Source organism: Nonomuraea terrae (genome assembly GCF_004348995.1).
Lineage (GTDB): Bacteria > Actinomycetota > Actinomycetes > Streptosporangiales > Streptosporangiaceae > Nonomuraea > Nonomuraea terrae.
Genome location: NZ_SMKQ01000055.1, coordinates 1 through 43,136, shown reverse-complemented (window position 1 = coordinate 43,136; position 43,136 = coordinate 1). Strand labels below are relative to the sequence as shown.

Below are 43,136 nucleotides of genomic sequence, written 5' to 3'. Positions count from 1 at the left end.
CGTAGCTCCCGCTTCGGCGGCTCGCGGTTCGGTGGCTCGGGCGGCTCGGGTGGCTCACGGTCCGGAGGGTCGCGGTCGCGTGGCTCCGGCGGGGGGCTGTTCGGCGGCTCCGGCGGCTCCGGCGGCGGTTCGCGGTCCGGCGGCGGGCTCTTCGGCGGGTCCGGTGGCGGGTCGCGGTCCGGCGGGTCCGGTGGAGGGTCGCGGTCCGGTGGGTCGCGTCCCAGCGGCGGGGCCCGGCCGTCAGGGCCGCGGATCTTCGGCTCCGACGAGCCGTCCTCCCGTACCGCTGAGGCGCCGCCGCTCTGGCTGCGCAGCAGCGGCAACGGCGGCGGCTCCGGCGGCGCAAGCCCCTCCGTCCCCTTCTGGCTCAAACCGAGCAACCCGGACAAGGACTGATACATGGCGCAGCCAGGTGACCGGCGGGGGGTGGCCTTCGCCGCCATCGCCGTGGTCTTGGCGGCGGTTGGCCTCTACCTGACGCTCTGGTCCGATCCGCCCGAGCCCGAGCCGGCCGAGCCGGAGGCCCGGGCCACCAGCGCCGCCGTGGCGTCCAGCACGCCGCTGGCGACGGCGAGCGACGAGCCGTTCGACGTGTACGCGTACCTGCCGATGACCGAGGAGCAACTCGCCGCGGCGGCCGACCTCGCCGAGCGGTTCACCGCCGAGTACGGCACCTTCCGCTACGACGAGGACGCTGCGGCCTACGCGGCGCGGCTCAAGGCGTACACCACCGCCGAGCTCGGCAACACGCTGGCCCGCACCCGGACGTCGGCGGGCACCGTCGAGGAGGAGCGCGACGACCAGCTGGTCTCCACGGCCACGGCGCGGCTGAAGGAGATCAGGCAGGTCGAGAGGAGCTCCATCGTCTTCGTCGTCACCGCGACCCGCCAGATCGACTCCAACAGCTCCGACCAGGCCGTCACCGAGGACTACGCGGTCACGGTGAGCCAGCTCGGATCCGATTGGCGCATCTACGACATCCTGCCGGCCACCGAGGGCCAGGAGGGAGACACCTCGGGTTGAGACTCTCACCGACGCGCCTCGCCGTGCTGATCGGCGTGGCCGGGGCGCTCCTGCTCGTGGCGGTCATCGTCTCGCCGATGCTGCTGATCTCGATGCCGTCGTTCCTCAACAACGGCGGCACGGCCGTCGACTGCGACGACACCGCGCAGGTGGAGGAGGCCTCCGACTCGGCGGCCTCCGACATCCCGTCCGAGTACCTGGAGCTGTACCAGGAGTACGGCGAGCGGATCGGCGTCCAGTGGAACATCCTGGCCGCCGTGGGCAAGCGCGAGACCGACCACGGCCGCTCCAGCCTGCCGGGCGTCAAGAGCGGCACCAACCACGCCGGCGCCGCAGGGCCGATGCAGTTCCTCATCTCCACGTGGGGCGGCAAGGCCAGAGTCCCGATGTCGTCGACGTTCAACGGGTACGCCTCCGACGGTGACGGCGACGGCGTGGGCGACGTCTACAACCCCGCCGACGCCATCCTGGGCGCCGCGAAGATGCTCAAGCGCAACGGCGCCCCCGAGAACGTGCGCCGCGCGTTGTTCGTCTACAACCGCGCCTGGTGGTACGTCGACCAGGTCGAGGAGATCGCCCGCACCTACGCCCAGTCGGGCGAGGTCGAGGTGCCGCCGCAGGCGTCGGAGGAGTGCGACGAACCGCTGGTCGACGCCGCGCCGAGCGACGTCGTGGCCAAGATTCTGGCGTACGCGCTGGAGCAGCGCGGCAAGCCGTACCTGTGGGGCGGCACCGGGCCCGACGCGTTCGACTGCTCGGGGGTCATCTACGCGGCCTACCGGGAGGCGGGGCTGTCGATCCCGCGTACGACGTTCGGGCAGTGGCCGTTCGGCGTGAAGGTGTTAGAAGGGCAGGAGCAGCCCGGAGACCTGGTGTTCTTCAATTCCGGGCCGGGGACGTCCCCCGACAACCCCGGACATGTCGGGCTGGTCGTGTCGAAGGGCAAGATGCTGGAGGCACGCTGCCGGCTGTGCGGGCCCATCAAGGTCACGAGCTACGAGTCGCGTACGAACCGGGTGGGCTTCACCCGTCCCCTGCAGAACCCCGATGTTCAGGAGCAGCTGAAGAGGCTGCAGAATTCCACGCTATGAGGACAGTCACCACATGAGCGCGGTCGTGGTCGTGGCCGCAGTGATCGTCGCCTCCGGCGGGCGGGTGCTGGCGGCGCAGCGCGCCGAGCCGGCCGCGCTCGCCGGTGGCTGGGAGTTTCCCGGCGGCAAGGTCGATCCTGGCGAGGGCGAGGAGGCGGCGCTCGTGCGGGAGTGCCGGGAGGAGCTCGGCGTGGAGATCGCCGTGGGCGAACGCGTCGGCGACGACTGGCCGCTCGCCGACGGGTACGTCATGCGTGTCTGGTTGTGCTCCCTGGCCTCGGGCACGCCGCAGGCCCGCGAGCACCTGGCGTTGCGGTGGCTGGGGCCGGGGGAGTACTACTCCGTGGACTGGCTCGGAGCTGATCTTCCGGTCATGAAGACGGTCGAGAATCTCCTCGTCCGCGACTAGGGCATTAGGATTGGGTCGTGCCTCTCTGTGACACAATGGTTACTCCATGTGATTTGTCGCAGCGGGGGAGCTGGAATGATGCGGCGTGGCTGGATCATTGCCGGGGCCCTGATTCTGGCGGCGGTTCCCTCTGTTCCGTGGGCGGCGACGGGGGTTTCGCTGGTGCTCGAGCGGGAGAACGGAGCCGAGGGCACCGGAAAATGGGTCAGGACCGGCGATGTGCAGCGCTTCAGGGTGCGCCTGAACGGGATGGGCCGTGGAGCCAAGGTCGCGGTGGCGGCCAACCCGGCGGAGGCGCTGGGTGAGGTGTCCTGCGTACCGGCGGGCGGTGATCCGGGCCTTGGGGCCGGAGCAGGCGCTGGTGCTGTCACGGGTGCCGATGGCGGTCCCGGCAGTGACCTCGGTAGTGACCTCGCTGGTGGTCTCGGTGGCGGTGCGACCGGGGTTCCTGGCGCCGCTGCTGTGACAGAGGCCGGTTTCGGGCGTGCGGAGAGCGGGCTGGCCGCGCAGGCCCTCACCGCCGTGGGCATGCCGACTACGGCGGAGGCGCTGACCGCCGCACAGGCACCTGCTGCCGGGGGCACGCCGGTTGCCGAGGGGACGCCTCCCGCGGGCGTACAGGCTGCCGTGGAGGCGCCCGTCGCGGGGGGAACGGCTACTGCGGTGGAGGCCCCGGCCGGGGCGGGAACGTCGGGCGCGGTGGAGGCGCCGGCCGCCGCTGGCGAGTCGGCCGCGGTGGGCGGTGGGCCGACCGGAGCGCGGGTGTGCCGGCTGGGGAACATCAGCGGCGAGCGGGCCGTGGACGTCACGGTGACCGCGCCCGCCGGGGCCGAGGAAGTGGTGCTCGCGGCGGTGGCCAGGATGCGCTCCGCCTCGGACGGCGGGCTGACCACGATGAGCAGGATCGCCGCCCTGACCGTCCAGAAGCTCGATGCCGGCACGACCGACCCGGCGCAGACAGGCGCCTCCACGAACGCGACCGGTACCGCCACCGGGCAACTGACGGGCGTCGTCGTCCCACGCTCGGCCACCATCGGCGCGCGCCCGCCCGCCGCCGGTACGGGCTCGCCGTCCGCTGGTACGCGCCGGCCCGCTGCCGGGACCGGTCCGTCCGGCTCAGGGAGGCCCGCCGCCGGAACGCGGCCCCTTGTCCGTACGGATGCGGACGGGCGGCCCGTTGGGGTCGGTGTTGTGGGGGGAGTCTCCGGTCAGGCGGATGCCGAGGGTGCTTCGGCTCAGGACGGTGTCGGGGGAACGCCGGTTGTGGAGGTTCCCGACAGGCTGGGCGTGGCCCACGTCGATCCTGACGGCGGCGGAGCAGTGGATGAGCGGCGGGTCGCGCGGGTCGAAGCCGTGGAGCGCCGGCCTGGGCAGGCCGATGGCGGAGGACGGGCCGACGGAGTCGGGCGAGTGCTCGCGCAGGGGCCTGGGCAAGGTGGAGCCGACGCCTCCGCCGGGGTTTCGCCGCAGACTCTGTCCGACGCGCCGCGTGCCGTGGGAGGCCGGCCGCGAGTGACCGGCCAGCAAGGCGCCAAGCCGGGTGCGGCGACCGGTCAGGCTGGTACGAGCAGCAGTCAGCAGGGAGCCGCGGGTCAGCCGGGTGTCGCTGGGGGGCAGCCTGGTGTGGCGGGCCAGCCGGGTGTCACCGCGGGGCAGCCTGGTGCGGCCGGTCAGCCGGGGGCGGCCACAGGGCAGCCCGGCGTTGCCGGTCAGCCGGGTGTCAGCAGTGGGCAGCCCGGTGTGGCGGGCCAGCCGGGTGTCACCAGTGGGCAGCCCGGTGTGGCGGGCCAGCCGGGGGGCGTGCCCGGTGTGGCGGGGCAAGTGCCTGGTGGGGTGCAGTTGCCGGCTACCGGTGGGGGGATTGCCGCGTTCCAGGGGGAAGGTGCCGGAAGTGAGGCGCCGTTGCCTTGGGAGCTGGCCACGTCCGCCAGGCCCGTAAGGGATGGTGAAAGCGTGAGCCTGGTCGAAGGGCAGCGCGGGATGTTCATGGTCGCGGGGGGAGTCGGCGTGCTGATGGCGACCCTGTGGATCATTGGCACGGTACAACGAGGCCGTAACCGGAAAAAGGTGCTGTAAAGGAGGCTTTACTGTTGCTTTTCCCCGACTAGTATTCCCTTGACCAAGGTTCCGGGACTACGCGGAGGACACCGGTGGCACGCAGGAGAGCGACAGCCGTGTCCGCTGTCGTCCTGGCGCTCGGCCTGACCGGCGTGGCGGTGACGCCGTTCGTCATGCAGAGTGCTAGCGCCGCGGTGGCGCTGGACCCCGTCCCGCCCTGTGACGTCGGCGAGGTCTGCGACATCGTCCCCGAGACGACCGTCACGGTCACCACGACCCTCGGCTCGCCGACGGTCGAAGGCCCGGAAGACCAGGAGCATCCGGAGACGACGATCACCAAGACCGTCACCGCGACTCCGAGCTCGACCCCGACGAAGACCACCAGGTCTCCGAAGCCGACGAAGACCACCAGCTCCCCCGCGACCCCGCCGCCGGCCATCACACAGAACCCGCAGCCGCTGCCCACCCAGTCCGCCGAGGTCCCGGTGGTGCCGACCACGCCCACCCCGGAGCAGTCGGTCGAGATGCCGGCCATCGCGCCGAGCGAGACCATCCCGCCGGTCGTGCCGAGCGAGACGCAGGTCGCCTCCTCCGAGGAGGTGCCGCTGGAGCTGCGCAACGCGGCGCCCGAGTACGACCAGCGGGCCATGGCGCAGCAGCTCAGCATCCCGGCGCTGGTGCTGGTGCTGCTCGCGCTCTTCGCCGTGCTGATCTTCGAGGGACGGCTGCGCCGCATGGCCCACGCGGCCGCCGTACGGAAGGCGGGCCCGCAGCTGGGGCGGCCGGACATGCCTCCGGCGGGCGGTTACCCGGCAGGGCCCGGGTACGCCTCGGCCGGCTTCCCGTCGCCCGGCTACCCGGGCGGGACGGCGTACGCGCCGATCATCAGTTTCGTGCCGGTGCAGACCTATCCGAGCGGCCAGCCCGGCTACGGCCCGGGCTACCCGGAGCCGAGCGCGCCGTACCCGCCCCAGGGGTACGGACAGGAGCCGCCCACGCCGCCGGAGCCTGTGGTGCTGCGTCCGGAGGAGTTCGTCTCCACCAACGAGCCGCCCGAGCCGCCCGGGGCGACCCGCGAGCCGGACGAGCCGGCGCGTGAGCGGAGTCTGTTCGAGCCGGTGATCGCCCCGGAGCCGCTCCCGGGCGACATCCCGCCGGGCGGCGCCGACCCGTACGAGGGGCCGGTGCCGCCGCTCGGCCCCGCCTCGGCCGCGGAGGCGGGCGACGCGGAGCCCTGGATGGAACCGGGCTCGCTGTTCACCCCGAAGAAGCCCGTTTCGGACGACCCCGGCGAGGGATACGAGCCGCCGCCGTACCTGCCGCCCGACGTGGAGGCGACGGCCGTGCAGCCGCTGCCCGTGACCGAGGAGCAACCGCAGCCCGGCGGCAGGCGCAAGGGCTCGCGCCGCAAGAAGTAGCCGCACCCGGACAGCATGGCGGGGGCCGGTCGTCACGACCGGCCCCCGCCGTTGCGTTTCACGCGGCTACTTGCGCCTGAAGATCTTGTCGCCGAGCCAGACCAGCGGGTCGTACTTGCGGTCGACCACGCGTTCCTTCATCGGGATCAGCGCGTTGTCGGTGATCTTGATGTGTTCGGGGCACACCTCGGTGCAGCACTTGGTGATGTTGCAGTAGCCGAGCCCGTGCTCCTCCTGCGCCGCCTCCTGCCGGTCGGCCACGTCGTACGGGTGCATGTCAAGCTCGGCGATCCGCATGAGGAAGCGCGGACCGGAGAAGTTGGTCTTGTTCTCCTCGTGGTCGCGGATCACGTGGCAGACGTTGTTGCACATGAAGCACTCGATGCACTTGCGGAACTCCTGGGACCGCTCGACGTCGACCTGCTTCATCCGGTATTCGCCCGGCCGGACGCCGGCCGGCGGCGTGAAGGACGGGATCTCCCGGGCCTTCTGGTAGTTGTACGACACGTCGGTGACGAGGTCCTTGATGACGGGGAACGTCCGCATCGGGGTGACCGTGATGGTCTCGTCCTCGTCGAAGGTGGACATGCGCGTCATGCAGCCGAGCCGGGGCTTGCCGTTGATCTCCATGCTGCACGAGCCGCACTTGCCCGCCTTGCAGTTCCAGCGCACCGCGAGGTCGGGCGCCTGGGTGGCCTGGAGGCGGTGGATGATGTCGAGGACGACCTCGCCCTCGTTGACCTCCACGGTGAAGTCCTCGAGCCTGCCCTCGCCGCCCTCACCGCGCCAGACCTTGAACTTTGCCTTGTAGCTCATGACTTCGCTATCCCGTCGAACTCGGCCATCTCTTCGTCGGTGAGGTACTTCGTCAGCTCGTCCCGGTCGAACAGCGTGATGAGGTCGTCGCGCATCTGCTGCTGCGCCTTCTCCTCCACCTTGACGGCGGAGCCGTCGCCCAGGGAGCAGAGGAGCAGCTTGCGGCGCCACTTCGGGTCCATCGCCGGGAAGTCGTCGCGCGTGTGGCCGCCGCGGCTCTCTTCGCGCATGAGCGCGGCGCGCGCCACGCATTCCGACACCAACACCATGTTGCGCAGGTCGATCGCGAGATGCCAACCCGGGTTGTAGACGGCGGAACCGGCCGCCCCGACCATCTTGACGCGTTCCTTGAGTTTCTCGACGACCTGCAGGGCCTCGGAGACCTCCTCGGCCTTGCGGATGATGCCGACCAGGTCGTTCATCGTCCGCTGGAGCTCGTGGTGCACCTCGTACGGGTTGTCGCCGCTGCGGCCGAGCGGCGCGAGGGCCTCCTGCCGCGCGGACTCCACCTGCTCCGGGAGCACCTTGGGGCGGCCGGCCAGCTCGTCGACGTACGCCGCCGCGCCCGCGCCCGCCCGGCGGCCGAAGACCAGCAGGTCGGACAGCGAGTTGCCGCCCAGCCGGTTGGAGCCGTGCATGCCGCCGGACACCTCGCCGGCCGCGAACAGACCGGGCACGGCCGCCGCGCCGGTGTCGGCGTCGACCTCGACGCCGCCCATGACGTAGTGGCAGGTCGGACCCACCTGCATGGGCTCGGCGGTGATGTCGACGTCGGCCAGCTCCTTGAACTGGTGGTGCATCGACGGCAGCCGCCGCTTGATCTCCTCGGCGGGCAGCCGGGTGGAGACGTCGAGGAAGACGCCGCCCTGCGGGGATCCGCGCCCGGCCTTCACCTCGGCGTTGATCGCGCGGGCCACCTCGTCACGCGGCAGCAGCTCCGGCGGGCGCCGGTTGTTGGCCTGGTCGGTGTACCAGCGGTCGGCCTCCTCCTCGGTGGTGGCGTACTGGTGCTTGAACACCTCGGGGATGTAGTCGAACATGAAGCGCTTGCCCTCGGAGTTGCGCAGCACGCCGCCGTCACCGCGTACGGACTCGGTGACGAGGATGCCGCGCACGGAGGGCGGCCAGACCATCCCGGTGGGGTGGAACTGGATGAACTCCATGTTGATGAGGTTCGCGCCGGCGAGCAGGGCCAGGGCGTGGCCGTCTCCGGTGTACTCCCAGGAGTTGGAGGTGACGACGTACGACTTGCCGATGCCGCCGGTCGCGAGGACCACCGCGGGAGCATCGAAAAGCACGAAATTTCCGGACTCGCGCCAGTAGCCGAACGCGCCCGAGATCCGGTCGCCGTCCTTGAGCAGCCGGGTGACCGTGCACTCGGCGAAGACCTTGATGTAGGCCTCGTAGTCGCCGTGCGTCTCGTGGTCCTCCTGCTGGAGCGCGACGACGCGCTGCTGCAGGGTGCGGATCATCTCCAGGCCGGTACGGTCGCCCACGTGTGCGAGCCGCGGGTACTCGTGCCCGCCGAAGTTCCGCTGGCTGATCTTGCCGTCTTTGGTGCGGTCGAACAGCGCGCCCCAGGCCTCGAGCTCCCAGACCCGGTCGGGCGCCTCCTTGGCGTGCAGCTCGGCCATCCGCCAGTTGTTCAGGAACTTGCCGCCCCGCATGGTGTCACGGAAGTGCACCATCCAGTTGTCGTCCGGGTTGACGTTGCCCATCGCCGCGGCGGCGCCGCCCTCGGCCATGACGGTGTGCGCCTTGCCGAACAGCGACTTGCAGACGATCGCCGTCCTCTTGCCCTGCTGGCGGGCCTCGATCGCGGCCCGCAGCCCGGCGCCGCCGGCGCCGATGACGACGACGTCGTATTCGTGACGCTCTGTGTTGTGCGTGTTTTCCACTGAAGCTGGTCCTTACGCGTACGGGAAGGCGATGATGCCCTTGGCCACCATGCGGACGTAGAAGTCGGCGCCCATGACCGAGAACATCGAGGCCCACGCGAGGGGTTGGTGCTTGGCGTTGAGCTTGGAGACGAACGTCCAGGCCCGGTACCGCAGCGGGTGGCGGGAGAAGTGGTTGAGCCTGCCTGCGGTGATGTGCCGGCAGGAGTGGCACGACAGCGTGTAGGCGTTGATCAGGACGGCGTTGGCGATCAGGATCCAGGACCCCAGGCCGAGCGGCTTGTGCACGACCGCGAGCACGGCGTCGTAGGCCAGGACGAGGCCGATGACGATGGCCGCGTAGAAGAAGTACCGGTGGACGTTCTGGATGATCAGCGGGAACCGCCGCTCACCGGTGTACTTCCCGTGGGGCTCCTGCACGGCGCACGCGGGCGGCGACAGCCAGAACGAGCGGTAGTAGGACTTGCGGTAGTAGTAGCACGTCAGCCGGAAACCGCCGGGCAGCGCCAGGATGAGCAGCCCCGGTGACAGCGTGTACCAGTCGCCGATCGGCGCCCATCCGAACAGCTGAGCCCCCTCGGGGCAGGTCGCCGCGGCCAGACAGGGCGAGGCGAACGGGGCGATGTAGGGCTCGACGAAGATGCTGTTGTCGATGATCGCCCATACACCGTAGACGAGGAACGAGCTGAGCCCGAGGAATGTCAGGAACGGGACCAGCCACCATCTGTCTGTGCGCAGGGTGCGCACTTTGACCTGCGCACGCTGCCTTCTCATCGGGGCTTCGGGCGTCGTCTGGGTCATCGCGGACCTCTCCACCTCCCGCGGACCCGTCGCGCAGGGGGTCCGTGGTGTCGTTTCGCTGGGCGCGCTCACGGCCGGATCCGCACGGGCGCGCGTTGGTGGGGGATACGTTACGACGACAGGATCGAAATTTGTGAGCGACGTCACTCACTTTTTCGATGACTGGCTGTGATTCCTGTCACGTACGTGCTCAAGCCCGATTCCCATGAACGGGCAACTTAACCACAGTGACGAAAAAATTATCTATCTGACGGACAACTCGGATGAATTGCTCGAAATCTACGGGCTTGGAGACGTACGCGTTGGCATGCAGCCGATAGCTGTGCAGGATGTCCTCCTCGGCCTGAGACGTCGTCAGGATGACCACGGGGATGGTCCGCAGGCCGACGTCGTCCTTGACCTCGCGCAGCACCTCCAGGCCGCCCATCCGGGGCAGGTTGAGGTCGAGCAGGATGAGGTCGGGGCGCGGCGCGTCGGCGTAGCCGCCCTCCCGGCGCAGGAACGCCATCGCCTGCTCGCCGTCGTTGACGACGCTCAGCCGGTTGCGCACCTTGTTCAGGTCGAACGCCTCCCGCGTCAGCAGGATGTCGCCCTGGTCGTCCTCCACCAGCAGCACCTCGATGGGCCGCCATTCGTTCGTCATCGGTCTCCCGCCGCCGGTAGGGTCCAGCGGAACGTCGCGCCCCGGCTCTCGGCCTCGCCGTCGAGCCACAGCTGTCCGCCGTGGTATTCGACGATCTTCCGGCAGAGTGCCAGTCCGATGCCAGTCCCCGGATAGACCTCCCGCGGGTGGAGGCGCTGGAAGATGAGGAAGATGCGGTCGGCGTACTTGGGCTCGACGCCGATGCCGTTGTCGGAGCAGCTGAACTCCCACATGTCGCCCGCGCGCCGGGCCCCGATGTGGATGCGTGGCGGCTCCTCGGAGCGGAATTTGATGGCGTTCTCGATGAGGTTCTGGAACAGCTGGGTGAGCTGCGTGGGGTTGCCGTCGACCTGGGGCAGCTCGTCCCTGGTGACGGTGGCCGAGGTGTCGTCGATGGCGGCCGAGAGGTTGTCGAGCGCCCGGTCCAGCACCGCGCCGGTCTCCGTGGGGGACCTGCCGCCGGTGACGCGGCCCACGCGGGAGAAGTCGAGCAGGTCGTTGATCAGCAGCTGCATGCGCTTGGCGCCGTCGACCGCGTAGTGGATGTACTGCCGGGCCCGGTCGTCGAGCTCGGGGGCGTAGCGCTGCTCCAGCATCTGCGTGAAGCTCGCGACCTTGCGCAGCGGCTCCTGCAGGTCGTGGCTGGCGACGTACGCGAACTGCTCCAGCTCGCTGTTGGACCTGCGCAGCTCCTCGGCCTGGTCGCTGGCCACCCGCCAGGCCGACACGATGCGGTCGCGCATGGAGTCGATGTGGCTGGACAGCTCCGCGAGCTCCGCCGGACGGTCGACGTGCAGGTCGCGGTCGAAGTCGCCGGCGGCCACCGCGCGGACCTGGTCGGTGAGCTGGTCGATGGGTTTCAGCACGGCGAAGCGGACGATGAAGATCAGCACGAGGCCGCAGGCGAGCAGCAGCCCGAACAGCACGAGCAGGGCCGTGTTGAGCCGGCCGATCTGCGCCGTCACCTCCGGCCGCGGGGCGAGGTCGAGGGTGTCGCCGATCATCGTCATGACGATCACGAACCCGCCCGCGAACGTCAGGCCCGCGAGCGTCCCGATGACCAGGAACCAGCGGACGACCGGCAGCCGGCCGACCCCCGTCGGCTCCTTCGGCGGCGGCAGCGGATGGATGCTCACGAACTCCTCCTGCGCAGCAGGACCACGGCCAGGTCGTCGCTCAGGGTGCCCACGTGGGTGATGAGCCGGTCGAGGTCGACGCCGCCCTGCCGGCGTACGAGGTCGACCAGGCCCTCGACGCCGAGCAGCTCCTCGCGTTCGCCCGCGGCGGCCTCGATCAGGCCGTCGGTGTAGAGCATCATCGTCCACTCCAGCCCCAAGGGCACGTCGATCATCCTCCACTCGGCGTCGGGGAAGATCCCCAGCGGCGGGCCCGAGGGCGTGCCGTCCACCACCTCGATCACGCCGTCGCGCACGAGCACCGGGGGAGGGTGCCCGACCACGCGCATGCGGGCGTGGGACAGGTCGGGGGAGATCGTGGCCGTGCACAGGGTGGTGAAGATCTCGGGGGCCTTGCGCTCGGCGCGCAGCAGGAGGTCGAGTGTACGCAGCAGCGTGTCGCCGGTCTGCCCGGCCAGCACCAGGGAGCGCCAGGCGATGCGCAGCGCCACGCCCAGCGCGGCCTCGTCGGGGCCGTGCCCGCACACGTCGCCGACCACGACGTGCACCGCGCCGTCGGGCGTCTGCACGGTGTCGAAGAAGTCGCCGGCCAGGGTGCCGCCGCTGCCCGGCAGATACCGGGTGAGGTGTTCGATGGCCTGCGTCCGCAGCAGCGGGCCGGGCAGCAGGGCGCTCTCCAGCCGGGCGTTCTCCTTGGCCGTCAGCTCCGCCTGGACGAGGCGGACATGGGCCAGGTCGGCGCGCTTGCGCTCCATCGCGTACCGGATCGACCTGGCCAGCAGCCGGGCGTCGATGTCCTGCTTGACGAGGTAGTCCTGGGCGCCCGACTGCACGGCAGAGACGCCCACGTGGACGTCGCGCAGGCCGGTCAGCACCAGCACGGCGGTGTGCGGGGCCAGCGCGAGCACCTCCTCCAGCGCCTCCAGGTGGCTGGCGTCAGGCAGGGAGAGGTCCACGAGGACGCACTGGATGTCGGCGGTGAGCTTGGACTTGGCCTCCTCGAGGCTGCGCGCACGGAAGATCTTGGGTGGCGCGACGGCCTGTTTGAGCAGCTCTTCGACGAGGAACGCGTCGCCGTCGTCGTCCTCGATGAGGAGCAGCGTCAGCGTTTCGGAGAGATTTGCCGTCACACGCGCCTCTTCGGGGGGTCGGAAGCCTTGATGGTCATTCTGCGATGAGTTCTACGCCTTGGGGAAGCGTGCCCTCGTGCCCAGCTTCTACGACAAAGGTGAGCAAGGTCTCCCGAAAGGCCTGCGCCGCTCTGGTGGGCTCGACATCCTTGCGGTGGGCGAGGGCGATCGTCCGGCTCAGCCCCGGCGGCGCCAGCGGCGTGCCCGACAGGCCGGGACGCCCGTCGAGCACCATCGACGGCACCACGGCCACGCCCAGGCCCGCCTCCACGAACCGCAGGACCGCGTCCATCTCCCCGCCCTGCACCGCGAACCGCGGCTCGAACCCGGCCTGGCGGCAGGCCGCCAGCGTGGCCTCGCGCAGGTCGTAGCCGCGCCGGAACATCACCATCTGCCGGCCGCGCAGGTCTTCGATGCGCAGGTACGGGCCCTTCACGTGCTCGTGGGAGGGCGTGACGACGACGAGGTTCTCCCGCAGGATCTCCTGCGTCGCCAGCGAGGGATCGTCGCTCTGCAGCGGCATGATGATCAGCGACAGGTCGAGCTGGCCCCGGGCCAGCGCCCTGACCAGGTCACGCGAGCCGCCCTCCTCCACCAGCAGCTCGATCCCGGGGTAGGCCCGGTGGAAGCGGGCCAGCGCGTCGGCCAGCAGCCCGGCGCAGAGCGACGGCGTGGCCCCGAGGCGTACGCGGCCGCGGCGCAGCCCGGCCAGCTGGGCGACCTCCTGGCGGGCGGTGTCGGCGTCGGCCAGGATGCGGCGGGCGAGCGGCAGCAGCGCCTCCCCGGCCGCGGTGAGGGTGACGTTGCCGCGCGCCCGGGAGAACAGCGGCGCGCCGAGGTCGGCCTCCAGGGCCTTGATCTGCTTGCTCAGGGACGGCTGCGCGACCCGCATGCGCTCGGCCGCCTGGGTGAAGTGCCTGCTCTCGGCGACCGCGACGAAGTACGCGAGCTGCTGCAACTGCATGTGATATTCCTCGCACCTGCGCGGCTTAAGGTCGGCATAAGGCCGCCCCGACCCACATCATAGCCTCAAGCTATCGAAACCAGACCTGTGATGACTTGGACGGATCAATGCTGGATATCTAGCGTCAGAAATCGTGACTGCCACGATAGAGCGCGGTTCCGCGACCGCGCCTGTTAACTCCCCCAAGAAGGCTCCAGCGCGGAAGAGGCCCGGCGGGTTCCTCGGCTCGTCGAACGGCAAGAAAGTCGTCATGGCCGTCACGGGCGCCGTGATGGTCCTCTTCCTCGTCGCCCATATGCTCGGCAACCTCAAGATCTTCTTTGGTCGCGACTCGTTCAACGAGTACGCGCACGCCCTGCGCACCCTGCTGGAGCCGATCGCCCCCTACCGCACGCTGCTGACGATCCTGGAGATCGTGCTGGTCGTGTCGGTCGTCATGCACATGTGGGCGGCCATCTCGCTGTCGCGCCGTGCCTCGCACGCCCGTCCGGTCAAGTACGTCGCCAAGAAGTCGCAGGCCAACGGCTACGCCACGCACATCATGCGGTTCGGCGGCGCGACGATCCTGCTCTTCGTCATCTGGCACCTGCTCGACCTGACCTTCGGCGTGGTCAACCCGGAGGGCTTCAACTCCACTCCCGCCGACCGGATGGTCTCCGGCTTCGACGCGTCCCGCTGGTGGGTCACGCTCATCTACGCGGTGGCCGTCGTCATGGTCGGCCTGCACCTGCGCCACGGCATCTGGAGCGCCTTCCAGACGCTCGGCTGGGCCAACCGCAACCGCTACCGCGCCCTGCGCGTCACCGCCGCCGCGGTCTCCGTGGTGCTCGTGGTCGGCTTCCTGGCTCCGCCCCTCGCGATCACGTTCGGAGTAATCAAGTGAAGTACACCGAAGGCCCCGAGATCCGGGACGCCAAGGCTCCCGAGGGCCCGATCGAGGGCCGCTGGGAGAAGCGCAAGTTCAGCGCCAGGCTGGTCAATCCGGCCAACAAGCGCAAGCTGCACGTGATCGTGGTCGGCACCGGCCTCGCGGGCGGCTCGGCCGCCGCGACGCTGGGCGAGCTGGGCTACAACGTCACGTCGTTCTGCTACCAGGACTCCCCGCGCCGCGCCCACTCCATCGCCGCCCAGGGCGGCATCAACGCCGCGAAGAACTACCGCGGCGACGGCGACAGCGTCTACCGCCTGTTCTACGACACCGTGAAGGGCGGCGACTTCCGCGCCCGCGAGTCGAACGTCTACCGCCTGGCCGAGGTCTCGGTGAACATCATCGACCAGGCCGTGGCGCAGGGCGTGCCGTTCGCCCGCGAGTACGGTGGCCTGCTCGACACCCGCTCCTTCGGCGGCGCCCAGGTCTCCCGTACCTTCTACGCCCGCGGCCAGACGGGCCAGCAGCTGCTGCTGGGGGCGTACCAGGCGCTGGAGCGGCAGATCGCGGCCGGGACCGTCACCATGCACACCCGGCACGAGATGCTCGACCTGATCGTCTCCGACGGCCGGGCGCGCGGTGTCATCGTGCGCGACATGGTGACCGGCGAGATCGAGCGCCACTTCGCGGACGCCGTGGTGCTCGCCACCGGCGGCTACGGCAACGTCTTCTTCCTGTCCACGAACGCCAAGGGCTGCAACACCACGGCGATCTGGCGGGCGCACGAGCGCGGCGCGTACTTCGCCAACCCCTGCTACACGCAGATCCACCCGACCTGCATCCCGGTGTCGGGCGAGTACCAGTCGAAGCTCACGCTCATGTCGGAGTCGCTGCGCAACGACGGCCGCGTCTGGGTGCCGCTGAAGAAGAACGACACCCGCGCACCCGGCGACATCCCGGAGGAGGAGCGCGACTACTACCTGGAGCGCATCTACCCGGCGTTCGGCAACCTCGTCCCGCGTGACATCGCCTCCCGCGCCGCCAAGAACGTCTGTGACGAGGGCCGCGGCGTCGGCCCCGGCGGGCTCGGCGTCTACCTCGACTTCCGCGACGCGATCAACCGCCTCGGCCGCGACGCCGTCGAGAAGAAGTACGGCAACCTCTTCGAGATGTACGAGCGCATCACCGGCGAGAACCCGTACGACGTGCCGATGCGCATCTACCCGGCCGTCCACTACACGATGGGCGGGCTGTGGGTCGACTACGACCTGCAGTCGACGATTCCCGGCCTGTTCGTCATCGGCGAGGCCAACTTCTCCGACCACGGCGCCAACCGCCTCGGCGCCTCCGCGCTGATGCAGGGCCTGGCCGACGGCTACTTCGTGCTGCCGACGACCATCGGCGACTACCTGGCCGACGGGCCGTTCGGCGACGTCGACGAGGAGGCCGTGGCCGAGGCCGAGATCAAGGTGCGTACCAAGATCGAGCGGCTGATGTCGGTGAACGGCACCCGTACCCCCGACTCCTTCCACCGCGAGCTCGGCAAGCTCATGTGGGACTACTGCGGCATGGAGCGCACCGAGGAGTCGTTGCGCAAGGCCCTGGAGCGCATCCCCGAGCTGCGCGAGGAGTTCTGGCAGAACGTCAAGGTGAGCGGCACCGCCGAGGAGCTGAACCAGGTGCTGGAGAAGGCCGGCCGCGTCGCCGACTTCTTCGACCTGGCCGAGCTCATGTGCCTCGACGCCCTGATCCGCACCGAGTCGTGCGGCGGCCACTTCCGGGCCGAGTCGCAGGACGCCGACGGCGAGGCCCTGCGCGACGACGAGAACTTCGCGCACGTCTCGGCCTGGGAGCGCACCCCGGACGGGCCCGTCCTGCACAAGGAACCGCTCGAGTACGAGTACGTCAAGATGACCCAGCGGAGCTACAAGTGAACCTGACCCTCAAGGTCTGGCGTCAGAGCGGACCCTCGGACGCGGGCCGGATGGTGACGTACCGCGTGGAGGACGTCTCCCCGGACATGTCCTTCCTCGAGATGCTCGACGTCCTGAACGAGCGTCTCATCCTGGAGGGCGACGACCCGATCGCCTTCGACCACGACTGCCGCGAGGGCATCTGCGGCATGTGCGGCATGGTCATCAACGGCGTGGCCCACGGCGAGCAGCGCGCGACGACGACGTGCCAGCTGCACATGCGCCACTTCGAGGACGACGCCACGATCACCATCGAGCCGTGGCGGGCGGCGCCGTTCCCGGTCGTGAAGGACCTGGTCGTCGACCGCAGCGCGTTCGACCGGATCATCCAGGCGGGCGGCTTCGTCTCGGTGCCGGCCGGTTCGGCCCCCGACGCGCACAGCATCCCGGTGCGCAAGGAGGACGCCGACGCGGCGTTCGACGCGGCCACCTGTATCGGCTGCGGCGCCTGCGTCGCGGCCTGCCCGAACGGCTCGGCCTCCCTGTTCACCGCCGCAAAGATCACCCACCTGAGCCTGGTGCCGCAGGGCCAGCCCGAGCGGCTGTCGCGGGCCAAGGCCATGGTGGACCAGATGGACGCCGAGGGCTTCGGCGGCTGCACCAACACCGGCGAGTGCACGGCGGTGTGCCCGAAGGGCATCCCGCTGGACGCCATCGCCCAGATGAACAGCGACTACCTGAAGGCCAACTCCAAGTAGTCCGGTTCCCCGCCCGGGTGCCCGCCTCCTCTCGCACGGAGGCGGGCACCCGGTTTTTCGTCGCGACCTGATTCTGACGGCCCGAGGACGCGCTGGTGAGCGCCGGACACCTCCGTTTCGGCGCACGGATCCTGGGCCGCACTTCGAGTCGTGTGCCAGGGACTGGCTCCGTGCCCACGCCGATCCCGCCCTCAGGGGGAACGCCGGCATGGTGACGGCGACGGTCGTCAACGACCAGAAGAGGCCGGCCGAGCACGAGATCGACGTCCTGGCCCTGGACAAGAGATCGGGGCGGGCCGGCATCACGCTCATCGGGAGGCCAAGGCGACCGTCATCCGCCGGACCTGGAGCGACTCCAAGGGCTCAGGGCGCTGCCGGCCGAGCAGAGGCACGATGCCGGGTCATCGGTGCCGGTGCTGTTCTCGTTGGCGGGGTTCCATGCCGATCTGGTCGACACGGCGCGACGCCGGGAAGCTGCGCTGCTGGTCGGTCTGGTCGCCGTGGCCGGCGGTGGGGAACCGGTCGTGGGTGCCGCGCCGCTCAGGGGGTGGCCCAGGCGCGGAGGAAGGCGTCGACCGCGGCCGCGGCCATGGTGCGTAGCTCCGCGTCTTCGAGTGTGCGGGTGCCGAGGCGGGAGCGGGCCTCCAGGGGGCCGAGGAGCAGCGCCATGAACTGCTCGGCCGCCAGGTCGGGGTCGGCGGCGCGCAGCCGGCCGGCGAGCGCGAGGCGGGCCAGCCGGTCGGCCAGGGCGTTGTTGAGCCGGTCGGGGCCGCTCTCCTTGACGATCTCCAGGATGTCGGGGAAGTGGTTGATCTCCGAGTGGAGCAGCCGTTTCAGGGCGCACGAGCGGCTGTCGGTGTGCAGGCGCAGGAGCGCGTGGGCGACCTCGTCCAGCGTGGCCCGCAGGTCGTCCCCGGGAGCGGCGAGCGGCTCCAGGGCGGCGATGCGCTCGGCGAGGGCGGTCTGTGCGGCGACCTCCAGGGCGTTCACGAACAGTGTGGCCTTGTCGGTCATGTGGTTGTAGACCGTCGGCTTGGCCACGCCTGACTCGCGTGCGATGTCCTGGACGCACGCCTGCGCGTAGCCCTCCCGTGCGAACACGGTGAACGCGCCGTCCAGGATCGCCTGCCGCTTGTCGATCCGTCCGCCCGTTGTCATGCCGTTGATTGTACTGGCTGGTTCATATTCGTTGTCTTGTCGGTTGCAGCTTACGCATGGGATCGTTACGTTGAACCCATGAGTTCATATTCGGAGCGGTTGGATCCGCGTCCTCTGACGATCGCCGTCGTCCTGGCGCCGGTGCCGGTGGAGGTCGCATGAAGACGCTGGTGATCACCGGTGGCACCGACGGGATGGGGCGGGCGCTCGCCCGTACGTACCTGGAGCGCGGCGACACGGTGGTCGTCGTCGGGCGGGACCCGGCCAAGGCGCCGCCCGGGGCCGTGTTCGTCGGGGCCGATCTGAGCCTGGTCGGCGCGAACCGGCGGGTGATCGACGAGGTCAACGCGCGGTTCCCGGAGGTGGACGCGCTGGTGCTGTGCGCGCGGTTCTTCCGTACGCACCGGTACGTGACCGCGGAAGGGCTGGAGGGGACGTTCGCCCTCGACTACCTGAGCCGCTTCCTGCTCAGCCACGGCCTGCACGCGCCCCGGCTGGTCGTGAACGTCTCAGGCCCCGGGCAGCCGGCGGACATGATCCGCTGGGACGACGTCATGCTCGAACACGGCTACGACGGCGTGACGGCTCAGCTCCAGGCGGGGAAGGGCAACGACCTGCTCGGGGTGGCGTACGCCGCACGGCACGGCGGGCGGACGCCGTACGCGCTGGTCCATCCGGGAGGCGTCGCGACGAGCGTGGCCGGCGAGTACGACGCGACGACGGCCCCGCACGCGCGGGCGCTGAGGCGGCACGGGATGCCGGTCGAGGAGGGCATCCGGCCCATCGTCGCCCTCATCGACCAGCCGCCCGCCGAACCGCTCACCGCCTGGCTGCGGGACCGGCCCCTGCCCCTGGAGCCGTCCGCGTTCGACCCGGCGGCGGCCGAACGGCTCCACACGCTCACCCTGGAACTTCTCGCCCGGCATTGGCCGGGATGACAACCCCAGGTCTGATTCGGGCCCCGAAAGATCAAACCGTGGTCCGACGCGCCAGGCTCGCCCCATCAAGCATCGTTACGGCATGCTGAAGTCCATCGCCCTGGCATTGGTCCTGCTGACGGCCGGGGGCGGGCTGCGTGCCCAGCCCGCGTCCGCCTCCCTCGACTGGAGCCCCTGTCCTGACGACAAGGTCGGCATGCAATGCGCCGACCTGCAGGTCCCCGCCGACTGGGCGGCCCCGGCGGGTCGCAGGATCACCCTCAAGCTGGGCCGTCTCCCCGCGACCGGCCCTGCGGAGGGCGTCGTACTGATCGCCTACGGCGGCCCGGGTGGCCCCGGCGTCGCCCTCACCCAGTCGATGTCCGGCTTGTGGGCCGACCTGCGCAAACGCATGGACGTCGTCACGTGGGACACCCGGGGCTACGGCGCCCAGTTCGGCGGCCTCAGCACCGGCCTGCCCTGCCTGTGGACCCGTGTCCCGCTCCCCGCCTTCCCGCGGGACGACGCCGACTTCGGCAGGCTGTCCGACACCAACCGCGGCCAGGCCGAGGTCTGCCGCCAGGCCGATCCCGTGCTCTTCGCCAACATGAGCTCCGCCGACCACGCGCGCGACATGGAGGCCATCAGGAAGGCCCTCGGCGGCGCCGAGCTCAACTACTACGGCGCCTCCTACGCCGGCTTCTACGGTCAGGCCTACGCCCGCCTCTTCCCCCGCCAGGTCCGCACGATGGTCCTCGACGGCACGTGGAACCACAGCCCGGCCGACTGGGGCCGCGAGCTTGAGGAGATGGCCAGGAGCAACGAGCGGTTCCTGACCCGCTTCTTCGACTGGTGCGCCGCCAACGGCTGCGAGGACGTCACCGGCGCGTGGCGGGCGCTCGTGGCCAGAGCCGACCGCCGTCCCGTCCCCGCCGCGAAGAACGTCGCCTACACGGGCCGCGACCTGCAGGCCTTCGCCATCGCTTCGGCCAGGCAGGGCAAGACGGCCTGGCCGGGCCTGGCGCAGGCCATCCGGAAGGCCCGCGACGGTGACGCCTCCGCCTTCGTCCCCGCCCGTGGCGCCCGCTACCCCGACCAGGCCACCGGCGTGACCGAGTGCGCCGACTGGCCGCGCGCGGCCGGCCGCCAGGAGCTCGACGCGACGGTGGCCCGGCTGCGGAAGGCCGCCCCCAACGCGGGCGCGGCCGGCACCATGGCGACGGCCACGCTGGCCTGCGTCGGCTGGCCCGTTTCCGTCACCAACCCGCCCACCCCGCTGCCCAAGACGCTTCCCCCGCTGCTCGGCGCCGGGGCCTGGGGCGAGTCCGACGCGGTCGCCCGCGCCATCGGCCAGGTCCCGGGCAGCGTCACGATCGTCCATGGCGGCCCCGGCCACACCCTCTACGGCACCAACACCTGCGCCCGCGACCACATCAACCGCTATTTCACCGACAAGATCCTTCCGCCGAAGAACACGGCCTGCTGACCCTCGTGACGAGGTCCGGGCCGCCCGTCCAGGCCGCTCTACCAGGCCGTTCGTGCAGGCCGCCCGTCCCGGATGTCCGTCCAGGCGGGCCGTCCAGGCGGCCGTCCAGTCCGCTGCCGACGGGCGTGCCCGTGGCCTAATTCGGTTGCGGAGGATGTGCCGGCTCTGGCGTCATAGATCACGTTCGGGATGTGATCGGGAAGGAGGCGACATGAAGATGACGTATCACGAGGTGACCGGCACCCGGCGACCGCTCAGGATGTGGACGGAGCCGGAGACGGTCGAGCCGCAGGCCATGCAGCAGCTGCGCAACGTGGCCAACCTGGAGTGGGTCCACGGTGTCGCCGTCATGCCCGACGTGCACCACGGCAAGGGTGCGACCGTCGGCTCGGTCATCGCCATGAAGGACGCCGTCTCCCCGGCCGCCGTCGGCGTCGACATCGGGTGCGGGATGACGGCGGTCAAGACGTCGTACCGGGCGGCGCAGCTGCCCGACAACCTGGCCTACCTGCGCGGCAAGCTGGAGCAGGCGGTGCCGGTCGGGTTCGGTCACCACAAGCGCCCGGTCGACCCCGGCAAGGTGCACGGCATGAAGACGTCCGGCTGGGCCGAGTTCTGGAACGGCTTCGACGACCTGGCCCCGGCCGTACACGCCCGGCGTGAGCGCGCCGAGGCCCAGATGGGCTCGCTCGGCGGCGGCAACCACTTCCTGGAGGTGTGCGCCGACGACGAGGGCTCGGTCTGGATCGTGCTGCACTCCGGCTCGCGCAACATCGGCAAGGAGCTGGCCGAGCACCACATCGGTGTCGCCCGCAAGCTCTCCCACAACCAGGGCCTGGTCGACCGCGACCTCGCGGTGTTCCTCGCCGGCACCTCGGAGATGAACGCCTACCGCCGCGACCTGTTCTGGGCCCAGGACTACGCGCGCCGCAACCGGGCGCTCATGATGGGCCTGGCCTGCGACGTCCTGCGCCGCCACCTGCCCGACATCACGTTCGACCAGCCCATCTCCTGCCACCACAACTACGTGGCGGAGGAGCGTTACGACGGGGTCGACGTGCTGGTGACGCGTAAGGGGGCGATCCGGGCGGGGGCCGGTGACCTGGGGATCATCCCGGGCTCGATGGCCACCGGCACGTACATCGTCAAGGGTCTCGGCAACGGCGCGGCGTTCAACTCCGCCTCGCACGGGGCCGGGCGGAAGATGAGCCGTACGAAGGCCAAGAAGACGTTCACCGTCAAGGACCTGGTAGAGCAGACGGCGGGTGTGGAGTGCCGGAAGGACTCCGGGGTGGTGGACGAGATCCCGGGGGCGTACAAGGACCTGGAGTCCGTGATGGCCGCCCAGACGGATCTCGTGCAAGTGGTCGCACACCTGCGCCAGCTCATCTGCATCAAGGGCTGAGGGCCCGCCCCGCCGGCTCCCGGACGGCGGGGAGGGCTCGCCGGGCGTCGGCGAGGTCGGCCCACACGACGCGGTGGCCGTGGTCGACGAGACGGGTGCCGCAGCGTACGGACAACGCGGCGACGATGCCGAGGCCGCGGCCCGACACCTCCAGCGAGCTCATCCGCAGCGGGGCGAAGCACGGCTGGGGCTCCGGCGTGCCCGGGTCGATCACCTCAAGGCGGACGAAACCGGCCCCGACGCCGAGCCGGACCTGGAGCCAGTCGCGCTGCGGGCCGGCGGGCACGTGCTTGATGGCGTTGCTCACCAGCTCCGACACCACCTGGAGCATGTCGAAGCGGACGGAGGCGGGGCTGTGGGTCAGCCAGGCGTTGACGGCCTGTCGTGCCTGACGCGCCGCCTCTTCGCTGCGCCGCAGCGTCGCGTCTCTCCACGGCGTCACGTCAGGCATCTGCGTAGGTACGGTGCCAGCTGCCATGAAATCACCGACTCATCCGAGTTCCCGAGAAATGCGCGATGCTGTTTCCGGCTGTGCCGACTTCCAGCATGAATGCTCGTGTGAAGCGCCGCCCGCTCAATCTCACGAAGTCGATGTGACAAAGAACGACACGATCGCTGTATTGATTGTCGTATCGTTGTCACGATCCGGTCACGAAAGCCTGTGACCCCCGACTTGCGATCGTGGAGACGCCGTGGAACCCCGGCCGGGCGATCAGATGTCACCCAGGGCTCGCTTCGCCGCTGACCTGGCCGAGCATCGCAGAGCCGCGCGACTGACGCAGACCGCGCTCGCCGGGCGTATACCCTGCCATGAATCGCTCATCAGTCACATCGAGAACGGCCGCCGGGCGCCCACGTTGGATTTCGCGCAGGGCGCCGACAAGGCTTTCGGCCTTGACGACCACTTTGTCGCACTATTTCGACGTATATCTCAATCGCCCGCTCTCGGGTGGTTCGCGCGATGGGTCGAGGAGATCGAACCGCAGGCGGTCATCCTGCAATCCTGGGACCCGCTGCTCATTCCGGGATTGCTGCAGAATGCCGACTATGCCCGCGCGATCTTCGCCACCGCCGCCCCTGACCGGTTGGAAGAGCGGGTCCAGGCCCGAATCCGGCGTATCGCGATTTTCGACGGCCCGAGCCCGCCGACCTTTCTCGCGCTCATCGACGAGGGGGTGCTGCATCGTCCCATCGGAGGTACCGATGTCCTGGTCAGCCAGCTTCGCTATTTGCTAGAACTGTCGCAGCATCCGCGCATCACTGTTCAGCTCGTTCCCATCGCCGCTGGGTGTGTGGCTGGCATGATGAGCGCGTTCGCATTGGCGCGACTCCGCGACGGCTCCGAGGTGGTATCGGCCGACTCGGTACTGTCCGGACACGTCACCGGCGATCACGAAGCGGTTGCGAGAATCAAGCAGAGATACGACATCATCCGAGCGGAAGCGCAGCCGAAAAGCGTGACGCAGCAGGCAATAGAGGATGCGGTTAGGAAATGGAAAAGCTAAACCTCGACACTGCAGAATGGCACAAGTCCAGCGCAAGCGGCGACAACGGGCAGTGTGTGGAAGTCGCCACCAACCTCCCCGGAATCGTCGCGGTCCGCGACAGCAAGAATCCCCAGGGGCCCGCGCTCGTTTTCACTCCCGGCGAGTGGACGGCGTTCCTCAAAGGCGTTGATCGGGGAGAGTTCGACATCTGACGCGGTTCGGCCCCGCTTCCGCACGCGCCACGGAAAGCAGGGCCGTTCCAGGCAAGGGCCGTTCCCCGCATGGCGGACCAGCTAGAGCGCCCTATCCGGCGTGATCTGCGCCGGATCGGTGCGGATCTTGGCGTGGGCCGGTCCGGAATGCACCCGTGCGCCCCGTCGCGAACGCGTCCGTGACGGGGCGCGGGACGTGTGGGCCGACCATCGCGTCGCCGCGCTGCTCGCGTCGGCGGGCTGCTCGCGTCGCCGGGCTGCTCGCGTCGCCGGGCTGCTCGCGTCGCCGCGCTGCTCGCGTCGGCGGGCGTGCCGGTGGTGCCGTACGAGCTCGTACGCGGCCGGACGAGGCCGCGGGACCGCCCCGCGGAGGGATACGCCGCCGCCCGCGGGCTTGTACGTTGGCGGAGTGGAGTTCCTGGGAGCGGGGCGCAGCGCCGATGTGTACGCGCTCGACGGCGAACGGGTGCTGCGCCGCTACCGGATCGACGCGGACGCGCGCCGGGAGTCGGCCGTCATGGTGTACGTGGGCGCGCACGGCTATCCCGTGCCCCGGGTGTACCCGGAGGAGGGGACGGCCACGGACCTCGTGATGGAGCGGCTGGCGGGGCCGACCATGCTGCGGGCGCTGGTCGACGGCGAGATGACCGCCGAGGAGGCCGGCCGGACGCTCGCCCGGCTGCTGCGGCGGCTGCACGACATCCCGGCCAGGTTCTCCGCCGAGCCCGCCGACCGGATCCTCCATCTCGATCTGCACCCCGACAACGTGCTGCTCACGCCGAGCGGGCCGGTCGTGATCGACTGGTGCAACACGCAGGAGGGGTCACCCGCGCTGGACTGCGGCCTGTCGGCGGTGATTCTCGCGCAGGCGGCGGTGGACGGGGAGAGCGGGTTGGCCGGTCCCGCCCGGCAGGTGCTCGTCGCGCTGGTCGCCGAGCTCGGCGACGCGCTGGCCCACGGCGAGGCCCTTGATCGGGCCGCCGCCCTCCGCGCCGCCGACCGGGCCCTCACCCCCCGCGAAACTGCCCTGCTGGACGATGCGGTGGCCCTGGTACGTGCCCTGCGCCGCTCATGAAGCGGGGCGGGTCGGCTACGTGGTCACGTGTTCGGTCCAGGCAGCGGTGATTTCGAGGCGGTCGTGCCAGAGCTTTTCGCCGGGGCCGCCTGGCTCCCATCGGGTGCAGAAGTCGAGCAGATCGCGGCAGCGCGCCACCATGGCCGCCCGGCGTTCCTCCCACGGCGGTACGGGGCCGTCGTAGGCGGCGAAGAAGTGCGGCAACAGCTGCACGTGCTCCGGATGGTGGCTGCGGACGATCCACTCGCACCAGGCGAGGTCCTCCACCGGCCGCCCGGGGTGGGCCCACTCCCAGTCGAGGACCGCGGTCGTCTCGAACGTCGAGGGGTCGAACAACATGTTCTGCGGCCCGTAGTCGCCGTGGACGATGCCGAGCCGGTGGATGCGTCCGAGCATGCGCCCGCACTCGGTGAGCACCTCGATCGCGCGCCCCTCGTCGAGGAGTTCCTGACCATGGCGGCCGTCGACGAAGCGGACGGTCAGGCTCGTCGGGGTGACCTGGTGAACGCGTGGGACGGGGATCCGGCCACGCAGGCGGCGCAGATATCTGCTTTCCGTGGTGAGCCGGAACGCCGCCTCGGGCCCCTGGTAGCACTTCACGACCAGGGCGCCGTCGCCGACCGTGCTGTTGGTGTACCCGTGCTTCACAAGGGACGATTCTGGCGCACCCGGACGCGTGCCGGGCGCCGCGGCGCGCTGTCCGAGCGGCTCCGATACACGATGTAAGGACGGAACAGATACCCCAACGGAGCGGAAAGGGCGTGCACCAGGCGGCTGAACGGGAAGAGTACGAACAGCACCATCCCGATCAGGGTGTGCACCTTGTAAAGACCGCTCGCCTGACCCATCGCCATGACGTCCGGCTGGAGGACGAAGACGCCGCGGAACCACGGCGCGACGGTGGTCCGGTAGCTCACCTCGGTGGGCGCGTACCCCGCCGCCGTCGTCACCACGCCCGACACGATCGCGGCCGCCAGCACCGCGTACATCACCTTGTCGTTGACCGTGGTCGCCATGAAGACGGGGCCGTTGGTGCGGCGGCGCCAGATCAGCAGGGCCAGCGCCACCAGCGTGGCGAGACCGGCCAGGCCGCCCCAGAGCAGCGCGTTGACGTGGTAGGCGTGGTTGGACACGCCGATCGCGTTCGTCCAGCCGATCGGGATGAGCAGGCCGGTCACGTGGCCGACGATGACGAACAGCAGGGCGTAGTGGAACAGCGGGCTCGCCACACGCAGCAGCGTGCTCTCGTAGAGCTGGGAGGAGCGGGTGGTCCAGCCGAACTTGTCGTACTTGTACCGCCAGACCAGCGCACCGACGAAGATGACCAGGGTGACGTACGGCGTTACCGTCCAGAGCAGGCTCTCACCCCAGGTCAACGGTAGCCCCCCACGGTCTCGGCAGGTGGGCCGCCCGCGGCCAGGCGCGCGGCTCGCGCCCGGCCCGCCGCGGTGATCGGCGGAAGGGCTGCGCACACCGCGCCGATCACGTGCCGGTACGGCGATTCGCGCTCCTCCAGCGCCGCGAGCAGCAGCTCCAGCCCCACCCGGTGCTCCTCCAGCAGCTCGGCCCCCGACGGGTCGAGCGCGGCGAACTCCAGCATCACGGGCAGGAAGTCGGGCAGCTCGTCGTCCAGCAGGTCCCACCCGGCGGCGCGGTAGTGCTGCTTGAGCGCGGCCAGCGACTCGCCCCTGCGGCGGGTGTCGCCGTCGACGTAGTACGTCAGGTAGAGGCAGCAGCGCCGCTGCAGGTCGAACGTGTCGACGTAGTGGGCGGCCAGCTCGCCGGGTGTCATGTCGGAGACGGTCGCGAGGAACGTCCCGAAGTGCGGCTCGGCGGCCTCCCTGATCAGCGGCAGGCGCCGCCAGAATCGTTCGTCCGGGTAGGCGAGCAGATGCGCGGCCGCCTGCCAGACGACCGCCTTGGTGATATCGGTCATGATTTGCCCTTTCTCGGCGGAAACAGGCCGGCCGGCGTGCCGCGGCCGTCCCAGTTGAGGAGGTTCACCCGATCGTGGGTGACCTCGTCGCTGGTCTGGCGTTCCTTCAGGCCATGGAAGTTCTCGATCGAGACCGGCACCGGACGCCCGGAGGTCTCGCCGAACGGCGCCTGGGAGCCGCGCCCGGCGTCGTAGTCGAGCGGGCAGCCGGCCTCCTCCACGACGCCCGGCACGTTGCCGTACGCCGTCGGGATGACGTAGCGCTCGTCGTACTTGGCCAGGGCGAGCAGCCGGTACATGGCCTTCAGCTCCTCCTCGGACAGGCCCGCGTCGGGCAGCACCGGCTCCTGGCCGAGGTTGACCGCCCGCATGTACGACCGCATCGCGGCCAGGCGGCGCAGCGCGGCCGTCACCGGGGCCGGGTCGCCCGCGGTGAACAGCTCGGCCAGGTAGTCGATCGGGATGCGCAGCGTCTCGATGGCGGCGAACAGGTTGCCCGCGTTCTCGCCGTCGTGGCCGGTGGTGGACAGCGCGTCCACGACGGGGGAGAGCGGCGGGACGTACCAGACCATGGGGAGGGTGCGGTATTCGGGATGCAGCGGAAGCGCCACCCGATATTTCGTGATCAGGTGGTAGACGGGGGAGCGGCGGGCCGCCTCCAGCCACTCGGCCGGCAGCCCCGCGGCGGCGGCCTCCGGGCTCTCCGGGTCGACGAAGAGGCCGAGCTGCGCCTCGTACAGGTCGCGCTCGTCGGGTACCGAGGCGGCCTCGGCGACCCGGTCGGCGTCGTAGAGCAGGACCCCGAGGTAGCGCAGGCGCCCCACGCAGGTCTCGGAGCACACCGTCGGCAGCCCCACCTCGACCCGCGGATAGCAGAACGTGCACTTCTCGGCCTTGCCGGTCTTGTGGTTGAAATACACCTTCTTGTACGGACACCCCGTTACGCACATGCGCCAGCCCCGGCAGCGGTCCTGGTCCACCAGGACGATGCCGTCCTCGGCCCGCTTGTACAGGGCGCCCGACGGGCAGGAGGCCACGCACGACGGGTTGATGCAGTGCTCGCAGATGCGCGGCAGGTAGAACATGTACGCCTCTTCGAACGCCGTCCTGACCTCGCCCGACACCTTCTCCAGCACCGGGTCGGGGGACGGGTCGCCGCCGAGGTTGTCGTCCCAGTTGGCGCTCCAGCGGATGGTGGCAGGCTCGTTGCTGATCAGCGACCGAGGCGGCGCGACGGGCACGTCGTCCGAGAGCGGCGCGGTGATGAGGTTCTCGTAGTCGTACGTCCAGGGCTCGTAGTAGTCCTGGATCGAGGGCATGCGCGGGTTGGCGAAGATGCTCAGCAGCTTGCGCATCCGGCCGCCGGCCTTCGGCCTGAGCCTGCCTCTCGCGGTGAGCTCCCAGCCGCCCTTCCAGCGCTCCTGGTCCTCGTAGCGGCGGGGGTAGCCCTGGCCGGGGCGGGTCTCGACGTTGTTGAACCAGACGTACTCGACGCCGGGCCGGTTGGTCCAGGTCTGCTTGCAGGTGACCGAGCACGTGTGGCAGCCGATGCACTTGTCCAGGTTCATCACCATGGCGATCTGGGCCATGACCTTCATCAGTACGTCACCTCCTGCGACCTGCGGCGGATGGTCGTGATCTCGTCGCGCTGGTTGCCCGTGGGGCCCAGGTAGTTGAAGCCGTACGAGAGCTGGGCGTGGCCGCCGATCAGGTGGGTGGGCTTGACGAGCACGCGCGTCAGGGCGTTGTGGATGCCGCCCCTGCGGCCGGTCGCCTCCGACTTCGGCACGTCGATCAGGCGGTCCTGGGCGTGGTACATGTACACCGTCCCCGCCGGCATGCGGTGCGAGACGATCGCCCTGGCCACCACCACGCCGTTGCGGTTGACCGCCTCCACCCAGTCGTTGTCGGCGATGCCCAGCGCGGCGGCGTCCTCGGTGGACATCCAGATTGTGGGGCCGCCCCGCGACAGCGTCAGCAGCAGCAGGTTGTCCTGGTACTCCGAGTGGATCGACCACTTGCTGTGCGGGGTCAGGAAACGCAGCGTGCCCTTCTCGCCGTGGAGCGCGGCCAGGTCGAGCGGGGGGCGGTAGACCGGCAGCGCCTCGCCGTACTCGTGCATCCACTCGTGGTCGAGGAAGAAATGCATGCGGCCGGTGAGCGTGTGCCACGGCTTGCCGTGCTCGACGTTGATCGTGAACGGCGCGTAGCGGCGGTCCTGCGACTCCTTGCCCGACCACTCGGGGCTGGCCGCGACGTGCATCGGCCTGGCCTGGGTGTCGGAGAAGACGATGCGGTGGTGCTCGCTCGTCAGACCGTCGAAGCTCACGCCCGTGCGCTCGGCGAGCTGCCGGAAGCCCTGCGCGGCCAGCCTGCCGTTGCTCACCCCCGACAGCGCGAGGATCGTCTCGCACGCCTTGGCCTCGGTGTCGAGCTCGGGCCGGCCCTTGGCCACGCCGCGCGGCACCAGCCCGCAGCGCTGGGCGAGCCACTCCACCTCCTCGTCGGGCAGGAACGTCACGCCTTTGACCGGAATGCCGAGCTCCTCCGTGAGCGGACCGAGAGCGGCCAGTTTCTCCGCGACCGCGCCGTAGTCGCGCTCGACCACCTTCAGCTCCGGACGCCCCGGCCGTCCGGCGATCTCGCCGGGGGTGTCGTGCTGGTACGCGAGCGCGACCACGTCCTTGCGCACGCCCAGGCGGCCGCGGGCGAGGGCGCTGAAGGCGCGGGCGATGGCGTGGAAGGCGGCGAAGTCGGTCTTCGTCTCCCACGGCGGGTTGATCGCCGGGTTGAAGGCGTGCACGAACGGGTGCATGTCGGTGGAGGACAGGTCGTGCTTCTCGTACCAGGTGGCGGCCGGCAGCACGATGTCGGAGAAGACCGTGGAGGAGGTCATCCGGAAGTCGAGGGTGAGCAGCAGGTCGAGCTTGCCGGAGGCGGCCCGCGGGTCGGGGTGCTCCAGGTTGGAGGTGGCGCCGAGCAGGTGCCGCAGGAAGTACTCGTTGCCCTTGGCGGAGGAGCCGAGCAGGTTGGAGCGCCACAGGGTGAGCACGCGCGGCCAGTTGCGCGGGTCGTCCGGGTCGTCGGCCGCGAACCTGAGCCGTCCCGCCGCCAACTCGTCGTAGGTGTACGCGATCGGGTCGTCGGCCTCGCCCAGGTCGAGCGGGTTGCGGTCGAAGGCGGGAGCCATCGGCATCCAGCCCTCGCGTACGGACTGCGCCACCAGGTCGGCGGTGCGCCGGCCGCTGAAGACGCCCTTGGCCAGGGGGCTGGCCAGCTCGCCGGCGTCGTAGTGGTCGTAGCGCCACTGGCCGGTGTGCAGGTACCAGAACGGCGTGCCGGGCACCTGCCGCGGCGGCCGCGACCAGTCGAGCGCGCCCGCGAGCAGCTGCCAGCCGGCCAGCGTGCGGCATTTCTCCTGGCCCACGTAGTGTGCCCAGCCGCCGCCGTTGCGGCCCTGGCAGCCGGTGAGCAGCAGCAGGGTCAGGAACGCGCGGTACATCGTGTCGCCGTGGAACCACTGCGCCGCGCCCGCCCCCAGGATGATCATGCAGCGGCCCTCGGTCTCCTCGGCCGTCCTGGCGAACTCCCGGACGATCTTGACGGCCCGCGCGGCCGGCACCCCGGTGATCGGCTCCTGCCAGGCAGGCGTGTACGGCTCACCGGCGTCGCCGTAACCGCCCGGCCAGACACCGGGCAGCCCGGGCCTCCGCACGCCGTACTGAGCGAGGAGGAGGTCGAAGGCCGTGGTGACGAGCCGGCCGCCGACCCTTCTGACGGGCACGCCCCTGCGTACGGAGTGGCCGCCGTCGAAGCGGGGGAGCAGGACCTCGGCGGTCTCGTCCCCGAGGAGGGTGAGCTTCGGGGTGACGTCGAGGTTCAGGTTCCAGTGGCCGGCTCCCGACTCCGTCCAGCGGAAGCCGGCCGAGCCGTTCGGCACCACCGGCTCGCCCGACTCGGCCATCAGCACGGTCTTCCACTCCGCCGCATCCTCCCGGGATCCAAGGTCCTTGGCGGTGAGGAACCGGCCCGGCACGTACGCGTCGTCGTGCTCGTCGAGCGTGACGAGGAACGGCAGGTCGGTGAAACGCCGGACGTAGCCGGCGAAGTACGGCGTCTCGCGGTCGACGAAGAACTCCTTGAGCAGCACGTGGCCCATCGCCATCGCCAGGGCGCCGTCGGTGCCCGGCCGCACGCTGAGGAACTCGTCGGCGAACTTGGCCGCGTCGCTGAAATCGGGCGCGACCACCACGACCTTCTGGCCCCGGTAGCGGGCCTCGGCCATCCAGTGGGCGTCGGGTGTGCGCGTCACCGGCACGTTGGAGCCCCACATGAACAGGTACGCCGCGTCCCACCAGTCGGCCGACTCCGGCACGTCGGTCTGGTCGCCGAACACCTGGGGCGAAGCCACCGGCAGGTCGGCGTACCAGTCGTAGAAGGAGAGCATGGCGCCGCCGATGAGCGACACGAAGCGGGCGCCGATCGCCTGCGAGACCATCGACATGGCCGGGATGGGGGAGAACCCGGCGATCCGGTCGGGGCCGTACGCCTGGATGGTGTGGACGTGGGCGGCGGCGATCATCTCGGTGGCCAGGGCCCACGTGATGCGGACCAGGCCGCCTTTACCGCGGGCGGACTGGTACTTTTCTCGCTTTTCAGGATTTGTCGTGATTTCGGCCCAGGCGGCGACCGGGTCACCCAGGCGGCGCCTCGCCTCGGCGTACATCTCCACCAGGACGCCGCGCGCGTACGGGTAGCGGATCCGGGTCGGCGAGTAGGTGTACCAGGAGAAGGCGGCGCCCCGGGGGCAGCCGCGCGGTTCGTACTCGGGGCGGTCGGGGCCGACGCTCGGGTAGTCGGTCTCCTGGGTCTCCCAGGTGATGATGCCGTCCTTGACGTACACGTTCCACGAGCACGATCCCGTGCAGTTCACGCCGTGCGTCGAGCGGACCACCTTGTCGTGGCTCCAGCGGTCGCGGTAGAAGGCGTCGCCCTCCGTGCCGCCCTTCAGGTGGAGCGTGTGCAGGTCACCGCCGGTCGCGGACCTGCGCAGGAAGCGGCCGGTCTTCAGCAGGAGGTCCTCGGCATTCATGCCCCCACTTCATCACAGAAGGTGACCACCTGTTACACAGGGTGTATGTCTAAGCCTCGCAAAGGACAGGCGGGGAACCTGGCCCTCGCCACGGCGGCGTTCGCCGTGACCTTCTGGGCCTGGAACCTCATCGGGCCGCTGTCCGGCAGCTACAGCAGGCAGCTCGGCCTGTCGCCGACCCAGACCTCGCTGCTGGTGGCGATCCCCGTGCTGGTCGGCTCGCTGGGGCGGATCCCGGTGGGGGTGCTGACCGACAGGCTCGGCGGGCGGCGCATGCTCGCGGTCATCTGCTTCGTGTCGATCGTGCCCGTCCTGTTCGTCGGCTGGTCCGACTCGTACGGGTGGCTGCTGTTCTGGGGGTTCGTGCTGGGGATTCCCGGCACGTCGTTCGCGGTCGGCATCCCGTTCGTGAACGCCTGGCACGAGCCGGCGCGGCGCGGGTACGCGACCGGGGTCTTCGGGGCGGGCATGGGCGGCACGGCGCTGTCGGCGTTCTTCACCCCACGCCTGGTCGAGGCGGTCGGGCGGCCGTTCGCGCACGTGCTCATGGCCGTGGTGCTCGCCGTCATGGGGGTGATCATGCTGGTGGCGGGCCGGGACGCGCCGGGCTGGGCGCCCGCGACCGCGCCGGCGCCGCCCCGGATGCGCGAGGCCCTGACGATCAAGGCGACCTGGCAGTGCGCCTTTCTGTACGCGGTGGCGTTCGGGGGGTTCGTGGCGTTCTCGACGTACCTGCCGACGTTGCTGCAGAACGTCTACCACTTCGTCCAGACCGACGCCGGGCTGCGTACCGCCGGGTTCTCGATCGCGGCCGTGGTCTCCAGGCCGGTCGGCGGGGCGTTGTCCGACCGGTTCGGGCCGGTCAGGGTGCTACGGATCGCGTTCGGGGGCACGGCGGTGATGGCGGTCGTGCTGGCGTTCCAGCCGCCCGCCGAGCTGCCCGCCGGGGTCAGCTTCGTGCTCACGGCGTTCTTCCTGGGGCTGGGCGCGGGCGGCGTCTTCGCCCTGGTGGCCCGCCTGGTGGACCCTTCCCGCGTCGGCACGGTGACCGGCCTGGTCGGCGCGGCCGGCGGCCTCGGCGGCTACTTCCCGCCCCTGGTCATGGGGGCCGTCTTCACCGCCACCGCCACCTACACCCTCGGCTACGTCCTGTTGGCCGCCACCGCCGTCGCCGCGCTCGCCTACACCTCCCGCGTCTCCCCAACGCTCCGCCCCCGGGCTGACGTCCCATGAGGAAAGCCGCTGGAGAGAGTCTCCTGACCCGCCGCCCACGGTTCCCGAGCCTGCTCTCCAGTGAGCTGCCTCCCCCAGGGACGTCGGTCTTCGAGGGAAAATGGTTTGCCGGGGGTGGGGGTGGGTTGTCAAGGTGGACGCGCTATGCGCTCCCTTCCTGAGGCCGATCCCGGCCTGCCCGACCTACGCAGCCCGATCCGCTTCCTGTGGTGGAACGCGCGTCGGCAGGCGGCCCCGCTGCTCACCGGCATCGGCTTCGCCACCCTGTGGTGGCTGGTCCAGGCGTTGATGCCGGCGGTGCTCGGGAAGGGCATCGAGGCCGTCACCGCGAAAGACACCAGCGCGCTGCTGCGGTGGTCGGCGATCCTGCTCGGGCTCGGCCTGGTGCAGGCGTTCACCGGGATCATGCGGCACCGGATGGCCGTCTACTGCTGGCTGGCCGCCGCGTACCGCACCGTCCAGCTGACCACCCGCCACGCGGCCAGGCTCGGCGCCACGCTGCCCAAGCGCCTGTCCACCGGCGAGGTGGTCAGCGTCGGAAACTCCGACATCGCCCACATCGGCGGCTCGATGGACATCCTGCTGCGCGGCGCCGGCGCGGTCGTCGCCATCGTGACCGTCACCGTGATCCTCATCTCGACCTCGCTCCCGCTCGGCCTGCTCGTGCTGTTCGGCGTGCCGCTCATGGCCGCCGCCGTCGGGCCGCTGCTGCGTCCCCTGCACCGGCGCCAGCACCGCCATCGCGAGCTGACCGGCGAGCTGTCCACCCGGGCCGCCGACATCGTGGCCGGGCTGCGGGTGCTGCGCGGCATCGGCGGCGAGCAGGTGTTCTCCGAGCGCTACCGCGAAGAGTCCCAGCGCGTACGGCGGGCGGGGGTAGGCGTCGCCACGGTCGAATCGGTGCTGGAAGGCGCCCAGGTCGTGCTGCCGGGCCTGCTCATCGCGCTCGTCACCGGCGTCGGCGCGTCGTTCGCGGTCGCCGGGGAGATCCCCACCGGCCAACTCGTCGCTTTCTACCTGTACGCCGTCTTCCTCATCGGACCGATGCGCACGCTCACCGAGGCCGCCGACCGGATCACGAAGGGTCACGTCGCCGCCGGGCGCGTCATCCGGATCCTGTCCATCGACCCCGAGATGACCGGCGGCACGGGCGAGAGCGACGGGGGCGTGCTGCGTGACAGCTTCAGCGGTGTCACCGTCCAGCCGGGCGTGCTCACCGCCCTCGCGGCGAGCACGCCCGGCGACGCCGTCGCCGTCGCCGACCGGCTCGGCCGCTACACCGACGGCGACGTCACGTTCGGCCCGGCCGAGCTGCGCACGCTGCCGCTCGCCGAGGTCCGTTCCAGGATCCTGGTCGTCGACAACGGCGCCCGGCTGTTCAACGGCCGGCTCCGCGACGAGCTCGACGTCCGCGGCGGGGCCACCGACGACCAGATCAGCGAGGCCCTCGACGCGGCCTGCGCCACCGACATCGTGGAGGCCCTGCCCGACGGGCTCGACTCCGTGGTGTCGGAGGCGGGCCGGGAGTTCTCCGGCGGGCAGCAGCAGCGGCTCCGCCTGGCCAGGGCGCTGCTGGCCGACCCCGAGGTGCTCGTCCTGGTGGAGCCGACCAGCGCCGTCGACGCCCACAGCGAGGCCCGCATCGCCGAACGCCTGGCCAAGGCGCGGGCCGGCCGTACGACCCTGATCTGCACGACCAGCCCGCTCGTGCTCGACCGCGCCGACCACGTGATCCACGTCCAGGGCGGCCGGGTGCGGGCCGAGGGCACCCACCGGGAGCTGCTGGACGGCTCACCCGAATACGCCGCGACCGTCACGCGCGGGGAGGACTGACCCATGGCCCGCGAGATCCTGCCGGTCGCCGATCGTCAACAGGTACGCGCCTACGCCCGGCGGCTGACGCTCAAATACCCGCGCCGGCTCGCGCTGGCCCTGGCGCTGCACGGCCTGGCCGCCGTCGCCGGGCTGGTCGTGCCATGGCGGCTCGGCCAGCTGGTGCAGGACGTCCAGCACGGCGCCGAGGTGCACGTGGTCTGGGTGGCGGTCAGCATCGGGGCGTTCCTGCTGCTGCAGGGCATCCTGGTGCGGTTCGCGGTGATGGCCTCGGCCCGCCTCGGTGAGCTGGTGCTGGCCGAGCTGCGCGAGGAGTTCGTCGACCGGGTGCTCGGCCTGCCGCTGTCCACCGTCGAGCGGGCCGGCTCGGGCGACCTGATCACCCGCACCTCGCGCGACGTCGACGCCCTGTCCCGCACCGTGCGGCACGCCGTGCCCGAGACGCTCATCGCGCTCGTCACGTTCGTGATCACCATCGGCGCGCTGCTGCTGGTCAGCCCGCTGCTCATGCTGCCCATGCTGATCGCGGGGCCGATCATCGCGATCTCCACCCGGTGGTACCTCCGCCGGGCCCGCGACGGCTACCTGCGCGAGAACGCCGCCTACGCCGACCTCACCGAGGGCCTGGCCGAGACCGTCGAGGGCGCCCGCGCCGTCGAGGCGCTCGGCCTGCAGGAGCGGCGGCGGGAGCGCGCCGACCGCGACATCGCCGGCTCGTACGCGGCCGAGCGCTACACCCTGGGCCTGCGCACCACCTGGTATCCCGCCGTGGAGCTGGGTTACGTGATCCCGGTCGTGGCGGCGCTGCTGGCCGGCGGCCTGTTCTACACCTCCGGCTGGGTGACGCTCGCCCAGGTGACCACCGCCACGCTGTACGCCCAGCAGCTCATCGACCCGCTCGACCGTTTCCTCATGTGGATCGACGAGCTGCAGGTCGGCGGGGCGTCGATGGCCCGGCTGCTGGGCGTGGCCAACGTGCCGGACGACCGGGCGGTCACCTCGGCGCGGCCGTCCGGAGAGCTGCTGGAGGCGTCCGACGTCCGCTACGCCTACCGCGAGGGCCGCGACGTGCTGCACGGCGTGTCCCTGACGGTCCGGCCCGGCGAGCGGCTGGCCATGGTCGGGCCGTCCGGGGCGGGCAAGTCCACCCTGGGGCGGCTGCTGGCGGGCATCCACGGGCCGCGCACTGGGGCGGTGACCGTGGGCGGGGTGCCGTTGGTGGAGCTGCCGCTCGACGACCTGCGCGGCCACGTCGCGCTCGTCACCCAGGAGCACCACCTGTTCAAGGGCACCGTGCGCGACAACCTGCTCATCGCCCGCCCCGACGCCTCCGACGCGGCCGTGCGCACGGCACTGGAGGCGGTGGACGCGCTCGGCTGGGTGCTGGGGCTGCCCGACGGCCTCGACACCGAGGTGGGCTCCGGCGGTCTCGCGGTCTCGCCCGCGCAGGCGCAGCAGCTGGCGCTGGCCCGGCTCGTGCTGGCCGACCCCCACACGCTGGTGCTCGACGAGGCCACCTCCCTCATCGACCCGCGCGCCGCCCGCCACCTCGAACGGTCGCTCGCCGCCGTGCTGGAGGGCCGTACGGTGATCGCGATCGCGCACCGGCTGCACACCGCCCACGACGCCGACCGGGTGGCCGTGGTGGAGGACGGCCGGATCAGCGAGCTGGGCTCCCACGACGAGCTGGTGGCCGCGGGCGGCTCGTACGCGGCGCTGTGGCGCAGCTGGCACGGCGGCCCCTCCTGACCCGGGGCGCGTCATGAGGGGAGGGATCAGAGGGCGGGCTGCCAGGAGAGACCGGCGAGGGTTTCGGTGAGGCGACCGAAGACCACGTCGGCGAAGTGACCGCCGTAGCCGAGCGTGTCCGGCCGCAGCAGCTCCGCCAGCACCCGGCGCCGGCTGGTGGCCGCCTGGACGGGGTCGAGATCGGCGCCGACCGGCCAGTCGGGGTGGCGGATCTGCACCGGGCTGTGCATGACGTCGCCGAAGACGACCAGGCGCAGCCCGCCGGAGGCGATCACGTAGCTCGTGTTCCCGATGGTGTGCCCCGGCGTGAACATCGTCCGCACCCCCGGGAAGACCTCCTCGCCGTCGCCGAACGTGCGCACCCGCGACGCCATCGCGTCGAACTCCCCCACACGCGCGCCTTCGATGGCGCTCAGGTGGCGGTGCTCCCACTCGGGCGCGGACACCAGGTACGCGGCCTCGGGGAAGGCCGCCCCGCCGCCCGGCCCCGGGTGCACGACCCAGCCGACGTGGTCGAAGTGCAGGTGAGTGATGGCCACCGCCTCGACGTCCGCCGGACGACGCCCCAGCTCGGCGAGGTTGTCCAGCAGGTCGCCGCCGCGGACGAGGCCGATCATGGGGTTGCCCGGGTCGTCGGGGCGGGACACCGGGCCCAGCCCGGCGTCGATCAGCAGGGCCCTGCCGTGGTGCTCGACGAGCAGCCCGCCGACCGAGGCGACCAGGTTGCCGTCCTCGGCGAGGTAGGCGGCGTCGTCCCGCCAGTCGAGCTCGGTCGACTGGGGCAGCCAGCCGTACGGTTTGAGCCGCACCTCGCCGTCGGGCACGTACGTGACCGTGACGTCCCCCAGCCGGAGCGAACGGACGGGGGACGTCCTGTGGAGGCGGTCGTCAACAGCGCTCATAACGAGGACATACTCGGAAATTTCCGGGCATAACGCCGCTTCCGGTAAAGACCGAACGGGAGGCCGGACGAATCAGCCGAGCGCCTTCTTCAGGAAGTCGACCTGCAACAGGAGCAGGTTCTCCGCCACGACCTCCTGCGGCGTCATGTGCGTCACCCCCGACAACGGCAGCACGCTGTGCTGGCGTCCGGCCGCGAGCAGCGCCGACGACAGCCGCAGCGTGTGGGCGGCCACCACGTTGTCGTCGGCCAGACCGTGCACCAGCAGCAGCGGGCGCTCCAGCTTGGCCGCGTCGGCGGACAGCGACGACTTCTCGTAGACGTCGGGCTGCTCGTCGGGGTGACCGAGGTAACGCTCGGTGTAGCACGTGTCGTACAGCCGCCAGTCGGTCACCGGCGCCCCCGCCACCGCCGCGTGGAAGACGTCGGGCCGCCGCAGCACCGCGAGCGCGGCCAGGAAGCCGCCGAACGACCAGCCGCGGATGGCCACCCGGGTCAGGTCGAGGTCGTCGGGGTACTGCTCGGCCACGCCCTGCAGGGCGTCGATCTGGTCCTCCAGCGCGGGGGTCGCGAGGTCGTTGAGCACCGCCCGCTCCCACGCCGTGCCCCGGCCGGGCGTGCCGCGGCCGTCGGCGACGATGACGGCGAAGCCCTGCTCGGCGAACCACTGGCTCTCCAGGAACGCGCCGCGCCGGTTGAGCACCCGCTGCGCGTGCGGGCCGCCGTACGGGTCCATGAGGACGGGGAGCTTGCCGGAGCCCTGCTCGTGCCAGGACGGCAGCACCACGGCGGTGGCGAGCTCGCGCCGGCCGGCACGGCCGATCGAGACCCGCAGGTCGAGGCCGGGCCGCTCGGCGAACGACGGGATCGGCACCGCCATGCCGTCGCGGCGCACGACCGTGGTGGAGACGCCCTCGGCGTCGAGGCTCTGCTCGGTCAGCACGCCGACCCCGCCCGCCATCCGCCCCGAGAACACCCCGGACTGGGTCGAGACCGGCAGCAGCGAGTGGCCGTCCCACGTCCACAGCTGGATCTCCGTCGGGTCGCCGCTCGCGCTGAACAGCACGCTGTCGTGGTCGACGTCGAGCACCGCCCGCACCTGCAGCGTCGGCGGCGTGACCGCGCGGTCGCCGACGAACAGCCGGTGGCCGCCCTCACCGTTGGCCACCCACACCAGCGAGCCGTCGTCGAGGTGGGCGGGGACGCCGGTGACGATGTCGACCCACGCCGGGTCGGTGTCCTCGCGCACCAGGGTGGACGCGCCAGTCGCCGGGTCGACCGAGGACAGCCGCATCGTCCGCTGGTCGCGGGTCATGGTCACGACCGACAGCGCGTGGGAGTCCCACGCCGCCGTCACGAGGTACTCCTCGTCGAACGGCACCGCCACCCGGGACCCGTCCAGCCCCAGCACGAACAGCTCGGTGACGGCGTTGGGGGTGCCCGCGGCCGGGTAGCGCTGGGCGGCGGGCGTGCGGTCGGGGTTGGCCGGGTCGGCGATGTGCCAGACGCGCACGGGCGCCTCGTCGGCCCGCTCGACCAGCAGCGCGTCGCCCGACGGCGACCACCAGTAGCCGCGCATCCGGTCCATCTCCTCGGCGGCGATGAACTCGGCCAGCCCGTACGTCACCGTCTCCGACTCCGGCTCGGCCAGCGCGCGGTCCTCGCGCGAGCCGAGGTCCTGCACGCGCAGCGCGCCGCCGGTGACGTACGCGACCAGGCGGCCGTCGGGGGACAGGCGCGGGTCGATGACCGGGCCGGGGGTCTCCAGCCGGTGCGCCCGGCCGCTCGCCAGGTCGGCCACGTAGAGCGTGCCGGACAGCGCGAAGCACGCCCTGGTCACCGCGGTGTCGGTGGCGTAGGCGACCACGCCGCCGGCCGCCTCGCGGCTGCGCTCGCGCCGCGCCCGCTCCTCGGGCGGCAGGTTCTCCTCGTCGGGGTGGAGGGTGCGGGGGTCGACCACCAGGCGTTCGACGTGGGTGTCGGTGTCGAGCTCCCACAGGCAGGTCACCGGATCGGTGCCCGACTTCGTCCGCAGGAAGACCACCCGGCTGCCGTCGGGGGAGATGGTGAAGCCCCGGGGAACGCCGAGGGTGAACCTGCGGGTCCGGGCAGACAGGCGCGGGAAGCTCTCACTCATGGGCACAATCCTGCCAGGACGCCGCCATTGTTACGCTCGGGGCTATGACTGATCGCCGCCTCCTGTTCGTGCACGCCCACCCGGACGACGAGACGATCGGCACCGGCGCGACCATCGCCAAATACGTCGCCGAGGGCTGCCACGTCACGCTGGTGACCTGCACGCTGGGCGAGGAGGGTGAGATCATCCCGAGCGACCTCGCCCACCTGGCCGCCGACCGGGACGACTCGCTGGGGCCGTACCGGATCGGCGAGCTGGCCGCGGCCTGCCAGGCGCTCGGCGTCGAGGACCACCGCTTCCTGGGCGGGCCAGGGCGCTGGCGCGACTCGGGCATGATGGGCGCGGCCTCCAACGACCACCCGAAGGCGTTCTGGCGGGCAGACCTCGACGAGGCGGCGGGCGAGCTGGTCAAGGTCATCCGCGAGGTGCGCCCGCAGGTGCTCGTCACGTACGACGACAACGGCTTCTACGGCCATCCCGACCACATCCAGGCCCACCGGGTGGCGCGCAGGGCGTACGAGCTGGCGGCCAAGCCCGGGTTCGGCGCGGGCGAGCCCTGGCAGATCGCGAAGTTCTACCACACCGCCATGCCCCGCTCCGTGATGCGGCGCGGCGTGGAGGGGCTGCGCGAGGCCAACCTCGGCTTCATCGTCCAGGACGTCGGCGACATGCCGTTCGGCAGCCTCGACGAGGCCGTCACCACCGAGATCGACGCCCGCCCGTGGATCGGCAACAAGATCGAGGCCATGCGCGCGCACGCCACCCAGATCCTCGTGCGCGGCACCTGGTTCGCGCTGTCCAACAACATCGGCCAGGAGGTGCTGGGCGTCGAGCACTACACGCTTGCCCTCGGGGTGCCCGGCCCGCCGGTGGCGGGCCCGCCCGTCGAGGCCGGGGGGCTCGGCGAACCTCACACCCGCGAGAACGATCTGTTCGCGGGCACATCGACTAACCTCGTTCGACGTGACTCCTCCGCTCACTGAAGGGAGCGGCTTCTCGCTAAGCCGCTTCCGCAGCCTGGCGAAGGGCAAGCCCTGCCCTCAAGATGTTGATCGCCGCGTTCACATCAGCGTGTGCGGTGTGACCGCACGCCTGACATCGGAACTCGGCCTGGGTGACGCGGTTCTCCCTCTAGCAGTGCCCGCAGCGGGCGCACGTGCGGGAGGTGTCGGCAGGGTTCACTGCGATCAGCTCTCGACCGGCGCTCTCAGCCTTGTGCGACAGGATCGTCAGGAACACCCCCCAACCCGCGTCCAAGATGCTTCGGTTGAGCCCGGACTTCTGAGCGACGTTCCGGCCGGGAGCTTCGACCGTGCCGGACGCCGAGCGGGTCATGTTCGCGATGCGCAGGTCCTCGTGCACGATCACGTCGTGGTCGCGCACCAGCGCCAGCGCTGTCTTGTGCGCGCCGTCCAGGCGCTGCCGCCGCACCTTGGCGTGCAGGGCGGCCACCCGGGCGACCGCCTCGGTCACCCCCGCTTTGCGATAGGCGACGCGGCGGTGCCCCAGCGCGGCGTTGTACAGCTGCCGGTGATCCTCCAGGCACTGCGTGAGCGCGGCGGCCTGCTTGCCGGTGGGGCGCAACAGGAACCTGAACGACCTGCGCACCCCCACCTCCCACGTTCGGTAACCGGACGACCACGATATCGGCCGGCACCGGCAAAACCCGGAAGGACATCTGTGATCCGCAGACCGGGCAGGTCAGGGCACGCTCGGGCCTTGACAGTCTTCCCGCTCCCGATTCCCCCGGCGGCTGAAGCCGCCGGTCCCCTTGGGAGGTTCTGATGGAGCAACGCAGCCAGGCCGAGTCGGCCCTCGGCGGAGCGGCGTACGGCATGTTGTTCGTGCTCGGCGTCGTCATGGGGGTCGTGGGCGGGTTCACCCATCCCGTGTGGCAGACAGGGCCTTTCCCGGGGGCGGCGGCGGCATGGGTGCTGGCGCTGTTCGCGGTGTGTTTCGGGGCGGGCAGGCTGATGCGGGCCAAGCTCGGCGCCATGGTGACGGCGCTCGGGTGGCTGCTGGTGACCATGCCGTTCACGCTGGAACTGCGGGTGGGCGACCTGGTGATCGCGCAGGGCGCGCCCGGCTACGTCTACCTGTACGGCGGCCTGGCGGCGCTGGTGGTGGCGTATCTGATGTCGCCGTCAAGCGCCGGATCATGGTTGCTCCGGGGGTACACACCGAAGAATCCGACGTAACGGCATAAAGTATCTAGGTGCACTTTATAGAGCGGCCAATTGATCCACGTGCGTACCGGAAGGTCGTCGGCCGCTTCGCCACCGGAGTCACGATCGTCACGACCCGGGCAGGCGACGTCGACCACGCGATGACGGTCAACTCCTTCACCTCCGTCTCCCTCGACCCCCTGCTGGTGCTGTTCTGCGCGGAGAAGGTGGCCCGCTTCCACGACGCGGTGCTGGAGGCCGGGGCGTGGGGCGTGTCGGTGTTGCCGGCCTCGATGGAGGACGCCTCCCGTTTCTTCGCCCACCGCGGGCGCCCCCTGGACGGGCAGCTGGCCCGCTGGGCCCACCACCGGGGCGAGTCGGGTGTGGCCCTCTTCGACGGCGCGCTCGCCACGGTGGAGTGCACGACCAAGTCGGTGTACGACGGCGGCGACCACTCCATCGTCGTGGGCCAGGTGACGGCCCTCGGCATGCCGGGCGACGGCCCGCCGCTCGTCTACCACGAGGGCCGCTACAACACCCTGTGAACACGTGAGACGGGCCAGGCGCGCGGCCTGGCCCGTCTGTCGTCCGCCTACTGGGCGGGGGTGGTCGCCGTCTCGGACGGCGTGGGCGTCGCGGTGTCCGTCGGCTCGGCCGGGGACGTGGTCTCCGTGGGGGCGTCGGTCGGCTCCAGCGGAGGCTCCGCCGGCGGCTCCTCCGAAGGCGTCGGGCAGATCGGGAGCTCCGTGGGGCTCGCCGTCGGCGCGACGCTCTCCGTCGGAGAGCCGGTCGCGGTCGGGTCCACCGTGGGCGGCACGGTGGGGGTGTCAGTCTCAGTCGGGGTATCGGTGGGGGTCTCTGTCGGGGTCTCTGCTGGAGGCGCGGCAGCGGCCGGGGGAGCCGGGACGGCCGGAGCCGTCGTCTCCGTGCCGGTGGGGGTCTCCGTCGGGTTGCCCGTCGGGTCGCCCGTCGGGGCGGCTGTGTCGGTGGGCTCCACGGTCGGCGGGAGGGTCTCCGTCGGGGCCGGCTCCACGTCCGGCCGGCACGTGACCGTGACCGTCGGGGCCGGCTCGGTGACGGTGACCGTCGGAGCGGGCTCCGTGACCGTGACCGTCGGGCCGGGCTCCGTGACCGTCACCGTCTCCCTGACCGTCACGGTCGGCAGCGGCGCCATCGCGACCTCCGGCTGCCCGCGCTTCTTGAACGTGCCCCGGCCCAGTCTGGCCGTGGCGTCGCCCTCGCCGTTGATGACGGTGATCTCGGTGTTCGCGGTCGTGCAGGATCCTCTCTTGCACACCCGCTGGTCGACGGTGAAGAACCCCGCGCCCTCATAGGCGACCGAGACGTTCAGGTAGGAAATGCCGCGTCTCTTGACCACCCGCGTCTCGGCGGTGTAGTCGGCGTTCGGGGGGCTGGCCGTCGGG

At 70.9% G+C, this 43,136-nt stretch carries 38 protein-coding genes and 3 pseudogenes; 22 read left to right on the top strand and 19 right to left on the bottom strand.

The genetic code is table 11. The annotated features are described in order from the left end of the window. The 5 genes and pseudogenes from E1286_RS49275 to E1286_RS47890 form a co-directional block, all read left to right on the top strand. A pseudogene (locus E1286_RS49275) lies at window positions 1-396 on the top strand (type IV secretion system protein); the annotation flags it as partial. A 3-nt stretch (window positions 397-399) separates the two neighbouring features. Then, entirely contained in the window at window positions 400-1,023 is a 624-nt protein-coding gene (locus E1286_RS19670) for a hypothetical protein (protein WP_132614562.1), read from the top strand. Next, the gene (locus tag E1286_RS19665) at window positions 1,020-2,114 is read left to right on the top strand and encodes a C40 family peptidase (protein ID WP_132614560.1); all 1,095 of its coding nucleotides are present in this window, start codon (window positions 1,020-1,022) and stop codon (window positions 2,112-2,114) included. Before E1286_RS19670 ends, E1286_RS19665 begins: the two co-directional genes overlap by 4 nt. A gap of 13 nt (window positions 2,115-2,127) precedes the next feature. Next, entirely contained in the window at window positions 2,128-2,523 is a 396-nt protein-coding gene (locus E1286_RS19660) for a (deoxy)nucleoside triphosphate pyrophosphohydrolase (protein ID WP_132614558.1), read from the top strand. A 328-nt stretch (window positions 2,524-2,851) separates the two neighbouring features. After that, window positions 2,852-2,989: a hypothetical protein gene (locus tag E1286_RS47890; protein WP_165969805.1), complete on the top strand. Its 138-nt coding sequence runs from the start codon at window positions 2,852-2,854 to the stop codon at window positions 2,987-2,989. Window positions 2,990-3,639: 650 nt separating this feature from the next. Here the strand turns inward: E1286_RS47890 and E1286_RS51300 are convergent. After that, the gene (locus E1286_RS51300; RefSeq protein WP_132614556.1) at window positions 3,640-4,344 is read right to left on the bottom strand and encodes a hypothetical protein; all 705 of its coding nucleotides are present in this window, start codon (window positions 4,342-4,344) and stop codon (window positions 3,640-3,642) included. 132 nt (window positions 4,345-4,476) lie between these two features. Here E1286_RS51300 and E1286_RS51295 point away from each other — a divergent pair, with 132 nt between their 5' ends. Further along, window positions 4,477-4,599 carry a hypothetical protein gene (locus tag E1286_RS51295; protein ID WP_281282702.1) on the top strand — a complete coding sequence of 41 codons (123 nt, stop codon included), beginning with the start codon at window positions 4,477-4,479 and terminating at the stop codon, window positions 4,597-4,599. A gap of 98 nt (window positions 4,600-4,697) precedes the next feature. After that, the gene (locus tag E1286_RS19650) at window positions 4,698-5,999 is read left to right on the top strand and encodes a hypothetical protein (RefSeq protein WP_132614554.1); all 1,302 of its coding nucleotides are present in this window, start codon (window positions 4,698-4,700) and stop codon (window positions 5,997-5,999) included. Window positions 6,000-6,065: 66 nt separating this feature from the next. Here the strand turns inward: E1286_RS19650 and E1286_RS19645 are convergent, their stop codons facing one another. The 7 genes from E1286_RS19645 to E1286_RS19615 all read right to left on the bottom strand — a co-directional run bounded on the left by E1286_RS19645 (window position 6,066) and on the right by E1286_RS19615 (window position 13,387). Continuing rightward, window positions 6,066-6,815, bottom strand: a complete 750-nt coding sequence (locus E1286_RS19645; RefSeq protein ID WP_132614553.1) for a succinate dehydrogenase/fumarate reductase iron-sulfur subunit — start codon at window positions 6,813-6,815, stop codon at window positions 6,066-6,068. Beyond that, window positions 6,812-8,713 (bottom strand): fumarate reductase/succinate dehydrogenase flavoprotein subunit, encoded by a 1,902-nt coding sequence (locus E1286_RS19640; protein WP_132614551.1) that lies wholly within the window; start codon window positions 8,711-8,713, stop codon window positions 6,812-6,814. Before E1286_RS19640 ends, E1286_RS19645 begins: the two co-directional genes overlap by 4 nt. 12 nt (window positions 8,714-8,725) lie before the next feature. Beyond that, the gene (locus E1286_RS19635) at window positions 8,726-9,487 is read right to left on the bottom strand and encodes a hypothetical protein (RefSeq protein WP_425464763.1); all 762 of its coding nucleotides are present in this window, start codon (window positions 9,485-9,487) and stop codon (window positions 8,726-8,728) included. Between the two features lie 217 nt (window positions 9,488-9,704). Continuing rightward, window positions 9,705-10,157: a response regulator gene (locus E1286_RS19630; protein ID WP_132614547.1), complete on the bottom strand. Its 453-nt coding sequence runs from the start codon at window positions 10,155-10,157 to the stop codon at window positions 9,705-9,707. Further along, the gene (locus tag E1286_RS19625; RefSeq protein WP_246074990.1) at window positions 10,154-11,293 is read right to left on the bottom strand and encodes a sensor histidine kinase; all 1,140 of its coding nucleotides are present in this window, start codon (window positions 11,291-11,293) and stop codon (window positions 10,154-10,156) included. The genes E1286_RS19630 and E1286_RS19625 overlap by 4 nt, the downstream gene beginning before the upstream one ends. After that, the gene (locus E1286_RS19620) at window positions 11,290-12,423 is read right to left on the bottom strand and encodes a PP2C family protein-serine/threonine phosphatase (RefSeq protein ID WP_132614545.1); all 1,134 of its coding nucleotides are present in this window, start codon (window positions 12,421-12,423) and stop codon (window positions 11,290-11,292) included. Before E1286_RS19620 ends, E1286_RS19625 begins: the two co-directional genes overlap by 4 nt. A gap of 34 nt (window positions 12,424-12,457) precedes the next feature. After that, window positions 12,458-13,387: a LysR family transcriptional regulator gene (locus tag E1286_RS19615; protein WP_132614543.1), complete on the bottom strand. Its 930-nt coding sequence runs from the start codon at window positions 13,385-13,387 to the stop codon at window positions 12,458-12,460. Window positions 13,388-13,520: 133 nt separating this feature from the next. Between E1286_RS19615 and E1286_RS19610 the strand changes: the two genes are divergently transcribed. Genes E1286_RS19610 through E1286_RS19600 form a run of 3 tightly spaced genes read left to right on the top strand, consistent with a single transcriptional unit; the run spans window position 13,521 to window position 16,926 of the window. After that, window positions 13,521-14,270, top strand: a complete 750-nt coding sequence (locus tag E1286_RS19610) for a succinate dehydrogenase cytochrome b subunit (RefSeq protein WP_132614541.1) — start codon at window positions 13,521-13,523, stop codon at window positions 14,268-14,270. Beyond that, a complete protein-coding gene (locus E1286_RS19605; RefSeq protein WP_132614539.1) occupies window positions 14,267-16,189 on the top strand; it encodes a fumarate reductase/succinate dehydrogenase flavoprotein subunit in 1,923 nt (640 codons plus the stop codon). Before E1286_RS19610 ends, E1286_RS19605 begins: the two co-directional genes overlap by 4 nt. After that, a complete protein-coding gene (locus tag E1286_RS19600) occupies window positions 16,186-16,926 on the top strand; it encodes a succinate dehydrogenase/fumarate reductase iron-sulfur subunit (RefSeq protein ID WP_132614537.1) in 741 nt (246 codons plus the stop codon). Before E1286_RS19605 ends, E1286_RS19600 begins: the two co-directional genes overlap by 4 nt. A gap of 540 nt (window positions 16,927-17,466) precedes the next feature. On the opposite strand, the gene E1286_RS19595 is transcribed toward E1286_RS19600, so the two are convergent. Continuing rightward, the gene (locus tag E1286_RS19595; protein ID WP_132614535.1) at window positions 17,467-18,084 is read right to left on the bottom strand and encodes a TetR/AcrR family transcriptional regulator; all 618 of its coding nucleotides are present in this window, start codon (window positions 18,082-18,084) and stop codon (window positions 17,467-17,469) included. A gap of 158 nt (window positions 18,085-18,242) precedes the next feature. Here E1286_RS19595 and E1286_RS19590 point away from each other — a divergent pair, with 158 nt between their 5' ends. From E1286_RS19590 to E1286_RS19580, 3 genes are all read left to right on the top strand, one after another. Further along, window positions 18,243-19,022: an SDR family NAD(P)-dependent oxidoreductase gene (locus tag E1286_RS19590; RefSeq protein WP_132614533.1), complete on the top strand. Its 780-nt coding sequence runs from the start codon at window positions 18,243-18,245 to the stop codon at window positions 19,020-19,022. Window positions 19,023-19,104: 82 nt separating this feature from the next. Further along, window positions 19,105-20,487, top strand: coding sequence for an alpha/beta fold hydrolase (locus tag E1286_RS19585; protein WP_132614530.1), 1,383 nt, complete (start codon window positions 19,105-19,107; stop codon window positions 20,485-20,487). A 217-nt stretch (window positions 20,488-20,704) separates the two neighbouring features. Further along, the gene (locus E1286_RS19580) at window positions 20,705-21,892 is read left to right on the top strand and encodes an RtcB family protein (protein WP_132614570.1); all 1,188 of its coding nucleotides are present in this window, start codon (window positions 20,705-20,707) and stop codon (window positions 21,890-21,892) included. Here the strand turns inward: E1286_RS19580 and E1286_RS19575 are convergent. Beyond that, entirely contained in the window at window positions 21,882-22,343 is a 462-nt protein-coding gene (locus E1286_RS19575; RefSeq protein ID WP_165969804.1) for an ATP-binding protein, read from the bottom strand. The genes E1286_RS19580 and E1286_RS19575 overlap by 11 nt on opposite strands. 241 nt (window positions 22,344-22,584) lie before the next feature. Here E1286_RS19575 and E1286_RS19570 point away from each other — a divergent pair, with 241 nt between their 5' ends. The 3 genes from E1286_RS19570 (at window position 22,585) to E1286_RS19560 (ending at window position 24,666) form a co-directional block, all read left to right on the top strand. After that, on the top strand, window positions 22,585-23,397 hold the full coding sequence (locus tag E1286_RS19570) for a helix-turn-helix domain-containing protein (RefSeq protein WP_132614526.1): 813 nt from the start codon (window positions 22,585-22,587) through the stop codon (window positions 23,395-23,397). Next, window positions 23,385-23,591, top strand: a complete 207-nt coding sequence (locus E1286_RS19565) for a DUF397 domain-containing protein (protein ID WP_132614524.1) — start codon at window positions 23,385-23,387, stop codon at window positions 23,589-23,591. Before E1286_RS19570 ends, E1286_RS19565 begins: the two co-directional genes overlap by 13 nt. Window positions 23,592-24,000: 409 nt before the next feature. Further along, on the top strand, window positions 24,001-24,666 hold the full coding sequence (locus tag E1286_RS19560; RefSeq protein ID WP_223190129.1) for a phosphotransferase: 666 nt from the start codon (window positions 24,001-24,003) through the stop codon (window positions 24,664-24,666). A gap of 15 nt (window positions 24,667-24,681) precedes the next feature. Here E1286_RS19560 and E1286_RS19555 read toward each other — a convergent pair whose 3' ends face one another. From E1286_RS19555 to E1286_RS19535, 5 genes are read right to left on the bottom strand one after another with little or no spacing between them, the layout of a single operon-like run. After that, window positions 24,682-25,314 (bottom strand): phosphotransferase, encoded by a 633-nt coding sequence (locus E1286_RS19555; protein ID WP_132614522.1) that lies wholly within the window; start codon window positions 25,312-25,314, stop codon window positions 24,682-24,684. After that, complete coding sequence (narI, locus tag E1286_RS19550; RefSeq protein ID WP_132614520.1) at window positions 25,311-26,042, bottom strand: respiratory nitrate reductase subunit gamma; 732 nt, start codon at window positions 26,040-26,042, stop codon at window positions 25,311-25,313. The genes E1286_RS19555 and narI overlap by 4 nt, the downstream gene beginning before the upstream one ends. Further along, window positions 26,039-26,602, bottom strand: a complete 564-nt coding sequence (narJ, locus tag E1286_RS19545) for a nitrate reductase molybdenum cofactor assembly chaperone (RefSeq protein WP_187368190.1) — start codon at window positions 26,600-26,602, stop codon at window positions 26,039-26,041. The genes narI and narJ overlap by 4 nt, the downstream gene beginning before the upstream one ends. Continuing rightward, window positions 26,599-28,200, bottom strand: coding sequence for a nitrate reductase subunit beta (gene narH, locus E1286_RS19540; protein ID WP_132614518.1), 1,602 nt, complete (start codon window positions 28,198-28,200; stop codon window positions 26,599-26,601). Before narH ends, narJ begins: the two co-directional genes overlap by 4 nt. Next, the gene (locus E1286_RS19535; protein ID WP_132614516.1) at window positions 28,200-31,694 is read right to left on the bottom strand and encodes a nitrate reductase subunit alpha; all 3,495 of its coding nucleotides are present in this window, start codon (window positions 31,692-31,694) and stop codon (window positions 28,200-28,202) included. The genes narH and E1286_RS19535 overlap by 1 nt, the downstream gene beginning before the upstream one ends. Before the next feature lie 45 nt (window positions 31,695-31,739). Between E1286_RS19535 and E1286_RS19530 the strand changes: the two genes are divergently transcribed. From E1286_RS19530 to E1286_RS19520, 3 genes are all read left to right on the top strand, one after another. Next, window positions 31,740-32,927: an MFS transporter gene (locus E1286_RS19530; protein ID WP_132614514.1), complete on the top strand. Its 1,188-nt coding sequence runs from the start codon at window positions 31,740-31,742 to the stop codon at window positions 32,925-32,927. Between the two features lie 144 nt (window positions 32,928-33,071). After that, window positions 33,072-34,760 carry an ABC transporter transmembrane domain-containing protein gene (locus tag E1286_RS19525; protein WP_132614512.1) on the top strand — a complete coding sequence of 563 codons (1,689 nt, stop codon included), beginning with the start codon at window positions 33,072-33,074 and terminating at the stop codon, window positions 34,758-34,760. Window positions 34,761-34,763: 3 nt separating this feature from the next. Beyond that, complete coding sequence (locus E1286_RS19520) at window positions 34,764-36,509, top strand: ABC transporter ATP-binding protein (RefSeq protein ID WP_132614510.1); 1,746 nt, start codon at window positions 34,764-34,766, stop codon at window positions 36,507-36,509. A gap of 26 nt (window positions 36,510-36,535) precedes the next feature. On the opposite strand, the gene E1286_RS19515 is transcribed toward E1286_RS19520, so the two are convergent. Together E1286_RS19515 and E1286_RS19510 are read right to left on the bottom strand one after the other, a co-directional pair. Further along, window positions 36,536-37,411, bottom strand: a complete 876-nt coding sequence (locus E1286_RS19515; protein WP_132614508.1) for an MBL fold metallo-hydrolase — start codon at window positions 37,409-37,411, stop codon at window positions 36,536-36,538. 72 nt (window positions 37,412-37,483) lie between these two features. Beyond that, window positions 37,484-39,547 (bottom strand): S9 family peptidase, encoded by a 2,064-nt coding sequence (locus tag E1286_RS19510; RefSeq protein WP_132614506.1) that lies wholly within the window; start codon window positions 39,545-39,547, stop codon window positions 37,484-37,486. Window positions 39,548-39,591: 44 nt separating this feature from the next. On the opposite strand from E1286_RS19510, the gene mshB reads away from it, so the two are divergent. Beyond that, window positions 39,592-40,530 (top strand): N-acetyl-1-D-myo-inositol-2-amino-2-deoxy-alpha-D-glucopyranoside deacetylase, encoded by a 939-nt coding sequence (gene mshB / locus E1286_RS19505; RefSeq protein WP_132614504.1) that lies wholly within the window; start codon window positions 39,592-39,594, stop codon window positions 40,528-40,530. A gap of 16 nt (window positions 40,531-40,546) precedes the next feature. Here the strand turns inward: mshB and E1286_RS19500 are convergent. Beyond that, a pseudogene (locus E1286_RS19500) lies at window positions 40,547-41,155 on the bottom strand (RNA-guided endonuclease TnpB family protein). Between the two features lie 176 nt (window positions 41,156-41,331). Here E1286_RS19500 and E1286_RS19495 point away from each other — a divergent pair. Both E1286_RS19495 and E1286_RS19490 read left to right on the top strand, forming a co-directional pair. Continuing rightward, the gene (locus E1286_RS19495; RefSeq protein ID WP_132614502.1) at window positions 41,332-41,745 is read left to right on the top strand and encodes a DUF6113 family protein; all 414 of its coding nucleotides are present in this window, start codon (window positions 41,332-41,334) and stop codon (window positions 41,743-41,745) included. Window positions 41,746-41,762: 17 nt separating this feature from the next. After that, window positions 41,763-42,257: a flavin reductase family protein gene (locus E1286_RS19490; RefSeq protein ID WP_246074989.1), complete on the top strand. Its 495-nt coding sequence runs from the start codon at window positions 41,763-41,765 to the stop codon at window positions 42,255-42,257. Window positions 42,258-42,304: 47 nt separating this feature from the next. Here the strand turns inward: E1286_RS19490 and E1286_RS47885 are convergent. Continuing rightward, window positions 42,305-43,136 (bottom strand): annotated as a pseudogene (locus E1286_RS47885) (hypothetical protein); the annotation flags it as partial.

What these genes read in the sequence shown, in the direction of transcription:
- E1286_RS19670 (WP_132614562.1), top strand. Translation starts at nt 400, where the DNA reads ATGGCGCAGCCAGGTGACCGGCGGGGGGTGGCCTTCGCCGCCATCGCC.
- E1286_RS19660 (WP_132614558.1), top strand. Translation starts at nt 2,128, where the DNA reads ATGAGCGCGGTCGTGGTCGTGGCCGCAGTGATCGTCGCCTCCGGCGGG.
- E1286_RS19645 (WP_132614553.1), bottom strand. Translation starts at nt 6,815, where the DNA reads ATGAGCTACAAGGCAAAGTTCAAGGTCTGGCGCGGTGAGGGCGGCGAG.
- E1286_RS19635 (WP_425464763.1), bottom strand. Translation starts at nt 9,487, where the DNA reads ATGAGAAGGCAGCGTGCGCAGGTCAAAGTGCGCACCCTGCGCACAGAC.
- E1286_RS19630 (WP_132614547.1), bottom strand. Translation starts at nt 10,157, where the DNA reads ATGACGAACGAATGGCGGCCCATCGAGGTGCTGCTGGTGGAGGACGAC.
- E1286_RS19615 (WP_132614543.1), bottom strand. Translation starts at nt 13,387, where the DNA reads ATGCAGTTGCAGCAGCTCGCGTACTTCGTCGCGGTCGCCGAGAGCAGG.
- E1286_RS19595 (WP_132614535.1), bottom strand. Translation starts at nt 18,084, where the DNA reads ATGACAACGGGCGGACGGATCGACAAGCGGCAGGCGATCCTGGACGGC.
- E1286_RS19590 (WP_132614533.1), top strand. Translation starts at nt 18,243, where the DNA reads ATGAAGACGCTGGTGATCACCGGTGGCACCGACGGGATGGGGCGGGCG.
- E1286_RS19585 (WP_132614530.1), top strand. Translation starts at nt 19,105, where the DNA reads ATGCTGAAGTCCATCGCCCTGGCATTGGTCCTGCTGACGGCCGGGGGC.
- E1286_RS19580 (WP_132614570.1), top strand. Translation starts at nt 20,705, where the DNA reads ATGACGTATCACGAGGTGACCGGCACCCGGCGACCGCTCAGGATGTGG.
- E1286_RS19575 (WP_165969804.1), bottom strand. Translation starts at nt 22,343, where the DNA reads ATGCCTGACGTGACGCCGTGGAGAGACGCGACGCTGCGGCGCAGCGAA.
- E1286_RS19565 (WP_132614524.1), top strand. Translation starts at nt 23,385, where the DNA reads ATGGAAAAGCTAAACCTCGACACTGCAGAATGGCACAAGTCCAGCGCA.
- narJ (WP_187368190.1), bottom strand. Translation starts at nt 26,602, where the DNA reads ATGACCGATATCACCAAGGCGGTCGTCTGGCAGGCGGCCGCGCATCTG.
- narH (WP_132614518.1), bottom strand. Translation starts at nt 28,200, where the DNA reads ATGAAGGTCATGGCCCAGATCGCCATGGTGATGAACCTGGACAAGTGC.
- E1286_RS19535 (WP_132614516.1), bottom strand. Translation starts at nt 31,694, where the DNA reads ATGAATGCCGAGGACCTCCTGCTGAAGACCGGCCGCTTCCTGCGCAGG.
- E1286_RS19530 (WP_132614514.1), top strand. Translation starts at nt 31,740, where the DNA reads ATGTCTAAGCCTCGCAAAGGACAGGCGGGGAACCTGGCCCTCGCCACG.
- E1286_RS19525 (WP_132614512.1), top strand. Translation starts at nt 33,072, where the DNA reads ATGCGCTCCCTTCCTGAGGCCGATCCCGGCCTGCCCGACCTACGCAGC.
- E1286_RS19520 (WP_132614510.1), top strand. Translation starts at nt 34,764, where the DNA reads ATGGCCCGCGAGATCCTGCCGGTCGCCGATCGTCAACAGGTACGCGCC.
- E1286_RS19515 (WP_132614508.1), bottom strand. Translation starts at nt 37,411, where the DNA reads ATGAGCGCTGTTGACGACCGCCTCCACAGGACGTCCCCCGTCCGTTCG.
- E1286_RS19510 (WP_132614506.1), bottom strand. Translation starts at nt 39,547, where the DNA reads ATGAGTGAGAGCTTCCCGCGCCTGTCTGCCCGGACCCGCAGGTTCACC.
- mshB (WP_132614504.1), top strand. Translation starts at nt 39,592, where the DNA reads ATGACTGATCGCCGCCTCCTGTTCGTGCACGCCCACCCGGACGACGAG.
- E1286_RS19495 (WP_132614502.1), top strand. Translation starts at nt 41,332, where the DNA reads ATGGAGCAACGCAGCCAGGCCGAGTCGGCCCTCGGCGGAGCGGCGTAC.